The following is a 57,671-nucleotide window of genomic DNA, read 5'->3' as shown; positions in this document are numbered from 1 at the left end:
GGGCCGGTCGTGCAGCAGGTCGAGCGTGAGCGCCGCGGTCCAGCCGAAGCCGGCGGCGCCGCAGGCCTGCCCGGTGTAGGGGTCGACGTACTCCGCGAAGCCGGAGGCGCCGGCGGTGTGCAGCAGGCCCTTGCGCAGGGCGTCGGCCCGGCCGCGTTCGCCGTGCAGGCGCAGCCCGCGCTCCAGCAGCCAGTTGGTGTTGAACCAGGCCGGGCCGCGCCAGTAGCGGTGCGGGTCGAAGGCCTCGCCCAGCAGGTCGTAGCTGGGCACCAGGCGGGTCGTGCCGCCGAGGCCGAAGTGCGGTCCGCAGACCGTGCGGACCAGGGTGGCGGCGAGGTCGCGCGGCAGGCCCGGCAGCAGCAGCGGCACGAGCCCGGAGACACCGCGCTCGGGGATCGGCTCCCCGGCGCGCACGTCCCGGCACAGGAACATCCCCGCCGCCGGGTCCCACAGCCGCTCCAGCAGGGCCGCCGTCAGCCGCTCCGCGCGGTCCAGCCGGGCCGAGCCGTCCGCGCCCAGCTCCCGCACGATCCGGGCCAGGGCCTGCTCGGAGGCGATCAGCAGGGCGTTGAACGCCGGGTCCTCGACGGCGAAGTCACCGGACGACCGCCCGTCGCGGCCCGCCCCGCCCGGCTCGTCGGCGTACCCGCGGTCCCGGTAGCCGGCCGCCAGCCGCACGTACCGCCCGTAGTCCAGGTCCGTCGGCCGGTCCGCGGGCGAGCCGTGGGCCAGGTCGGCGCGGCGGAAGGAGCGGGCCGGGGCCGGGGTGACCCGGGACAGCGGGCGGTCCCAGCAGGGGCTGTTGTCCATACCCTGTTCCCAGGGGTGCACCACGGACACCAGGCCCGCGCCGCCCAGGTCGCGCCGGTGCAGCAGGTACCGGTGCCAGGCCGCGAGCCGGGGGGCGACCCGGGCGAGGAAGCCGCGCGCCCGCGACAGGCCCGGGTCCGCCAGGTGCACCAGCCAGGCGGCCAGCGCGTGCACCGGTGGCTGCACGATCCCCGAGGTCTGTACGGTGCGCGGGGCGCCGGCGGCGCGCCCCGCGGTCGAGGAGCGCCAGAAGTCGGGGCTCGGGAAGTACGCGTCGAGCGGCACGGAGGGGTTGAAGACGATGTGCGGGACGCGCCCGTCGGCCCACTGCGCCGCCAGCAGCGTCTCCAGCTCCGTCTGGGCCCGTAACGGCGACAGGTGCCGCAGGCCGATCGCGATGAACGCCGAGTCCCACGACCACTGGTGCGGGTACAGACCGCGCGAGGGCACCGTGGACGACCCCGTCCAGCCGGCCTCCAGCACGGCGGCGGCCCTGACGTGCAGGCCGGACGGGGCGGCTGACGGATCGTATGCGACGGTGCGTCCCGCGGGACGAGGGGCGCGTGGGACGGTGCGGTCCACTCGGGGCTCTCCGGAAGACGTCCGGCCGCCCCGGTTCGGCGGCGGCGACGATGTGGTTACGTCTATTTAACACGCAAAACCCACTATGTAAGGCAAGGTTGAGAAACACAAGGGGGTGTGCATGACCGGACAGCCCGGGAGAACCGGACGAGGTGCGGGCAGCGCCGGCGACCTGCTCGCACTGGTGCGCAGTCGCCGCGCCACGACCCGGGGTGCCCTGCAGCAGGCGACCGGCCTGTCCCGGGCCACCGTCGGGCAGCGGCTGGACCGGCTCTTCCGCGCGGGCTGGCTGCGCGAGGGCGCCGGCGGGCCGGTGGACTCCCCGCAGGGCGGACGCCCCTCCATCACCCTGGAGTTCGACGACGAGCACGCGGTGGTCCTGGCCGCCGACCTCGACACCCGGCACGCGCGGGCGGCCGTGCTGTCGCTGAGCGGTGAGATCTTCGCCGAGCACTCCGGGACCCTGGCCGTCGAGGACGGCCCGGACGCCGTGCTGGGCGAACTCGGGCGCTGGTTCGCCGAGTTGCTGGAGAAGGCCGGGCACGGGGCGGAGACGGTGTGCGGGATCGGGCTCGCGGTGCCCGGCCCGGTCGACACCGGGACCGGCCGCGTCGTCCAGCCGCCGATCATGCCCGGCTGGGACGGCTACGACATCAGGACCCGGCTGGCCGGGGCGCTCGCCGAGCACACCGGCACCGGCCCGGTGCCCGTGCTGGTGGACAACGACGCCAACCTGATGGCCTACGGCGAGCAGCGCACCGGCTACCCGGACTGCTCCGCCTTCGTACTGGTGAAGGTCTCCACCGGCATCGGCGCCGGGGTCGTGGTCGACGGCTCGGTCTTCCGGGGCATCGACGGCGGCGCCGGCGACATCGGGCACATCCGGGTGCCGGAGGGTGCCCGGGCGCTGTGCCGGTGCGGTTCCTACGGCTGTCTCGCCGCCGTCGCGAGCGGCCGCGCGGTGGCGCGGCGGCTGGCCGAGGCCGGGGTGCCGGCGGCCTCCGGGTCGGACGTGCGGGACCTGCTGGCGTCCGGGCACCCCGATGCCGTCGGGCTCGCCCGGGAGGCCGGGCGCCGCGTCGGCGACGTCCTCGCCACCGTGGTGACCCTGCTGAACCCCGGCGTGCTGATGATCGCCGGAGATCTGGCCGGAACCCCCTTCCTGACCGGTGTGCGCGAGCTGCTCTACCAGCGGGCCCTGCCCCGCTCCACGGCCCACCTGGACGTGGTGACCTCACGCCTCGGCGAGCGAGCGGGCCTGGTGGGAGCGGGTGCGATGGTGGTGGAGCACCTCTACGCGCCCGAGCGGGCCGAGGAGCGGCTGCGGGCGCTCGGCGTGTGACGGCCCGGTTTCGGTACGAAGACGCGTCCGCATGGTGAAATCCGTGCGGCTGTGGCAGCGTGATTCTCGCCACCCCTGATAAGGGTTGCGCTCAGATGAGCGGATCATGGGCGACTGCACTTCTCCAAAGGGTGGCACTCAGTGCCACCCTTTGATCGTTCATCGAGCGAAATCAAGCGTGCAGGAACACCGCTCATATGAGCACTCGACGGGCTTCGGAGAGGGTCCCGCGTTCAAGAAGTGAAAACATGCGGCTGCGATCGCTTGCTCAGCCTTGACTTTCGATCCGCTGGCGGACGAGTGGTTACAGGCGCATGACGCACAAGTGGACGTACCCAGGCGCCTTTGATCTGGGTATGTTCCTGCCCGTCAGGGCAGCCACCGCGTCCTCGAGGAGTCGAGACCCGTGTCGGAAAACAAAGATCCCCACGTAGCTGAGCACGGTAAGAACGTTGAGGGCGTGAAGTTCGTCTACGACTTCACCGAGGGCAACAAGGACCTCAAGGACCTCCTGGGTGGCAAGGGCGCCAACCTCGCCGAGATGACGAACCTGGGCCTCCCGGTCCCGCCCGGCTTCACGATCACCACCGAGGCGTGCAAGGTCTACCTCGACAGCGGCGAGGAGCCGGCGGCACTGCGTGACGAGGTGAGTGCGCACCTCGAGGCCCTCGAAGCCCGGATGGGCAAGAAGCTCGGCCAGGCGGACGACCCGCTGCTGGTGTCGGTGCGCTCGGGCGCCAAGTTCTCCATGCCCGGCATGATGGACACCGTCCTCAACATCGGCCTCTCCGACAAGTCCGTGCAGGGCCTCGCCAAGCAGGCCGGCGACGACCGGTTCGCGTGGGACTCCTACCGCCGCCTGATCCAGATGTTCGGCAAGACCGTCCTCGGCGTCGACGGCGAGCTGTTCGAGGACGCGCTGGAGGCGGCGAAGGCGGCCAAGAAGGTCACGGTCGACACCGAGCTGGAGGCCTCCGACCTCAAGAAGCTCGTCACCAAGTTCAAGAAGATCGTCAAGACCGAGGCCGGCCGGGACTTCCCGCAGGACCCGCGCGAGCAGATGGACCTCGCCATCAAGGCCGTCTTCGACTCCTGGAACGGCGACCGGGCCAAGCTCTACCGCCGCCAGGAGCGCATCCCGCACGACCTGGGCACGGCCGTCAACGTCTGCTCCATGGTCTTCGGCAACCTCGGCCCCGACTCCGGCACCGGTGTCGCCTTCACCCGCGACCCCGCCTCCGGCCACCAGGGCGTCTACGGCGACTACCTGCAGAACGCGCAGGGCGAGGACGTCGTCGCCGGCATCCGCAACACCGTGCCGCTCGCCGATCTGGAGCGCATCGACAAGAAGTCGTACGACCAGCTCATGCAGATCATGGAGACGCTGGAGAACCACTACAAGGACCTCTGCGACATCGAGTTCACCATCGAGCGCGGGGTGCTGTGGATGCTGCAGACCCGCGTCGGCAAGCGCACCGCGGGCGCCGCCTTCCGCATCGCGACCCAGCTGGTGGACCAGGGCCTGATCGACGAGGCCGAGGCGCTCACCCGTGTCAACGGCGCCCAGCTCGCGCAGCTGATGTTCCCGCGCTTCGACGAGAGCGCGAAGGTCGAGCAGGTCGGCCGCGGCATCGCCGCCTCGCCCGGCGCGGCCGTCGGCAAGGCCGTCTTCGACTCCTACACGGCCGTCAAGTGGTCCCGCTCCGGCGAGAAGGTCATCCTGATCCGCCGCGAGACCAACCCCGACGACCTGGACGGCATGATCGCCGCCGAGGGCATCCTCACCTCCCGCGGCGGCAAGACCTCCCACGCGGCCGTCGTCGCCCGCGGCATGGGCAAGACCTGTGTCTGCGGCGCCGAGGAGCTGGAGGTCGACACCAAGCGCCGCCGGATGACCGTGCCGGGCGGGCACGTCGTCGAGGAGGGCGACGTCGTCTCCATCGACGGCTCCACCGGCAAGGTCTACCTCGGCGAGGTGCCGGTCGTGCCGTCGCCGGTCGTGGAGTACTTCGAGGGCCGGATGCACCCGGGCGCCGACGACGCCGACGAACTGGTCGAGGCCGTGCACCGCATGATGGCCTTCGCCGACCGCAAGCGCCGCCTGCGGGTGCGCGCCAACGCCGACAACGCCGAGGACGCGCTGCGCGCCCGCCGCTTCGGCGCCCAGGGCATCGGCCTGTGCCGCACCGAGCACATGTTCCTCGGCGACCGGCGCGAGCTGGTGGAGCGGCTGATCCTGGCCGACACCGACGCCGAGCGCGAGGAGTCCCTCAAGCAGCTGCTGCCGCTGCAGAAACAGGACTTCGTCCAGCTCTTCGAGTCGATGGACGGCCTGCCGGTCACCGTCCGCCTGCTCGACCCGCCGCTTCACGAGTTCCTGCCCGACATCACGGAGCTGTCGGTCCGCGTGGCCCTGGCCGAGTCCCGCCAGGAGCCGCACGAGAACGAACTGCGCCTGCTGCAGGCCGTGCACCGGCTGCACGAGCAGAACCCGATGCTGGGTCTGCGCGGTGTCCGTCTCGGCCTGGTCATCCCCGGCCTGTTCACCATGCAGGTGCGGGCCATCGCCGAGGCCGCGGCCGAGCGCAAGGCCGCCAAGGGCGACCCGCGCGCCGAGATCATGATTCCGCTCGTCGGCACGGTCCAGGAGCTGGAGATCGTGCGCGAGGAGGCCGACCAGGTCATCGCCGAGGTCGAGGCGGCCTCCGGCGCGCAGCTGAAGCTGTCCATCGGCACCATGATCGAGCTGCCGCGCGCCGCGCTGACCGCCGGTCAGATCGCCGAGGCCGCGCAGTTCTTCTCCTTCGGCACCAACGACCTCACCCAGACGGTGTGGGGCTTCTCCCGGGACGACGTGGAGGCGAGCTTCTTCACCGCGTACCTGGAGAAGGGCATCTTCGGCGTCTCCCCGTTCGAGACGATCGACAAGGACGGCGTCGGCTCGCTGGTGAAGCTGGCCGCCAAGGCCGGCCGCGAGACCCGGCCCGACCTGAAGCTCGGCGTCTGCGGCGAGCACGGCGGCGACCCGGAGTCGGTCCACTTCTTCCACGAGGTCGGACTCGACTACGTCTCCTGCTCGCCGTTCCGCATCCCGGTGGCCCGCCTGGAGGCGGGCCGGGCGGCGGTCCAGTCCCAGGGCAGCGACCACCGCTAGCCCGGGGCACCTGGAATCCGGAGCCGTCGTCGGTCCCCGACCCTCACCGATCGCGGCGGCTCCGGTGCACGGAGAAGAGGGGGCGGCACCTTGTGCGGAGGTGCCGCCCCCGCTCGGCTGTTCAGGGCGCTCCGTTCAGGTACGGCAGGGTTCGGGCGCAGCGCCCGCCGGGCACGGATCCGGGTATGCCCTCCTTGCGCCTTTTGGCTCCGGTCGTCCTGTCCTTGTCCCTCCTCGCGCCGGCCCCCGCCGCCACCGCCGCGCAGGATCCGGTCGTGGCGGCTCTGGAGCGGGCCGCCCGGCCGCTGCGCACCGCCGAACCGCACGGGGACGCGCGGGACCTGGGGCCGCTGGGGAGGGCGGCCGGGGACGCGGTCGTGGTGGGGATGGGCGAGGCGGCTCACGGGTCGCACGAGTTCCTCACCCTGAAGGACCGGGCCTTCCGGTACCTGGTGGAGCGGCGCGGCTTCCGCACCTTCGCCCTGGAGACGGCCTGGAGCACCGGGGTGCGCCTCGACGAGTACGTCGTGCACGGCAAGGGGGACCCGGAGCGCATCATGCGCGAGGACTTCCAGTTCACGTACGCGCTGAACCCCACCGCCGAGAACCTGCGACTGGTGGAGTGGATGCGCGCGTACAACCTCCGGCACCCGCACGACCCGGTCCGGTTCACCGGCGACGACTGGGGCTACACCGGGCCGGAGCTGTACGACCGGGTGACCGGGTACGTGGGACGGGTCCGGCCGGACCTGACGGACCGGTTCGAGGAGCTGTACCGGGGCCTGCGGCCGGCCGTGTCCTCCGGCGCGTACCAGAAGGCGTACCTCGCCCGTCCGCTCGCCGAGCGGCGGGAGATGGCCTCCCGGACCGGACGCGCCCGCACGCTGCTCGCGTCACTGCGGCCGCCGCACGGGGCGGACGCGCGGCGTGAGTTCGCCGAGGTGCTGCAGCACGCCACGGTCATCGACCAGACCGCCACCGGGTACGCCTTCGACTTCGCGGACCCGGTGCAGGTCCGTGAGGCCATGCGCTGGCGGGACGAGGTCATGGCCGGCAACGTCCTGTGGTGGCACCGGCACACGGGCCACCGGATCCTGCTCTCAGGCCACAACAACCACATCGGCTACGACCCCGAGAACCCGCAGGTCCTGCCCCGGACACAGGGCGCCGTCCTGCGGGACCGGCTCGGCGGCGGCTACCTGAGCGTCGGACTCACCTTCGGGCAGGGCTCGTTCAAGGCCACCGACCCGGAGGAGGTGCACATGCTCACCCACACCGTCGGGCCCATGGGGCCCGGCAGCAACGAGCACACCCTCGACCGGGTCGGGTACGACCGCTGGGTCCTGGACCTGCGGACCGCCCCGGCGGCGGCCCGGCACTGGCTGGCCGGGGCCCGGCCCCTGCGCACTGTCGGCACCTCCTACCCGGAGCCGCGCAACGCGTTCGACATCGCGCTGGGCCGCTGCTTCGACGTCCTGATCCATCAGGACCGGGTGCGGGCCGTGGACCTGCTGCCCGCGCCCTGAGCCCGGCTCACCGGCCGCACAGCTTCCGGTCGATGAGGTCCTGGAGGATCTTCTCGGTGCGCAGCAGCCGGTCCTCGTCGGTGGTCCGGCCGTTGACGGTGATCACCACGGACCGTTTCCCGTCGGCGGTGAAGCCCGTCCTGACGAAGGTGCCCTCCAGATCGCCGTGGTGGCCCCAGCGGCCGCCCCCGCACGGCAGCGGCTGCCGCATCAGGCCGAGGCCGTACCGCATGCCGGGGGTGTACCGCTGGTGCTCCTCGTTGCCGGGCACGGTGGAGCGCAGGGCGGCGAGTTCGCGGGGCGGGAGCAGCTCGCCGGTGAGCAGCGCCGTGAAGAACCGGTCCAGGTCGCGGGAGGTGGAGACCAGCGCACCGGCGGCGTCGGCCCAGACCATGGAGCGGACGGTGGTGTCGGTGAAGCGGTCCGACCCCTCGAAGCGGTGGTAGGTGCGCGCGTGGGGGCCCCGCAGGTACGGGTCGTCGCCGGGGACACGGGTGCCGCGCAGGCCCAGCCGGCGGACGATCCGCTCGTGCACCTCCTCGGGCCAGGGGCGTCCGGCGGCCCGCTCGACGACGGCGCCGAGCAGCAGGTAGCCGGTGTTGGAGTAGTTCCAGCGCGGGGCGGGGTCGCCGGGGGCGGCCGGCGGGAAGTCCGGTGCGTGCTCCAGCGCGGCGGTGACCAGCCGCCGCGGGTCGACGCGGTCCAGGCGCCGCCGCTCGAAGTCGGCGGCGGTCCGGCCGGTGAACCGCGTGGTGTCGATGTCGTGCAGTCCGCCGGTGTGCTGGAGCAGGTGCCGGAGCGTGATCCGGCGGCCGTCGTTGCCGTGGCCCCGGACCCGGCCGGGCAGCCAGTGCTCCACCGTGTCGTCCAGGGACAGCCGCCCCTCGGCGGCCAGGTGCAGGACGGTCGCGGCCACGAAGGACTTGGTGACGCTGGCGGCCCGGAAGCGCGCCCCGTGCGGCACCGGCCGCCCGCCGCCGAGGACGGCCTCCCCGGCGGCGGCGTGCTCGGTGTGCCGCCCGTCGCGGACCCGGACGGTCACGCTGACCGCGCCGGTGGCGTCCAGGACGGCGGCGGCCTCGCCCCGCAGCGAGGGCGTCGCGGTACCGGACGAGGGCGCGGTACCGGACGAGGGGCTGGTCAGGGCGAGGCACAGGGCGAGGCAGACGACGGCGAGCGCCGCCGCGCGGCGGGAGGCGGTCACTGGGGCCGTCCGTCCCGCAGGCACACGACGGTCCCGGTGAGGGCGGCCGTGTGCAGGGCGGTGAGGGCGGGCAGCGGGGTCGCCAGCCGTGCCGGCGCCAGGTCGGCGAGGGCGAACAGGCCGTCCTCGTCGTGCTCGGCGCTGCGCCGGACGCTCACCCCGGCCGGGAGCCGGCCGCCGAAGAAGTAGAAGTCGAGCACCGGTCCGGTGTCCTTGACGTCGGCCCGGTGGTCGTAGCCGACGAACCGGAGCGGGTGCGCGAGGACGATCCCGGTCTCCTCGCACACCTCCCGGCGCGCGGCGGCGACGGGATCCTCGCCGCGGTCGAGCATGCCGCCCGGCAGACCCCACAGCCCGGCACCGGGCTGGCCGCCGGAGTAGCGCAGCAGCAGGACGCGGTCCTCGGCGTCGAGCAGCAGGACGCAGGACGCGACGATGGTCTGCGGCAGTGTCTTGACCCACTCGGCGTGCGGCAGCACGCAAGGAGTGTTCGGGGCGGGCGCGGTCGTGTCCACGTGGTGTTCCTTCCGTCGACGGGACGGCCCGGCCGGGCCGTCCGCACGGTGGAACGGCCGGGCCCGCCGAAGGTCACCGGCAGGTCCGGCTCAGGTGTCGCAGGCCACCCCGTCGCCGTCCCGGTCCAGGTGGGAGGCGTACCCCGGTTCACCCCGGCGGATGGGGGCGGCGCCGGCGGCACGGACGGCGCTGCAGTTGGCGTAGTACACGTCGCCGCCGCCGTCGTCGTCGTCCGCGGTGCCGGAGCCACCGCCCCCGGCCGCTTCGGCCGTGACCGTGGTGGTGACCTCGACGGTCTTCGTGGCGGTGACGGTGGGAGCGGGGTCCGGCTTCTCGGCGGGCGGTGTGACGGTGGCCGTCGCCGTCGCCGTCGCCGTGACGGCGGGCCGCGGCTTCGCGGCGGCGGGCTCGGCGCCGGCCGTGCCCTCGCCGCCGGTGCCGAGCCCGGCCCCGGCGAAGAGGGCCAGGCCGAGCGCGGGCAGCACGTAGCGCTTGCGGGCCCAGCGGGGCGCCGGCCTGCCGGACGGCGGTGCGGGCGGGGCCGGATACGGGTGGGTGTGCGGGCCGTTGTGCGGATGGGTCATGGTCGTCCCCCCGGAGGTGATGCGCGAGGGGACGACCGTAGGACCCGGCGGAGCGTCATGAGGGAGAGGTGGCCAACTTGTGATGGTCACGTGAAGACGGGGAGGGTTAGGAGCGGAACGGTCCCTTCACTTCGTACGTGATGCCGCCCGAGGAGCTGCCGCTGGTGCCGCGCTGGCTGGAGAAGTACAGGCGGGTGCCGTCCGGGGAGAAGGCAGGGCCGGTGATCTCCGAGCCGGACTGGCCGTCGACGCGGAGGAAGGGGGCCACGACGTCGTCCGGGGTGATGACGCAGATCTCCATGGTGCCGCCGTCCTCGGCGACGAACAGGTCGCCGGAGGCGGCGCCGGTGACGTTGTCGACGCCCGTGAGCGGGGCCGTGCCGCCGGTCACCAGGGAGTCGTCGTAGGCGAGTTCGATCGTCTGGGCCGCCGCGTCGTACTGCCAGACGCGGTTGTCGCCCTTGGTGGTGAACCAGCAGGTGCCGTTCGCGTAGTGGCAGCCCTCGCCGCCGTTGAAGCGCTTGGCGCCCGCGACCTGGTTGCGGGTCGCCGTCGCGCCGGTCGGGTCGGGCACCCGGGCCCAGGTGACCGGCCCGCTCGTGGCGCTGCCCGCCACCAGGACCTCCAGCGTCCCGGCGGACAGATCGCCCCAGGTCGTCGGGCGGAAGCGGTAGAAGCAGCCGTCCGACACGTCCTCCGTGAGGTAGACGACCCCGCGGACCGGGTCGGCCGCCGCCGCCTCGTGCTTGAAGCGGCCCATCGCGTCGCGGCGCACCGCCGGCTTCACGCCCCAGGGGTCCGTCTCGTAGACGTAGCCCCGGTCCACCTCCTCGCAGGACAGCCAGGTGTTCCACGGCGTCTTCCCGCCCGCGCAGTTCTGGCGCGTGTTCGACAGGATGCGGTACGCGCCGGTGATCGCGCCCGTCGAGGAGAACGCCACCGCGCTGGCTCCGCCCGAGGGGTTGATCTCGGAGTTGGAGACATAGATCCAGCCCGTTCCGTCGGCGTAACAGGCGCCGCCGTCCGGGGCGTTGTGCCAGGTGTACGACGTGCCCGAGACCCGCTGGCCGGAGCGGGCGATCACCCGGCTCGTGAAGCCCGCGGGGAGTCTGATGCCGTTGGCGTCCGGGGAGCCCAGCGGCCCGTAGGGGCCGGTGCCGGGCTGGGCGGGGGCCGCGTACGCGGCGCCGCGCCACAGGGTTCCGCCCAGCGCGGCGGACGCACCGCCGAGGACGGCCGCGCGCAGGAGGCTGCGACGTTCCACTCTCACTCCAAGAGGTGCCGTACCGGCCCGCCGCCGGTCGACGGCGGGGTCGTGCACAGGGGAGGCGGACACGGACGTTAGGGCAGCCGGGTTGACGGAGCATGGACACTTCGTGGCCGTGGGGCGGCGGCAGCTCATGGCCGTGGGGGCGGCGGCAGTCCTGGCCGCGGGGCCGCCGGCCTCGGATCCGGCCGCGCCCGCGGGGTACCGGCCCGGCACGCCTACGCGGGCAGGGCCGGTACCTCCCGTCTCGGCCTGCGGGGGCGGTCCCCGTCCGGCCCCGGCCCTTCGGCCTGCGGGCGCGCCGACGGCAGCCGGACCACCACGTCCAGACCGCCCGTCGCCGCCGCGTGCAGCGTCGCCTCCCCGCCGCTGGCGTGCGCGAGCCGCTGCACCAGGGCCAGCCCGAGCCCCGTACCGCCCTTGGGTGCCCCCGGGGCGCGCCAGAAGCGGTCGAAGGCGCGGGCCCGCTGCTCCTCCGTCATGCCGGGACCCTCGTCGGTGACGTGCAGGTCGACCCAGCGCGGACGGCTGTCGCGCAACGCCCGCCGGGGCGGCACCCGCAGACGCAGCTCGATCGTGACGGTGCTGCCCGCGGGGGACGCCCGCAGCGCGTTGGACAGCAGGTTGTCCATGATCTGCTCGACCGCCCCGGGCACCGCGAGCACCTGGCCCACGCCCCCCGCGAACAGCACCAGGGAGACGTCCTCCCGGGCGAACAGCGGCTGCCAGGTGCGGTGCCGCTCCGCGCAGACCGTGCCCAGATCCACCGCGGCGGGGATCGCCGCGTGCTCCTCAAGCCGGGCCATCGCCAGCAGCTGCTCCACCATCCGGGCGAGCCGGTCCGTCTCCGTGACGGCGGCGGTGAGACTGCCCCGGGCCCGGGCCCTTACGTCCGGCTCCAGGTTCTCCAGGCGCAGCCGCAGCGCCGCCAGCGGTGTCTTCAGCTGGTGCGAGGCCTCGCCCGCGAACGCCCGCTGGGAGGCCAGCAGATGGGCGAGCCGGGCCGCCGTGCGGTTGAACGCCGCCGCCAGGCTCCGCACCTCCGGCGGGCCGTTGGTGACCGGCACCGGCGCGAACCGGCCGCCCTCGGCCAACTCGTGCGTCGCCCGCTCCAGTTCGCGGATGGGCCGGCCCGCCCAGCGGGCGAACGCGAAACCGACCACGGCGACCGCCGTCAGCACCGCGCAGCCGCCCAGCGCCAGCAGCAGCCACACGTGGCGGACCCGCTCGTGCACCGTCCGCGTGGGCACCGTCAGCCACACCGCGCCCACCGGGCGCGCCTCCTGGCCGACCGGCGCGGCCACCGACAGGTACTCGACCCCGCCGATGGTGGAGGTGCGCACGTCGACCGTGGAGGTGCCCCGCAGCGCCGCGGCGATACCCGGCCGGGAGGCCAGGGAACCGGACATGCCGACGTCCAGCGGGTGCGAGGTGGCGAGCGGCGCGCCCGAGGCGTCGACGATCACCACCTTCCCGCCGATGCGCTGCGCGCAGTGCGCCACCCGCGTGGGCAGGTCCCGCTCGGCACGCCCCGCCGCCAGGGACAGCGCGGCGTACGCGGAGACCGACTCGGCCTCGTCCCGCGCCGCGTTGACCACCCGCTCCCGCTCCCCGCGCGAGTACACGAAGCCCAGCGGGATCTCCAGGCAGAGCAGCACCAGCACGGCGAGACTGAGGTAGCTGAGCAGCAGGCGGCGGGTCACGGAGAGGCCACCGGCGCGTTCGGTCCCGTGTGCACCGCCAGCCGGAAGCCGACCCCGCGCAGCGTCCGGATCCACGCCGGGTGCCCCAGTTTGCGGCGCAGCGCGGCCACATGGACGTCGAGCGTCTTGGTCGGGCCGTCGTAGTGCGGGTCCCAGACGCGGTCGAGGATCTGCTGGCGCGAGTAGACCGCTCCCGGGTCCTCGCTGAGCAGGGCCAGCAGATCGAACTCCTTGGGCGTGAGCGGCACGGCGGTGTCCCCGACCCAGACCTGCCGGGTGCGGCGGTCCACCACGAGCGGGCCCGGGTCGCGCGGCGGCTCGGGGGCGGGGTCGTACGACGGGGGCGCGGCCGGCTCGCAGGACAGGGCGGGGGCCGGCTCGTGGGCCGGTCCGCCCGGCAGCGGCTCGGCGGCGCCCGCGCCGGACGGGGCCTCGGGAAAGGCCTGCCGGGTGCGTTGCGTGCGGCGGGTCACGGCCCGGACCCGGGCGACCAGCTCCCGCACACTGAAAGGTTTCGCCAGGTAGTCGTCGGCGCCGAGCTCCAGCCCCAGCACGCGGTCGGCCTCCTCGCCGCGCGCGCTGAGGATGAGGATCGGCACGTCCGAGACCTGGCGGATGCCGCGGCAGACGTCGATGCCGTCCATGTCCGGCAGCCCCAGGTCGAGCAGGACGGCGTCGTTGTACGGGCCTCTCAGGCCGTCCGCGCCGGTGGCGACGTGGTCGACCGTCAGCCCGAAGTGGCCGAGCCCCTCGGTGAGCGGCTCGGCGATCGTCTCGTCGTCCTCGATGAGCAGCACTCGTATGCCCATACGTCCTGTCTCTCCGTGAAGCCGGCATGAAATCCACGCAGGGCGAATTCGCATTCCCTGCCGCGGAGCCCACACGCTACAAGAAGACCCTGATTCTGGGAATCCAGGGCAAGAAATGTGCTCGTACTGGCCGGCCTCTGGACTCTGCTTAACCTTCCTCTGTATGTCGGCCCTCTACGGTGGGATGCGCCAGACGAACTCCCTGCTCAGGAGGTTGCGTTGAAAGCACTGCTGGACCGTGCGCGCACGTTCAGGACCCGCGTCGAATGCGAAAGCGGCGCATACCGAAAACTGGCTGAGGGGCAATATCCGGAGGTGTTGTTCATTACCTGCTCGGACTCCCGCGTCATTCCCGCACTGATCACGGGCGCACGCCCCGGAGAGATATTCGAGCTGCGCAACGCGGGCAATATCGTGCCGCCGTACGGACGGCCCGGGGCCTCGGGGGAGGCGGCCACCATCGAGTACGCGCTGGAGGTGCTCGGAGTTCAGGACATCGTGGTGTGCGGTCACTCACACTGCGGCGCGATGGGCGCGCTGAAGTCCGGCGACGACCTGTCCGCCCTGCCCGGCGTCGACGCCTGGCTCCGCATCGCCCGCCCCGAGCTGACCCCCGTCCTGGAGACCGCCCCGGACGACCCGTCCCTGCCGGAGGTCTCCCAGGGCAACGTCGTCAACCAGCTTGAGGCACTGCGCAGTTACCCGGTGGTCCGCCGGCGCCTCGACGCGGGCCGGCTGCGCCTGCACGGCTGGTACTACGAGGTCGACACGGGCCGCGTCCACGAACTCGGCACCGACGGCGACTTCCGGGTGCATGCCGCGTGAGCGGGGCGCACGCGCGGGGACGTGGACGGGGCGGCTTCGGGGGCGGGCGTTCCCCCGGAGCGGGCGCAGGCCCGGAGGGCTTCGCCGAGCGGAGGGCGGGGGGTACCGAGGGGGACTTTTCCGGTGGGGGGCCGGGTGGGCCGCGGGGGGAGCCGACCGGTTGGGGACCGGGAGGACCGGGGGGACCGGGGGGATCACTGGGCGAGCAGGCGGATCGGGGAGCGGTTGGTTCGGTGGGGGAGCCGGGCTACTGGGGGTCCGAGGGATACGGGGGAGCCGGGGACTTCGGCACCTCAGGGGTGTCAGGGGGCTTTGTCGGCGACGGGGCTGACGGGCCGCCCGGGAGTTTCGCGAGCGGGGCGGGCTGGGGGCCGGCCGGAGCGGGAGAAGGCGCCGCGGCCTGGGGAACGGGGACATGGCCGGAGAGCGGAGCGGACTGGGGGGCGGAGGGGGCGCCGGGGGGCGGCTCGGACCGGTGGACCGGGGGACCGGGAGAGGGCCGGTCGGACTGGGGGACCGGGCACATGCCCGTGACCGGAACGGACTCGGGAACCGGCGGGATGCCGGGGAGCGGCTCGGGTTGGGAGACCGGAGGGCTGTCGGGCGTTCCGTCGGGATGGGTTGACGGGGCGGCCCCGGACGGGGGCAGGGCCGGAGCGCGGGGCGGCGGTGCACCGGGCCGCCGCTCGGGAGGCGGGCCCGGCGGCCGGGCCGCTACTGCGGGGAGCGGTCCTGCGGGACGCGCGGCCCACGGGCGGACGACCGGTGGCGCCGGTGGCGCGGCGAGCGGTGGCGGCGCCGGGGCCCTCGGCGATCTGATCCGCCGGGTCAAGGGCGCCGACGGGAGGAACGGCCCGGGGGACGACGGACGTACGGGTGGCACGAGGGACGCCGGAGGCGGAGGGGGACACGGCCCGAGCGGTGCCCTCCGCGGCAAGGGAGGTCCCGGCGGCCTCCGGGACATGATCGGCGGCAGGTTCACCGCCGGCGGCGGCGGACTGCGCGGTGATCTCGCCACAGAGATCACCGCCTCCCTCGTCGTCTTCCTCGTCGCGCTGCCGCTGTGCATCGGTGTCGCCGTCGCCTCGGGCGTGCCCGCCGAACTCGGGATCATCTCGGGCGTGATCGGCGGTCTGGTCGTGGGGGCGGTGCGGGGCAGCACGTTGCAGGTCAGCGGACCGGCGGCCGGACTCGCCGCACTGGTCGCGGAGACCGTCGCCGAACTCGGCGTGGCCATGCTCGGCGTGATCGTGCTGTTCGCCGGTCTGCTGCAGATCGTCCTCGGGCTGGTACGGCTCGGCCGGATGTTCCAGGCCATCTCGGTCGCCGTCGTGCAGGGCATGCTCGCCGGCATCGGCGTGCCGCTGATGTTCAGCCAGGCGTACCCGATGGCCGACGCCAAGGCCCCGGGGACCCCGATCGAGAACATGGCCGGGATCCCCGGGCTGCTGGCCGGCATCCTCACCGACCCGCAGGCGATGATCGCCACCCTGCTGGGCGTCACCACCGTCGTGCTCAGCTTCGTGTGGAAGAAGGTGCCGGGCCCGGCCGGGAGGATCCCGGCCGCCCTGGTCGCCGTCGGCATCGGCATCGTGGTCGCCGCCCTGCCCGGCGTGGACGTGAAGACGCTCCAGGTGGGCAACCTGCTGGCGTCCGTGCAGGTGCCCGGCGCGGAGCAGTTCGCCCGGCTCACGGACGGGGCGGTCCTCACCGCCATCCTCACCTTCACGGTCATCGCGTCCGCCGAGAGCCTGTTCACGGCCGCCGCCGTCGACCGTATGCACAGCGGCCCGCGCACCCGGTACAACACCGAGCTGATCGCCCAGGGTGCCGGCAACACCGTCGCCGGGCTCCTCGGCGCGCTCCCCATCACCGCGGTCGTGGCGCGCAGTTCGGCCAACGTGCAGGCCGGGGCCAAGACCCGGGTCTCCCGCACCCTGCACGGCCTGTGGCTGCTGGCGTTCGCGCTGCTGCTGCCGCAGGTGCTCGCGCTCATCCCGATCTCGGTGCTCGCCGGTGTCCTGGTGCACAGCGGCTGGAAGCTGTTCGGACCCGCCGAGTTCCCGAAGATGTGGCGGCAGGACAGGGGCGAGTTCGCGGTGATGACCCTCACCACGCTGGTCATCGTGGCGACCGCGCTGCTGGAGGGCGTGCTGTTCGGCCTCGCCGCGGGCATCGTGCTGGCGGCGCTGCGGATGTCGCAGACCGTGATCCGCCAGCACCTCGAGGAGGACACGGCCAAGGTCGTCATGGCCGGCAACGCCACGTTCCTGCGGCTGCCGCAGGTGATCGAGGCGCTGGAGGCCGCCGCCGCGTCCGGCAAGCCGAGGATCCGGCTCGACCTCACCGGCGTGACCCACCTGGACCACGCCTGCCGCAACCAGGTCGAGGAGTTCACCGCCCAGCAGCGGGGACTGGGGCTGCGCGTGGAGCTGCTGATGCCGGGGGAGGCCGCACCGGCCCGCTCCCCGGCGGCCTCCGCCGCCCCGGCCGCCCCCGCCTCGGCGCCGCTGCCCCGGCGCCCGGTCGCACCGGCCGCGCAGGAACCGCCGCAGGCGTCCCCCTGGCCCTCCGCCGACGCCGAGTGGTTCTACCTCGACACCCGGCCCCTGCCGGAGGAGCGGCGGCCGGGCTCGCCCCTCGTGGGCTGACCCGGTCCGGGCAGCCGGGGGTGGCGTGCACGCGCGGGCGCGCACGCCACCACGCCGGGGCGGCACCTCACGCCGGGCGGCACTCCGCGCCGGGCGGCGCCCCGCGCCGGGCCCCGCACCCGGAGTGGACCACCCGGGCGGCCGGCCGCCTACAGCGGAACGGCCACGGCGTCGAACGTCGTCTCCGGCGTCTGCGGGCTGGTGAAGCGGGCGTTGACGAGGTAGAGGCGGTGGCCGTGGCGGGCGGCGGTGGTGGGGACGTCGAAGCGTGGGTCGGTGATCGTCCTGGTCAGGGTGGCGGTGCGCGCCCCGGGGCCGAGCCGCCAGACGGTCACCTTGTTCTGGCGGTTCTGGACGACGTACAGCGTGCGGCCGGTGCGGACCAGGCCGTCGCCGTTGGCCACGTCCGCCGCGCCCTCCAGCGCGATCCTCGTGGCGTGCCCGGTCCCCAGGCCCACGTGGTACAGCTGACCGGCGTTGACGACGATCAGCCCGCGGCCGTCGGGGGTGGCGACCAGGCCGTTGGCGCTGTTGGTCCCGGCCGGTGCCTGAACCCACTCGCCGGTGAGCGGGAGGGCGCGGACCGTGCCCCCGCGCCCGCGCGGTACGCCGTACAGCACCGCGGCACGCGAGTCGGTGAACCAGGCGCGGTCGCCGTGCAGGACGACGTCGTTGACGAAGGGGGCGGCGTCCTGGGTGAGCCGGTACGTGGTGAGCAGCTCGCCGGTGCGGGAGTCGACGACCTTGGCGGTGCCCGTGCCGCCGCCCGCCACGTACAGCAGCCCGTCGCGGTCCAGCTTCAGGCCGATGGACGCGAGCCCGGCGGCGCCCCGGTGCAGGACGGCGCCCTGACCGGTGCGCAGGTCGGTGCGGTAGATCGAGCCGTCGGCGCGCGAGCCCATATAGGCGTACGGCGCGCCGCCGATGGCGATGCCCTCGGGCAGCCAGCCGTCGGGCAGCGGGAACCGGGTGGGCCAGGCGGTCCCGGCGGCGGCCCGCGCCGTACCGGGCGGCCCGGCGGCCAGGGCGAGCGCGGCGACGGCCCCGCCGAGCACGGTCCGCCGGGACGGGAGGGGGTGGTTCCGAGTCATGGAAGGGCCCTTCGTGAACGGTGGGGTGTGACTCGAACGCACTCGATGAAACGCGAAGTACCCCGCGGATCCCACCGCCTCGCCGAACCCGACAGCGATTCGACAGCACACGGCGGCGCCCGGCAGGCGTGCCACCCGGGCCCGGCCCGCCGGTGCGCCCTCCCGCCCGGCCCGCTACGAGACGCGAACCTCGTACGCCGTCACCCGGACCGCCTCGTCGTCCAGGCACTGCCCGGAGGCCAGGTCGAAGCGCTGCTTGAGCAGGGGGGAGGCGACGAAGGGGCGGCCCCGGTGGGTGCCCGTCAGGCCGCGGGAAAGGACGGCCGCGCCGGTGAACGGGTCGCGGTTGTCGATGGCGAACAGTTCCCCGGTGCGGTCGCGGAACACCGCCGCCTGGCGGCCGTCGGGCAGCAGCGCCGCCACCCCGCGGCCCGGGAGCAGGGCGCTCAGGTCGCAGACGGTGAACCAGTCGCCGTCCAGGGCGAGCTGGACCTTCAGGTCGGTGGTCTCGGGTGCCAGGGTCATCGCTGGGTGCTTCCTTCCAGAACGTCGGCGGGTCGCATACCGATGGACAGCAGCGGCAGGTCGGGCTTCATCTGGTCACGCTCCGGCACGAACGCGACGACCGGGTCCGGGGTGTCCGGGGCGTTCACGAAGGACACGAACCGGGCGAGCTTCTCGGGGTCGTTGATGGTCTCGGACCACTCGTCGCGGTAGTGCGCCACGTGGGCCCGCATGAGCTGCTCCAGCTCGTCGCAGATGCCGAGCGAGTCGTGCACGACGACGTCCCGCACGTGGTCCAGGCCGCCCGGGATCCGCTCCAGCCAGGTGGAGGTGCGCTCCAGGCGGTCGGCCGTACGGATGTAGAACATCAGGAACCGGTCGATCAGGCGTACCAGTTCGGCGTCCGACAGGTCCTGCGCGAGCAGGTCGGCGTGGCGCGGGGTGGCGCCGCCGTTGCCGCCGACGTACAGGTTCCAGCCGTTGGCGGTGGCGATCACGCCGAAGTCCTTCGACTGGGCCTCGGCGCACTCGCGCTGGCAGCCCGAGACCGCCGACTTGAGCTTGTGCGGGGAGCGCAGTCCGCGGTAGCGCAGCTCCAGGTCGATCGCCATCTTCACGGAGTCCTGCACGCCGTAGCGGCACCAGGTGGAGCCGACGCAGGACTTCACCGTGCGCAGCGACTTGCCGTAGGCGTGGCCCGACTCGAAGCCGGCGTCGACCAAGCGGGCCCAGATCAGGGGCAGTTGTTCGACGCGGGCGCCGAACATGTCGATCCGCTGGCCGCCGGTGATCTTCGTGTAGAGGCCGAAGTCGCGGGCGATCTCGCCGATCACGATGAGCTTCTCCGGGGCGATCTCGCCGCCGGGGATGCGCGGCACGACCGAGTAGGAGCCGTTCTTCTGCAGGTTGGCCAGGAAGTGGTCGTTGGTGTCCTGCAGGGCGGCCTGCTCGCCGTCCAGGACGTAGCCGCTCGCGCCGATCGTCGGGGCGAGGGAGGCGATGATCGAGCCGACGGTCGGCTTGCACACCTCGCAGCCGTCGCCGCCCCGGGCCTCCTCGCGGCCGTGGCGGTCCAGCAGATCCTGGTAGGAGGTGACGCGCAGCGCCAGGACGATCTCGTACAGCTCCTCGCGGGTCTGGGAGAAGCAGCCGCACAGGCCCTTGTCGACCTCGACGCCGGACGCCTCCAGCTCGGCGGTGACCAGCTGACCCAGTACCTTCACGCAACTGCCGCAGGTGGTACCGGCCTTGGTGCACTTCTTCACCTCGGGCACGGTGGTGCACCGGTGTTCGGTGACCGCGCCCCGGATGGTGCCCTTGGTGACGTTGTTGCAGGAGCAGATGATCGCGTCGTCCGGCAGCGCGGCCGGGCCGAGCTGGGCCGGGGCGCCGGCCCCCGCGGGCAGCACCAGCGACTCGGGCGAGACCGGGGGTACGGAGCCGGTGAACGCCTTCAGCGTGCCGTACGCCTCCGCGTCGCCGACCAGGATGCCGCCGAGCAGCGTGCCGTCGCGGCCGATGACCAGCTTCTTGTACAGGCCCGCGCGGGAGTCGGAGTAGACGACGTCCAGGCAGTCCTCGGCGGTGCCGTGCGCGTCACCGAAGGACGCCACGTCCACGCCGAGCAGCTTCAGCTTGGTGGACAGGTCCGCGCCGGTGAAGGACGCCTCGTCGGCGGCGATCGTCGCGGCGGCGGTCTCCGCCTGCTCGTAGCCGGGCGCCACCAAGCCGTACACCCGGCCGTCGGCGGCCAGCGCGCACTCGCCGATGGCGAACACGTGCGGGTCGGCGACCGTGCGGCACTGCTCGTCGACGGTGATGCCGCCGCGCTCGCCGACGGTCAGGCCGCAGTCGCGGGCCAGCTGGTCGCGCGGCCGGACACCGGCGGAGAACACCACCATGTCGGTGGCGAGTTCGGAGCCGTCGGACAGCTTCATGCCGGTGACGGCACCGTCCTCGCCGACCACGATCTCCTGCGTGCCGACGCCCGTGTGGACGCGCAGGCCCATCTCCTCGATGGTGCGCAGCAGCGCCGCGCCACCGCCCTCGTCCACCTGCACGGGCATCAGGCGGGGCGCGAACTCCACGATGTGCGCGTCGAGTCCGAGTCCCTTCAGCGCGCCCGCGGCCTCCAGACCGAGCAGACCGCCGCCGACCACGGCACCGGTCGTGGCCCGGGTCCCGGCGTACTCCTCGATGGCGAGCAGGTCCTCGATCGTGCGGTAGACGAAGCAGCCCTCGGCGTCCTTGTTCGGGACCGGCGGCACGAACGGGTACGAGCCGGTCGCCAGGACGAGCACGTCGTAGCCGAAGACCGCGCCGGAGCGGGCGGTGACCTCGCGGGCCTCGCGGTCCACGGCGACGGCCGGGTCGCCGACGTACAGCTCGATGCCGTGGTCCGCGATGAACCGCGCGTCCGTCAGGGACAGGTCCTCGGGCGTCTTCCCCGAGAAGTACGAGGTGAGCGCCACGCGGTCGTAGGCCGGGCGCGGCTCCTCGCAGAGCACGACCACGCGGTGCGTGGCGGTCAGGCCGCGCTCGGCGAGCGCTTCGAGGAAGCGCTGGCCGACCATGCCGTGGCCGACGAGCACGATCGTGGGGGTCGCCCCCGGGGTGGCCGTCATCAGAAGCCTCCGTCGTTGGTGAGCAGGTGGAGCAGCGGGCCGCCGTCGGAGGGGAGCGGCTCTGCTCCCTCCCAGGCGCGGGCGAGCGCGCCGACGGTGCCGAGTTCGCCGACGAGGACCCCGCCGACCAGGCGGTCGTCGCGGACGACGACCTTGCGGTAGGTGCCGCGGGTGGCGTCGGCGAGCTGGACGACGTCGTCGCCCGGGAGTGCCTCGGTCTCGCCGAACGCGGCGAGGTCGAAGGGGCTGTCGTGCCCGTTCAGGGTGAGCCGGGTCAGGGAGCGGGTGCCGGTGTAGCGGGCGGCGGGGTCGCCGGCCAGCAACTCGGCGAGCGCGTCGGCCTGTTCGAGCGCGGGGGCGGCGAGGCCGTAGAGGACGCCGTCGTGCTGGGCGCAGTCGCCGATGGCGTGGATGGACGGGTCCGAGGTGCGCAGCTCGTCGTCGACGACGACGCCCTTGCGGACGTCGAGGCCGGCGGTCCGCGCGAGACCGACCCGGGGGTGGACCCCGCAGGCGACGACCACCAGGTCCGCGTCGAGGGCGTACCCGTCGGCCATCTCCACGGAGCGGACCGCGCCGCCGACGCAGCGCACGTCCCGGACGCGGCACTCGGTGTGCACCTCGACGCCCAGGTCGGTCAGATGCCGCCGCACCAGCGCGGACGCGGCCGGGTCGAGCTGACGCTCCATCAGTCGCTCGGACTGCTGGGCGAGCACCACCTGGGCGCCGCGCAGGGCGAGCGCCCGTGCCGCGGAGACCCCGAGGAGCCCTCCGCCGATGACGACCGCCCGCACACCCGGCCGGACCGCCTTGGACAGCCCCAGGCAGTCGTCCATGGTGCGGAACGCGTGGACGCCCTCGGGCAGTTCGCGGTCGGCGGTGAACAGGCCGCGCAGCGGCGGCAGCACGGGGTTGGACCCGGTCGCCAGGACGAGCCGGTCGTATGCGATCACCGATCCGTCCGCGCAGGCGACGGTCCGCGCCGCGCGGTCGATCCCGGTGACCCGGCCGCGCCGCACCTCGGCGGGCGCGGGCAGGGCGATCACCTCGGGGCTGTAGCGCCCGGCCAGCACCTCCGCGAGCAGCACCCGGTTGTACGGCCGGTGCTCCTCCTCGCCGATCAGCGTCGCGGGCGTGCCGAGCTCACCGAGCCGCCGGGCGAGCCGTACGCCCGCCAGGCCGGTGCCGATCACCACCACACGCTCATTCGAGGTCATGTCCTCGAGCGTGCGGTGCCGGTGTTACCCGGCAGCATCACCTCTGTTTCCCACGGGGAACGCTGCCCTCAGCGGGGCGGGGGGCCGGGTGTGAGGGTTCCTGACGTGCGGGGACGGGGGGTGTGAGGGGGCCGGGAGCCCGGGCGCGGGCCCCCGGCGGCGGTCCGCCTACGCGCTCCGCCGCAGGTCCAGCAGCCCGATCAGCCCCGCCCCGTCCTCGTCCCCGTGGCCCTGCGCCACCCGCCCGGCCATCAGCTCCAGGTACGGCGCCAGCAGCTCGGGGCTGACGTGCTGCTCCTCGGCGGTGCGCAGGAGTGTGGGGATGCCCGCCGCCTGCATGGCCAGGCTGGAGACGACGTTCCCGGTGAAGTCGCCGCTGCGCAGCCGGCCGGCCGTCTCGTGCACGGTGTGCGCCATCGCGGTGAGCCATTCGGCGAGCAGCGGCGCGAAGTCCTCCGGCGCGACGTCCTCCGGGCGGATCAGCGCGAAGGCGTGCGCCACACCGGCGAACATGCCGTTCATCGCGCTCAGCAGGGCGACGTCGTGCAGTGCGGCGAACCCCGGGTCGGTCCCGGCGTACCGGGTGCCGGCCGGGACGGCGAGGGTGGCGCGGTGCTCCTCGAACAGCTCGCGGGAGCCGCTGTAGAAGACGTAACCGCCCGATTCCGGCGCCCCGATCATCGGCGGTACGGCCATGATCCCGCCGTCCAGGAACCGGGCGCCGCGCGCCGCGGCCCAGGCGGCGCGCGTACGGCCCTGGCCGGGGGTGCCCGTCGTCAGGTTCACCAGGTCCCGCCCGGCGAGCGCGGTCCCGTCCAGGGCCTCGCCCACCGAGTCGTCGTCCAGCAGGCAGGCCACGACCAGGCGGTTCGCCTCGACGGCCGCCGCCGCGCTCTCGGCGACCGTGGCGCCCTCGGCGGCGAGGGCCCGGGCGCGGGCGGGCGTGCGGTTCCAGACGGTCACGGGGTGCCCGGCGGCGAGCCAGGCGCGGGCCAGGGCGCTGCCCATGGCGCCGGTGCCGAGCAGGGTGAGCGGGGTGCGGGAGGCGACTGCGGTGTCGGTCATGGCGTTTAGGCTCGTCGCAGGGGAGGCGCCCGCTCAAGTACGCACTTGGAAGTGGGTGGTTACCCGCGGGGAAGGGTGCAGGCGGGCAGGAGGGCGGACGGCATGGGGATCGCGGGACGGCGGCCGGGGGCGTACGTCTGCGGCATCGACGCGGCGATGGACGTGATCGGCGGCAAGTGGAAGGTGCTCATCCTCTGGGCGCTGGACGAACGGCCCCGCCGCTTCGGGGAGCTGCGGCGGGAGCTGCCGGGCATCACCGAGAAGGTGCTCGCCTCCCATCTGCGCGAGATGGAGGCCGACGGGCTGGTCCACCGCGAGGCGTACGACGAGGTGCCGCCGCGGGTGGAGTACTCGCTGACGGACCGGGGCGCGTCCCTGAACGAGGCCCTGGAGCCGCTGGGGGCCTGGGGCAGGGCCCAGGTGCTGGGCGGCTCAGCGGCTGCCGGTGAGGTGCGCGAAGACGACGACGTTCCCCTGGTAGCCGGTGGCGGGTGAGGAGGGTCCGCCGCAGGTGATGACCCGCAGCTCGGGGCGGCGGGCGGCGCCGTAGACCTTCTCGTCGGGGAAGTCCTTCGCCGGGTAGGCCTCGACGGCGTCCACGGTGAACACCGCGACGCCGCCGTCCCGCCGGTCCACCTCGATCGTGCTGCCCCTGGCCAGCGCGCCGAGGCGGTGGAAGACGGCGGGGCCGGCGGCGTCGTCGACGTGGCCGGCGACGATGGCGGTGCCCTGCTCGCCTGGGGTGGTGCCGGCCGCGTACCAGCCGGCGAGGTTCCGCTGCCCGGTGGGCGGTGCGTCGAGGCTGCCGGTGCTCGTCAGGCCGAGCCCGGTCAGGGGCGCGTCCACCCGGATCGCCGGGATGCGGATGCGCACGGGCGGCGAGGGCGGCAGCGCGGGCACGGCCGCGCGCTCGCGCCCGCCCGTCCGGCCGTCCAGCCCGGCGCCGGCCTGCGCGGCGGACGGCTGCGGCGGGGCGTGCGTCCCTGCGGCGTCGCGCAGCAGCCACGACCCGGAGCACAGCGCGAACACCGTCAGGGCCGCCATCGCCGCGTCGGCCGGACTGCCCGTCCGGCTGCCGTACCTGGAAAACCTGCGCATGACCGAACCCTTCCTGATCCCCGACCACCACGATGTCGATCCCGGGCACCGCTCGGCGGCCGGTCCGGCTGCGGGCCCCGCCTCACCGGGAAGTGCCCCCGTGCTCCCCCTCCGGGCCGCGAGGGGCGTCGGACCCGGAGGGGGAGGGGACATGCGGTACCGGCGACGGACAGCGGAGGGTGTCCGTCAGATCCCGTCGCCTCTCGCCCGGCGATGCAGGAGCCAGGTACCGCCCGCGGCGGCGACGGCGAGGGCCGCCACACCGGCCGCGGTCTGCACGGGATCGGGGCCCAGAGCGCCGCCGACCCCCGTCTTCACACTTCCCCGGGGCTGCACCTGCTCGCGCGCCGGGGTGAGCGTCACCTCCAGGTCACCGGTGACCTGGAGGCCGCTGCCGTCGCACGTCGCGGTGATCTCGTACGTCCCCGGATGCGCGCTCGGCGGCACCCGGAACCGCCCGCTCGCCTCCTGCCCCCGCGGGCCCGGCGCGAGTCCGAGGGACCCGGCCCCGACCGCGCTGGCGTCGGCCGTGGCCGTACCGCCGTCACCGCAGGCCGCCGTGCGCGCCGCGACCTGCCCGCCGGGCACCACCTGGGCCGGGGACAGCTCCAGGTCACCGGCCGGTGCGCCGTGCGCGGGAGCGGCGGCGAGGGCCGCGGCGGCGACGGCGAGCGCGGTGGCGGTCAGCGGCCGGGCGGTACGTCGCATCGGTGCTCCTTCGCGCTGGTCGGTCGTGCACCTGCCCTTCCGAGGTAACGGGCAGCGGGACGGCCGCGCTTGCTGATGGGGCGTCAGAATTGGGGTGAACGGGTGTCGGGCTCACTGGGTCCGACGGACCGTCAAGGGCGTTTCGCCAGGTCACGGGCGCGGTGCGGGCGGGGTGCGGAAAAGTGCCGGGGGCGGGTGTGAACGGGTGACCCGGGTGCGCGCGGTCCGGACTTGACCTGAAGCAAGGTTGAGGTATGAGGCTGTGGCGCATGGACACCACCGCCGACACCACCGCCCCCCTCCGTGTGACCCTCGTCGTGGGCAGCAACCGCCACGGCCGCTTCGGCCCGGTCGTGGCCGACTGGCTCCTCGGCCGTCTCCGCGAACGGGACGACCTGGTCGCCGACGTCGTGGACGTCGCCGAGGCCGCGCTGCCGACGTCCCTCGAACCGACGCCCGAGGCGACCGCCGCGCTGTCCGGCATCACCCCGAAGCTCGACCGCGCGGACGCCTTCGTGGTCCTCACGCCCGAGTACAACCACTCCTTCCCGGCGGGCCTGAAGAACCTCATCGACTGGCACTACGGCGAGTGGCGGGCCAAGCCCGTCGCCCTGGTCTCCTACGGCGGACTGTCCGGCGGCCTGCGCGCCGTGGAGCACCTGCGCCAGGTCTTCGCCGAACTGCACGCCGTGACGGTCCGCGACACCGTCTCCTTCCACCACGCCGGCGCGTCCTTCGACGACCGGGGCGCCCTGCGGGACCCGTCCGGCCCGGACACCGCCGCGAAGACCATGCTGGACCAACTGGTGTGGTGGGGCGAGGCGTTGCGGAAGGCCAGGACAACCCACCCGTACACCGCCTGACCCGCCCCGGCAACGCCCCGTCAGGGCCACGGGAAACTGCGCGAACAACCCCCACCGCCCCTCAGCGACGGGAGAGGCTCGCACTCCGGTCGCCGCAGGGCGGCATCGCCCCGTCAGGGGCGCGGGGAACTGCGCGAGCACCCCCCACCGGCCCGCAGCGGATGACGGCCCCGCCCGGCGGGAGAGGTGTGCACTCCGGTCGCCGCGGGACGGCATCGCCCTGTCGGGGGCGCGGGGAACTGCGCGAGCACCCCCACCGGCCCGCACCGGACGGCGGCCCTGCCCGGCGGGAGAGGTGTGCACTCCGGTCGCCGCGGGGCGGCATCGCCCTGTCAGGGGCGCGGGGAACTGCGCGAACACCCCCCACCGGCCCGCAGCAGGCGCACGACCCGCACCGAACACCCCGCGTCCCCGACCCCGACCCTCACGCTGGCCCCCGCGCCCGCCCCCGCCCCCGCCACTCCCCACCCTCGACCCGCCGCCCGGTGACCCGCAGCCTCGCCGCCGCCCTCTGCCCCGCCACATAGACCCAGGCCCGGACACCCGCCCCGTCGCGGTCCCGCACGACCTTCCGCTCCACGCGCAGGTACAGGCTGCGCGGATCCCCCGGCACGTACTCCTCCAGCCGGTCCAGCTCCGCGAGCAGCCCCGGGTACGCCTCCGGCAGCGCCGTCACCAGCTCCCCGCGCACCACGCCGCCGCCCGGCTCCTCCACCGCGTACGGGTAGCCCGGCCCGTCGTAGAGCACCGCGTCCGCGAGCCGCCCCGGTTCCTCGGAGCGGGTGCGGCCGCGCAGGAAGAGATCGTGGTTCACCTCGCCGGGGCGAAGGGTGCCGTAGACGAAGAAAGGCAGGGTCACAGGAAGGATTCTGCACCCTCACACACCTCCACAACGGGCCCCTGGACATGCCATGTTCACGACGTATTGACTCGCGGTCACCATCAACGCCGCACCCGGTCGCCCCCACGCGACCGGGTGCGCCCGTATGAGGAGACCGATGAGTCGGATACGTCATGTCCGCGGTTCCCGTCTCGCCGCCGCCGGAGTGGCGGTCACCGGCGCCGCCGCCCTGCTGGCCGCCGTGCTCCCGCCCACCGCCGGCGCCGCCGTCCGGCCCACCAGGGCCGACGCGATCGAGGACGCCGAGGCCGTCCTCGCGGACCGCGCGGCGGCACTCGGCCTCACCCCCGCCCAGGCCACGAAGGTCCGGGACGTCGTCATCGACGGCGACGGCACCCGGCACGTCCGTTACGACCGCACGTACCACCGGCTCCCCGTCCTCGGCGGGGACTTCGTCCTCCACATCGACCCGGACGGCACCCACCGCGGCACGACCCGCGCCACACGGTCCGCGCTCTCCCTCCCCACCGTCACCCCCGAGGTGAGCGCCCCGAAGGCCGCCGGACTCGCGGCGGACCTGCTGCGCGCCGCGCACCTCGGCGAGACCCTGGAGAAGCTGACCGCCAAGCCCCGCCTGGTCGTCGACGCCCTGCACGGCGCCCCCCGGCTGGCCTGGCGGACCGACGCCGTGGCGCACGACGAACGCGGCAACCCCGTCGGGCGCACCCTGCTCACCGACGCGGCCACCGGCGCCCGCATCGACGCCTGGGACACCCTGGAGTCGGCCGCGGGCGACGGCAGGTCCCTGTACGGCGGCACCGTCCCGCTGGAGACGACGGCGACCGGGTCGTCGTACCAGCTCAAGGACCCGACGCGCGGCGGCACTTACACGGGCGACGCGGAGAACCGCACCGACCGCTGCCTGCTGACGATCTGCCTGACCCGCGCCCCCGCGACCCCCTTCACGGACGCCGACAACCACTGGGCCACCGGCGAGGCGTCCGACCGGGCGACGGTGGCGGTGGACGCGCAGTACGGCACGGACGTCACCTGGGACTACTACGAGGACGTCCACGGCCGCAGCGGCATCGCCGGCGACGGCAAGGGCTCGTTCAACCGCGTCCACTACGGCAAGGACTACAACAACGCCTTCTGGGACGACACCTGCTTCTGCATGACCTACGGCGACGGCGACGGCACCCTGATGGGCCCGCTGGTGTCGCTGGACGTGGCCGGGCACGAGATGTCCCACGGCGTGACGTCCAAGACGGCGGCGCTGACGTACTCCGGCGAGCCGGGCGGCCTGAACGAGGCCACGTCGGACATCTTCGGCACCCTGGTCGAGTTCCACGCGGCCAACACCGAGGACCCCGGGGACTGGCTCATCGGCGAGAAGGTCGTCCGCTCCGGCCTCGGCCGCGAGGCCCTGCGCTTCATGGACGAGCCGTCGAAGGACGGCAAGTCCGCGGACTGCTGGAGCGAGGGACTGGGCGACCTCGACGTGCACTACTCCTCGGGCGTCGGCAACCACTTCGCGTACCTGCTCGCGGAGGGCAGCGGCCCCAAGACCCTGGGCGGCGTCCGCCACGACTCCCCGACCTGCGACGGCTCCGAGGTGCAGGGCATCGGCCGCGACAGGCTCGGCAGGATCTGGTACCGCGCGCTGACGGTCTACATGACGTCCTCGACCGACTACGCGGGCGCCCGCGCGGCCACCCTGAGCGCGTCGAAGGACCTCTACGGCGCCGGCGGCACGGAGTACGCGGCGGTGGCCGCGGCCTGGTCGGCGGTCAACGTGGGCTGACCTCGCGCCGCCCGGCGGTCAACGCGGGCCGATCCCGCGCCGCCCGGCGGTCTCCAGCCGCACCGCGCACACCTTGAACTCCGGCATCCGGGAGGTCGGGTCGAGCGCGGGGTTGGTGAGGGAGTTGGCGCGGCCCTCGCCGGGCCAGTGGAACGGCATGAAGACGGTGTCGGGCCGGATGGCGTCCGTGATCCTCGCGGGCGCCACGGCCCGGCCGCGCCGCGACACCACCGTGACCGGATCGCCCTCGGCCGCCCCGAGCCGGGCCGCCAGCCGCGGGTGGATCTCCACGAACGGCCCGGGCGCGGCGGCGTTCAGCTCCGCCACGCGCCGCGTCTGCGCCCCCGACTGGTACTGCGCCACCACCCGCCCGGTGGTCAGCAGCACCGGGTACTCCTCGTCGGGCTCCTCGGCCGCCGGGCGGTGCGAGACGGGAACGAAGCGGGCCCGGCCGTCGGGGGTGGCGAAACGGTCGAGGAAGAGGCGGGGCGTGCCCGGGTGCGCGGCCGGCGCCCCCCGGGCGGGGTCGCCGGGGAGCGCGTCCGGCAGGGCGCCCGCGCCACCGTCCACCGGCTCCTCGACGGCCGGGCAGGGCCAGAACACCCCGTCCTCCTCCGCCAGCCTCCGGTAGCTGATCCCGGAGTAGTCGGCCGCCCCGCCCGCGCTGGCCCGGCGCAGCTCCCCGAAGACCTCCTCCGGGTCCGTCGGGAAGCCCTTCTCCACGCCCAGCCGGGCGGCCAGTTCGTGCAGCACCTCCAGGTCGCTGCGCACGCCCTCGGGCGGGCTGATCGCCCGGCGGCGCAGCAGGACCCGGCCCTCCAGGTTCGTCGTCGTGCCCGTCTCCTCCGCCCACTGCGTGACCGGCAGCACGACGTCCGCGAGCGCCGCCGTCTCCGACAGCACCACGTCGCACACGGCGAGGAAGTCCAGCGCCTTGACGCGCTCCTCGACATGGGCGGCACGCGGCGCGGACACCACCGGGTTGGACGCCATCAGCAGCAGCGACCTGATGTCCGTGCCCAGCGCGTCCAGCAGCTCGTACGCGCTGCGCCCCGGGCCGGGCAGGCTGTCCGGGTCGACGCCCCACACCCCGGCGACATGGGCCCGGGCCGCCGGGTCGTCCAGCTTGCGGTAGCCGGGCAACTGGTCGGCCTTCTGGCCGTGTTCGCGCCCGCCCTGCCCGTTGCCCTGACCGGTCAGGCAGCCGTACCCGGACCGGGGGCGGCCCGCCCGGCCGGTCGCCAGGCACAGGTTGATCCAGGCGCCGACGGTGTCCGTGCCCTTGGACTGCTGCTCGGGCCCGCGCGCGGTGAGCACCATGGCCGACTCCGGCTCGCAGAACAGCCGCACCACCTCGCGGAGTTGCGGAACGGACACCCCCGTGATCCGCTCCACGTACTCCGGCCAGTGCGCCATCGCCGCGGCCCGGGCGTCCTCCCAGCCGGTCGTGCGCTCACGGACGTACTCCTCGTCCACCCGGCCCTCGGCGATCACCAGGTGCAGCAGCCCCAGCGCGAGGGCCAGGTCCGTGCCGGGCCGGGGCGCCAGGTGCAGGTCCGCCTGCTCGGCGGTCCGCGTGCGCCGCGGGTCGACGACGATCAGCGTGCCGCCGTTGTCCTTCAGCTCGGTGAAGAACCGCAGCGACGGCGGCATGGTCTCCGCGAGGTTGGAGCCGACGAGGATCACACAGCCCGACTTCGGGATGTCCTCCAGCGGGAACGGCAGCCCGCGGTCCAGCCCGAACGCCTTGATGCCGGCTGCGGCCGCCGAGGACATGCAGAACCGGCCGTTGTAGTCGATCTGGGAGGTGCCGAGCACGACGCGGGCGAACTTGCCGAGCGCGTACGCCTTCTCGTTCGTCAGCCCGCCCCCGCCGAACACCCCCACCGCGTCCGGGCCGTGCGCCTCCCGCGTGCGGCGCAGCCCGGCGGCGATCCGGTCCAGCGCCTCCTCCCAGGAGGCGGGCACCAGCGCGCCGCCCTCGTCGCGCACCAGCGGCGAGGTCAGCCGGACGTCGCGCGCGAGCACCGCCGGTGCCGTACGGCCCTTGCCGCACAGCGCTCCCCGGTTGACCGGGAAGCCGGCGCGCTCACTGACCTCGACGGTCCCGTCCGGGGTGGGCGTCAGGTTCATCCCGCACTGCAGGGCGCAGTACGGGCAGTGCGTGGGCGTCGCGGTGTTCTGCATGCCGCCCAGCGTGCTTCGGCCGTGTTACGCGCACGGCGGCTCCCTGTTACACCGCCGGGACGGCAACCTCCCCGCCGCCGCCCCGCCCGCGTGAGGCACCCGCGCGGCCCCCGCCGGGACGGGCCTGTCACGGGGAGCGCGGATGCCCCCGCCCTCCGGGCGCCCGCTCCGCCGCGGCCAGCGCCCGCCGCACCCCCGGCTCCCGTGGCCCGAGGAACCGCGGGTCCGGCCGGAACGCCGCGTCCAGCGCCGCCTTCCCCGCCGCGAGGATCTCCCGGGCACCCCCGTAGTACCAGGTCACGTCGTGCACGGCGTCCACCCCGACGCCGTAGGACGCCACGCCCGCCGCCCGGCACAGGGCGACCGCCCGCCGGATGTGGAAGCCCTGGCTGATCAGCACGGCCTCGTCCACGCCGAAGATCTTCTTCGCGCGCACGCACGAGTCCCAGGTGTCGAACCCGGCGTAGTCGCTGACGATCCGCCCGTCGGGCACCCCGTGCCGGGTCAGGTATCCGCGCATGGCGTCCGGCTCGTCGTAGTCCGCACGGCTGTTGTCGCCGGTGACGAGCACCACCTCCACCCGCCCCCGCCGGTACAGCTCCGCCGCCGCGTCCAGCCGGTGCGCGAGATACGGCGAGGGCTCCCCGTCCCACAGCCCCGCCCCGAACACCACGGCCACCTCGGTGCGCGGCACATCGTCCGCGGACCGCAGCCCGTCACCGGCCGCCACGTACATCCAGGTCGCCGGGAGCAGCGCGAGCACACACCCGGCCATCACGCTCTGCACGAGCCGCCGCTGCCCCCGGCGGGTGCGCGGCAGCCGCGGCCGGCGCAACGTCACACGACGCATCGAAACGGTCCCTCCCCAGGTCGCCCCCCGACCCTCAGGGACGCCCGGCCGGGCTCCCCGGTTCACCCGTAGCCACGTGACCGGCTTCACCCCGCCCCGCGAACGCCGAGGTCACGGCTCCTCACACACCCGCCCCTCGCCCCTGTGAACCGCCGGAAAACACCCGTGACGCCCCCGCAACGGGGCGGCAACCCGGCGGCGCGACCATGGGAGCATGCCCAGTCAGCTCAGCCCCGTCCCGCCGTCCGCCGCACGCCGCCGGCCCGCTCCGGCCCTCGTCGTCGTGGCCCACGGCAGCCGCGACCCGCGCGCGCTGAGCACGGTGACCGCGCTCCTCGACCGGGTCCGCGCCCTGCGCCCCGGCCTCCCGGTGCACCTCGGCCACATCGAACTGAACGCCCCCCTGCTCCCCGACACCCTCGCCGCCCTCGGCGACACCGAGGCGGTCCTCGTCCCCCTCCTCCTCAGCCGCGGCCACCACGTCAAGCACGACATCCCCGGGACGGCGGCGGCCTCCCCGGCCCGCACCCGTGTGGCCGCACCCCTCGGCCCCCACCCCCTCCTGGTCGACGTCCTCCAGGACCGTCTGACCGAGGCGGGCTGGGGCAGGACCCCCCGCGACAGCAACGCGGTCGTCCTCGCCGCCGCGGGCTCCCGCGACCCGGACGCGAAGACCGACACCGCCCGCACGGCCCACCTCCTCGCGGCCCGCCTGGGCGTCCCCGTCCTGCCCGCCTACGCCTCCGCGGCGAGCCCCACGGTCCCGGCCGCCGTGCGCACCCTCCTGGCCAGGGGCCGCCGGCACATCGCCCTGGCCTCCTACTTCACCGCCCCCGGCCGCTTCGCCACCGAGTGCGCCCAGGCGGCCCCGTGGCTCACGGCGGCCCCCCTGGGCACCCACCCGGCGATGGCCCGCCTCCTGCTGCACCGCTACGAGGAGGCACTGGCGAGGCCGGCCACCAGGGAGCTGGCCCCGGCCTGAGGACAGGGGTGTGGTGGCACGTCCCTCAGGCGCGCGGGGAACTGCGCGACGAGCCACCGCGAACCCGCACGCGCCACACCACCGAACCCGGCAGACGCTCAGGCACGCGGTACCCCCGTGCCCGTACTGTCGACCCATGGCAGGCACCACGACACACCCCACGGCCTACGACCCGGCGTCCGTCGAGCGCTGGGCCCCGGAACCGGACAAACGCCCCGGCCGCACGGCCTTCCAGCGCGACCGGGCCCGGGTCCTGCACAGTGCCGCCCTGAGAAGGCTCGCCGGCAAGACCCAGGTGGTGACGCCCGGCACCCTCGGCCCGGCCTGGGACGCCAGCCCCCGCACCCGCCTCACCCACTCCCTGGAATGCGCCCAGGTCGGCCGTGAACTGGGCGCAGCCCTCGGCTGCGACCCCGACCTCGTCGAAGCCGCCTGCCTCTCCCACGACCTCGGCCACCCGCCCTTCGGCCACAACGGCGAACAGGCCCTCAACGAGTTCGCCGCCGACTGCGGCGGCTTCGAGGGCAACGCCCAGTCCCTCCGGCTCCTCACCCGCATCGAGCCCAAGCGGTTCACCCCCGAGGGCTCCGTCGGCCTCAACCTCACCCGCGCCGCCCTCGACGCCGCCACCAAGTACCCCTGGCCGCGCGGCGCCCACCCCACCGACCCGGCGTCGGGCAAGTTCGGCGTCTACGAGGACGACCGCCCCGTCTTCGACTGGGTCCGCAAGGACGTCCCCGGCACCCGCACCTGCTTCGAGGCGCAGGTCATGGACTGGTCCGACGACGTGGCCTACTCGGTGCACGACGTGGAGGACGGCCTGCACGCCGGGCACATCGACCCCAACTGCCTGCACGCCGAACCCGAACGGCGGGAGGTCTTCCGCGTCGCCCTCGGCCGGTACGTGCCGGCGGACACCGACCCCGCCGAACTCGCCGAGGCCCTCGACCGGCTGCTCGCCCAGGAGTGGTGGCCGCACGGCTACGACGGCACGGCCGTCGCCCAGGCCCGGCTGAAGGACGCCACCAGCCAGCTCATCGGCCGCTTCTGCCTGGCCGCCGAGGGCGCCACCCGCGCCGCCCACGGCGCCGGACGGCTCACCCGCTACACGGCCGAACTCGTCGTCCCGCGCGGGACCCGCACGGAGTGCGCCGTCCTCAAGGCCGTCGCCGACCTCTACGTCATGCAGCGCGCCGAGCAGGAGCGGCTGCGCGCCGACCAGCGGATCGTCGTCGCCGAACTGGCCGAGGCACTCACCGCCCGCGCCCCGGACGGCCTCGACCCGCAGTTCCGCGCGCTGTTCGGCCAGGCGCCGGACGACCGCGCCCGCAAGCGGGTGATCGTCGACCAGATCGCCTCCCTCACCGACACCTCCGCCCGCTCGCTTCACGCCCGTCTGACGGGGCACGCGTGAGACGGGCGACCCCGGGACGGCCGGGCCGCGGCGCATGTGACGTACGCATATGACCCCGGTGGCCTGATCGGGTCACTCCCTCTTCCCGCAGCACGCTCCGTGCGGGACGCTCGCAAGTGGCGACACCCTGACGAGGAGGCATCAAGTGGTCGACGCGGATCAGACATTCGTCATCGTCGGCGGCGGACTGGCCGGCGCCAAGGCGGCCGAGACGCTCCGGGAGGAGGGCTTCACCGGCCGCGTGATACTGATCTGCGACGAACGGGACCACCCCTACGAGCGCCCGCCGCTGTCCAAGGGCTACCTCCTGGGCAAGGCCGAACGCGACAGCGTCTTCGTGCACGAGCCCGCCTGGTACGCGGCCCACGACATCGAACTGCACCTCGGCCAGACCGTCGACGCCATCGACCGCACGGCCAGGACGGTCCGCTTCGGCGACGACGGCACGGCCGTCCGCTACGACAAGCTGCTCCTGGCGACCGGCGCCGAGCCCCGCCGCCTCGACATCCCGGGCACCGGCCTGGCCGGCGTGCACCACCTGCGCCGCCTCGCCCACGCCGAGCGCCTCAAGCACGTCCTGACCCACCTCGGCCGGGACAACGGCCACCTCGTGATCGCGGGCGCCGGCTGGATCGGCCTGGAGGTCGCGGCGGCGGCCCGCGAGTACGGCGCCGAGGTCACGGTCGTCGAACCCGAGCCGACCCCGCTGCACGCGGTCCTCGGCCCCGAGCTCGGCCAGCTCTTCACCGAGCTGCACCGCGAGCACGGCGTGCGCTTCCACTTCGGCGTCCGGCTCACCGAGATCGTCGGCCAAGACGGCATGGTCCTCGCGGCCCGCACCGACGACGGCGAGGAGCACCCGGCGCACGACGTCCTGGCCGCGATCGGCGCCGCCCCGCGCACCCACCTCGCCGAGGCGGCCGGCCTGGAGATCGCCGACCGCGTCCACGGCGGCGGCATCGTCGTCGACGAGCGGCTGCGCACCTCCGACCCGGACATCCACGCGGCCGGCGACGTCGTCTCCTTCCCGCACCCCCTGTTCGGCACGCGGCTGCGCGTCGAGCACTGGGCCAACGCCCTCAACGGCGGCCCGGCCGCCGCGCGCGCCATGCTGGGCCGCGACGTGACGTACGACCGCGTGCCCTACTTCTTCTCCGACCAGTACGACCTGGGCATGGAGTACTCCGGCTGGGCGCCGCCGGGCAGCTACGACCAGGTGGTGATCCGCGGCGACGCGGGCAAGCGCGAGTTCATCGCGTTCTGGGTGAAGGAGGGCCGGGTGCTGGCCGGGATGAACGTGAACGTATGGGGCGTCACGGACAGGATCCAGCACCTGATCCGCTCCAGGACCCCGGTGAACACGGACTCCCTGGCCGACCCGCACGTACCGCTGGAAAACCTCGCACCGTAGCTGTCACCCCGCCCCCGTAGAATTCACGCGTGGCAGGACGGATCAACGACGAGGACGTGAAGGCGGTACGGGACGCGGTCCCGATCGACGCCGTGGTGTCCGAGTACCTCCAGCTGCGCGGCGCGGGCGGCGGGAACCTCAAGGGTCTCTGCCCGTTCCACGACGAGAAGTCGCCCTCCTTCCAGGTCAGCCCCAGCAAGGGACTGTTCCACTGCTTCGGCTGCCAGGAGGGCGGCGACACCATCACCTTCGTGATGAAGATCGACCACCTCTCCTTCTCGGAGGCGGTCGAGCGCCTGGCCGGCCAGGCGGGCATCACCCTGCGCTACGAGGAGGGCGGGTACAACCCCTCCCACCAGCGCGGCGAGCGCATCCGCCTGGTCGAGGCCCACAAGATCGCCGCCGAGTGGTACGCGGAACAGCTCGCGACCTCCCCCGAGGCCGACGCCGGCCGGATCTTCCTCGCCGAGCGCGGCTTCGACCAGGCCGCGGCCGTCCACTTCGGCGTCGGCTACAGCCCCCAGGGCTGGGACCACCTCACGCGCTATCTGCGCGGCAAGGGCTTCACCGACAAGGAACTGCTCCTGTCCGGCCTCTCCCAGGAGGGCCGCCGCGGCCCCATCGACCGCTTCCGCGGCCGCCTGATGTGGCCCATCCGGGACGTCGGCGGGGACGTCGTCGGTTTCGGCGCCCGCAAGCTCCACGAGGCGGACAACGGCCCCAAGTACCTCAACACGCCCGACACGGCGATCTACAAGAAGTCCCAGGTCCTCTACGGCATCGACCTCGCCAAGAAGGACATCGCCAAGGCGTCCCGCGCGGTCGTCGTCGAGGGCTACACGGACGTCATGGCCTGCCACCTCGCCGGTGTGACGACCGCCATCGCCACCTGCGGCACCGCCTTCGGCGGCGACCACATCAAGATCCTCCGCCGCCTGCTGATGGACAACGGCAGCGCACGCGTCATCTTCACCTTCGACGGCGACGCCGCCGGCCAGAAGGCCGCCCTGCGCGCCTTCGAGGACGACCAGAAGTTCGCCGCCGAGACGTACATCGCCATCGCCCCCGACGGCATGGACCCCTGCGACCTGCGCCTCGCCAAGGGCGACGAGGCCGTCGCCGACCTGGTCGAACCGCGCACCCCCCTGTTCGAGTTCGCCCTGCGCCAGATCGTGAGCCGCTACGACCTCGACACCCCGGCCGGCCGCGCCGCCGCCCTGGACGAGGCCGCCCCGATCGTCGCCCGCATCAAGAACAGCGGCGCCCAGCACGAGGTCGCCGTCCAGCTCGCCGGCATGCTCGGCATCCTCGACACCCAGTTCGTGGTCAAGCGCGTGGGCCAGCTGGCCCGCTGGGCCCGCGACCGCGGCGGCAAGGGACCCGCCCCGGACCGGCAGGCCCCACGGGAGTACGCCGCCGCCCAGCCCTCCGCCGCCCCCCGCGGCCCCGCCCTCAACCTCCGCAACCCCGTCTACGCCACCGAACGCGAACTGCTCAAACTCGCCCTCCAGCGCCCCGAGCTGGTCTCCCCGGCCTTCGACGCGTACGGCGTGGACGAGTTCACCGCCCCGCCGTACGCCGCCGTCCGCCAGGCCATCCTGGACGCCGGCGGCGCCGAGCTGGGCGTCGCGGACCCCCAGGACTACCTGGTCCGGGTCCGCGAGGCCGCCCCGGACGACGCGGTCCGCGCGATGGTCACGGAGCTGGCCGTCGAGGCGATCATGCTGCACAGGGGCGTGAAGGGCGTCGACGAGACCTACGCGGGCGCCCAGCTGGTCACCGTCCGCCGCCGGGCCGTCGAGCGCCGCATCCGCGACATCACCAGCCGGCTCACCCGCCTCGGCAGCCACGGCGACCCCGCCGAGCTGGCCGCCGTGCAGAACGAGCTGTGGGTCCTCCAGCAGTACGACCAGACCCTCCGGACGCACGGCGCCGCCGCGCTGTGACCCCGGTCAGGACCCGCCCTCCCCGAAGGCCGGCGTCACCGCCCGCACCAGCCGCTCGGCGAACTCCCGCTCGTCGTCCCGGAACTGCGGATACTCCGTGACGAAGTGGTTCCACTCCACGTACCCCACCGCCTCCACCACGTCCTGGAGCAGGATCTCCTCGCGGTACTGGCAGGGCCACTCGCCCGACAGCCGGAACACCTCGTGCAGCAGCTCGCGGCGCAGCGGGTACCGCTCGGCCAGCAGGACCGCGTCGTACAGGTCCTTGCCCTGGGCGTGCGCGTCGTTGATCAGCCACATCAGCTTCCACGCCAGCGACAGCCCCGGAGTCGCCGCCTGGACGACCGCGCCGTCCGGCAGCTCCACCGGCTCGGGCTCCTCGGGCAGCCGCTCGTTGAAGACGAAGTCCAGCTGGACATGGCCGCCGGGCAGTCCGGGCGCACCCCACGGCAGCACCATGCGCCGGCCCGGCACCCGCTCATAGGTCCAGATGTCCTCCACGACCGCGCCCCGGGCCGAGATGCCGACCTTCCGGCCGCGCGCGTCGGCCAGCTCCTGCGCCGCCTCGGCGATGCCGGTCAGCATCCGGTCCGTGCGCCCGTCCTCCATCCGCCAGGTGTGCGGCACCACGACGAAGTCCAGGTCACCGGGCTCCCGCGCGGCCTGCCCGAACCACACCGACATCAGCACACTGCCCCGCAGCACCAGCGCGTCCACCCACGGCGAGTCGGCGATCGCCGCGAGTACCAGACGCAGGGCCTGCCGGCGGGCCGTCCGCCACGCGTCGCCCCGCTCGGGGTCGGCGAAGCGCGGGTCGGTGGCCCGGTAGGCGTTGCGGTGGTGCTTCAGGGCCGGGTCGAAGACCGGGCGCCGCACCACGTCGTCCCCGACCACCGGAAGCAGCGTCCTCGGCAGGTGCTCCGCCCGGCGGGTGGCCTCGTCCAGCGGCTCCCGGGGGACCTCGGTGCTCCACCGGCCGAACCGCTCCCACGCCGTCCCGGTCATGTCCGTACCCCCATCGGCTCCTGAAGCCATCCGTCGTCCACCGTCAGGTCACTGTCGTGGAGCACGAACTCCCGCTCCACGTCCCGCACGTCGAAGCCGCCGAGGTCGGCGAGCAGCCGTTCCAGCGCCCGGCCCGCGCCCTCGGCGTCCACCGCGCGGCACCGCTGGGTCACGAACCGCTCGTGCCGCGCGCCCCGCACCCGCCGGGCGTTCCACGACAGGTGGGCGCCGTGCGGCACGACCCGCTCCGCCAGGGCCGCCAGGTCCGTGTCCGCGGCGAGCAGCAGCTTCACGTGGTGCTCGAAGTACCGTCCGTCGTCGCACGGTTGGCGCGGCACCTCCTCAGCCCACGGAGAGGACTCGATCTTCACGCGCACCGGGTCGAATCCGTCCGCCCGCAGACGCGCCGCCACCTGACGCACGCGCGCCGCCTCGGCGGCGTACGACGGCGAGCCGGACAGCGTGAGCATCGGCTGGTCCCGCATCCGGCCCCGCGCCAGCACGATGTGCGTGAGCTTGTACCCGCCCGCGGCCGCCCAGCGGTCCAGCCGCGCGGACTCACCGGGGCCGCCGCAGCGGACCGTCACATGTGACTCGTACAGGGATGCGGACATCGGCCGATCGTCGCAGACGGGACACCGGCGAGGCATCCGGGTTTCCCACCGGGGGCTGCCGCCCGGTCACGGACCGGAAGCAAAAAGTCACCGCACGCCCCTCGTGGTGACGATGTGTCGTACCCCACACTGGGGTGCGGTGCCTGAGTCCTCGGAGCGCGGCCGATCCGTCACCGACGGGTTCCAGTCCCCCCGCGGTTCCGCTCATCGCGTACGGGACGGAAAGCGGCGAGGCCGCCGACTCCGTCCCCCGAGTACCGCTGCCGCCGTCCCGGGCAGCGATCACCCTGGAGGTCGCCCCCGTGCAGACCCGGACCCTCACCCAGACCGCCGCCCGTGGCGCCCTCGGCGCCGACGACGCGGAACAGGACGCGCAGACCGGCGGCCTGTCCGCGGTCCCGGCGCAGAGCCGCGTCGCGCACCACCCCGAGACGGAACCGGAGGAGCCGCCCGCCGAGGCCGTCGGGACGCCTGAGGCGACCGAGCCCGTCGAGCCCGTCGAACCGCCCCCCGTGCGCGCCGAGTCCGGCGGCCCCTCCTCGGACCTGTTCCGGCAGTACCTGCGGGAGATCGGCCGCATCCCCCTGCTGACCGCCGCCGAGGAGGTGGAACTCGCCCGCCGCGTCGAGGCCGGCCTGTTCGCCGAGGAGAAGCTGGGCAACACCCCCGACCTGGACAGCCGGTTGGCGATGGACCTCGACCGGCTCGTGGTCATGGGCCGGATGGCCAAGCGCCGCCTCATCGAGGCCAACCTGCGCCTGGTCGTCTCCGTCGCCAAGCGCTACGTCGGCCGCGGCCTGACCATGCTGGACCTCGTCCAGGAGGGCAACCTCGGACTGATCCGGGCCGTGGAGAAGTTCGACTACGCCCGCGGCTACAAGTTCTCCACGTACGCGACCTGGTGGATCCGCCAGGCCATGTCCCGCGCCCTGGCCGACCAGGCCCGCACGATACGGGTCCCCGTCCACGTCGTGGAGCTCATCAACCGGGTCGTGCGCGTGCAGCGCCGCCTGCTCCAGGAGCGCGGCCAGGAACCGACGGCGGACGAGGTCGCCGCGCAGCTGGACCTGCCGCCCGAGCGGGTCGGCGAGGTGCTGCGCCTGGCCCAGGAGCCGGTGTCCCTGCACGCGCCGGTCGGCGAGGAGGACGAGGTGGCCCTCGGCGACCTCATCGAGGACGGCGACGCGGCGAGCCCCGTCGAGTCGGCGGCGTTCCTGTTGCTCAGGGAGCACCTGGAGGCGGTGCTGTCGACCCTGGGGGAGCGGGAGCGGAAGGTCGTCCAGCTGAGGTACGGCCTGGCCGACGGCCGCCCGCGCACGCTGGAGGAGATAGGCAGGATCTTCGGCGTCACCAGGGAGCGGATACGGCAGATCGAGTCCAAGACCCTGAACAAGCTGCGGGATCATGCTTTCGCGGACCAGCTGAGGGGCTATCTGGACTGATGGCGCCCGCGCCCCTCCAAGGGCGCGGGGAACCGCGCGACCAGCCCTTCGCCGGCCCGCAGCCGCCCCGCAACCCCACCCGGCCCCCCGGGACGCGGCTCAGTCCACCTCTGCCACCGCCTGCGCGAACTGCGCCTCGTACAGCCGGGCGTACGCGCCGCCCGCCACCAGCAGCTCCTCGTGCGTCCCCTGCTCCACGATCGAGCCGTTCTCCATGACCAGGATCGCGTCCGCGTCCCGGATCGTGGAGAGCCGGTGCGCGATGACGAACGAGGTCCGCCCGTGCGCCAGTTTGGCCATCGCCTTCTGGATCAGCACCTCGGTCCGGGTGTCGACGGAGCTGGTGGCCTCGTCGAGCACCAGGATCACCGGGTCGGACAGGAACGCCCGGGCGATGGTGATGAGCTGCTTCTCGCCCGCGCTGACGCCCGTGCCCTCGTCGTCGATCACGGTGTCGTACCCGTCCGGCAGCGTCCGGACGAACCGGTCCGCGTGCGCGGCCCGGGCCGCCTCCTCGATCTCCCCGCGGGTGACCTCGCGCGCGGACCCGTACGCGATGTTCTCCGCGATCGTGCCGCCGAACAGCCAGGTGTCCTGCAGCACCATGCCGATCCCGGCGCGCAGTTCGTCCCGGGACATCCGCGCGATGTCCACGCCGTCCAGGGTGATGCGCCCGCCGGTGACCTCGTAGAACCGCATCAGCAGGTTCACCAGCGTCGTCTTGCCGGCGCCGGTGGGGCCGACGATGGCCACCGTGTGCCCCGGTTCGACCTGCAGCGACAGGTCCTCGATGAGCGGCTTGTCGGGGTCGTAGCGGAACGACACGTGCTCCAGCGCCACCTGCCCGCGCAGCTCCTCGGGCCGTACGCCCGGCACCGGGTCGGCGCCCTGCTCCTCCGCGTCGAGCAGCTCGAAGACCCGCTCGGCGGAGGCGACACCCGACTGCACCAGGTTCGCCATGGACGCGACCTGGGTCAGCGGCATGGAGAACTGCCGCGAGTACTGGATGAACGCCTGCACGTCGCCGATGGACAGCGAGCCGGAGGCGACCCGGAGCCCGCCGACGACCGCGACCAGCACGTAGTTGAGGTTCGACACGAACATCATCAGCGGCTGCATGACGCCGGTGTTGAACTGCGCCCGGAACCCGGCCTCGTAGAGCGCCTCGTTCTGCTCGGCGAACTGCCGCGCCGACTCCTCCTGCCGCCCGAACACCTTCACCAGGGCGTGCCCGGTGTACATCTCCTCGATGTGGGCGTTCAGCGTGCCCGTGGAGCGCCACTGCTGCACGAAGTGCGGCTGCGACCGCTTGCCCACGCGCGTGGCGACGACGAACGACAGCGGCACGGTCACCAGCGCGACCAGCGCCAGGATCCAGGAGACGTAGAACATCATGGCGAGCACGCCGATGATGGTGAGCACCGAGTTGATGAGCTGCCCCATCGACTGCTGCAGCGTCTGCCCGATGTTGTCGATGTCGTTGGTGGCCCGGGACAGCACCTCGCCGCGCTGGCGCTTGTCGAAGTACGACAGCGGCAGCCGCGACAGCTTGGTCTGCACGTCCTCCCGCAGCCGGAACATGGTGCGGTTCACGGCCCGGTTCACCAGCCGCGTCGCCACCGCCATCAGCAGCCCGGCCACCGTGAACACGCCCAGCGCGAGCAGCAGCACGTTCCCGACGGCCGTGAAGTCGATGCCCTCGCCGGGGGTGAAGTCGGTGCCGCGCAGCATGTCGGCGACGTCACCGTCCCCGCGCTCGCGCATCTGCTCCAGGACCTGCTCCTTGGACGCCCCCTCGGGCATGTCCCGCCCGACGATGCCGGCGAAGACCAGGTCGGTGGCCTTGCCGAGGATCTTCGGCCCGACGACGTTGAGGCCGACGCTGAGCACCACGCACAGCAGCAGCACGCAGAGGGTCGCGCGCTCCGGCCGGAACTGCGCGACCAGCCGTTTGCCCGATCCCTTGAAGTCCAGCGAGCGCTGGTCGGGGCCGCCCCCGGCCATCATCCGCCCCATGGGCCCGGCCATCAGGCAGCCTCCGCTTCCGTGAGCTGGGAGAGCACGATCTCCCGGTAGGTCGTGTTGTCCGCCATCAGCTCGTGGTGCCGTCCGGTGCCGACGACCCGGCCCTCGTCGAGGACGACGATCCGGTCGGCGTCCCGGATGGTCGCCACCCGCTGGGCGACGATCACCACGGTCGCCTCGGCGGTCTCCTGCGCGAGCGCGGCCCGCAGGGCGGCGTCGGTGGCGTAGTCGAGCGCGGAGAAGGAGTCGTCGAAGAGGTAGATCTCCGGGCGCTGCACCAGCGTCCGGGCGATCGCGAGCCGCTGCCGCTGACCGCCGGAGACGTTGGTCCCGCCCTGCGCGATGGGGGAGTCCAGCCCGCCCTCCAGCCCTTCCACGAAGTCCTTGGCCTGCGCCACCTCCAGCGCGTGCCACAGGTCCTCGTCGGTGGCGTCCGGGTTGCCGTAGCGCAGGTTGGTCGCCACCGTGCCCGCGAACAGGTACGGCTTCTGCGGCACCAGCCCGACCGTCTTCGCCAGCAGCCGCGGATCGAGTTCCGCGACCTCGACGCCGTCCACGAGCACCTGCCCCTCGGTCGCGTCGAACAGCCGCGGGACCAGCCCGAGCAGGGTGGACTTGCCGCTGCCGGTCGAGCCGATGACGGCGGTCGTCTCGCCCGGCCGGGCCACCAGGTCCACGGCCCGCAGCACCGGCTCCTCGGCACCCGGGTAGCGGAAGCCCGCCCCGCGGATCTCCAGATGCCCGTGCCGGCGCGGCTCCCGCACGGGCGCGGACGGCGGCACGACGCTGGAGGAGGTGTCCAGCACCTCCTGGATGCGCTCGGCGCACACCTCCGCGCGCGGCACCATCATGAACATGAAGGTGGCCATCATCACGGACATCACGATCTGCATCAGATAGGCGAGGAACGCGGTCAGGTCACCGATCTGCATCTCCCCGCTGTCGATGCGGTGCGCGCCGAACCACACCACGGCGATCGACGACAGGTTCACCACCGTCATGACGATCGGGAACATCAGCGCGAGCAGGTTGCCGGTGCCCAGCGCGAACGCGGTGAGGTCGGTGTTGGCCTTGCGGAAGCGCTGCTGCTCGTACTCGTCGCGCACGAAGGCCCGGATGACGCGGTTGCCGGTGATCTGCTCGCGCAGCACCCGGTTCACCGTGTCCAGCCGCTCCTGCATCGCGCGGAACAGCGGCCGCAGCCGCCGCACGATCAGCGTCACGCAGACGCCCAGCACCGGCACGACCGCGACCAGCACCCCGGACAGCGGCACGTCGAGACCGAGCGCCAGCACGATGCCGCCCACGCACATGATCGGCGCCGACACCATCAGCGTGAACGTCATCAGCGCCAGCATCTGCACCTGCTGGACGTCGTTCGTCGTCCGCGTGATCAGCGACGGCGCCCCGAAGTGACCCACCTCACGCGCGGAGAACGACTGCACCCGGTCGAACACGGACGCCCGCACGTCCCGTCCGAGCGCCGCCGCCGTCCGGGCGCCGTAGTACACGGCACCGATGTTGCACACGACCTGGACCAGCGAGATGCCGATCATCAGGGCGCCGTAGCTCACGATGTAGCCGGTGTCGCCGTTCACGACCCCCTGGTCGATGATGTCCGCGTTCAGCGTGGGCAGGTAGAGCGTGGCGCAGGTCTGCAGGAACTGCAGCAGCACCAGCAGGGTGATGGGTCTCTTGTAGGGCCTGAGATAGGTCCGCAGAAGTCGTATGAGCACGCTGCTTCTCTCGGAGTGGTCGACGGGGCGGTTGGTTGCCCCTGGCCCCTATCGTCGACCACTCCACCGGCGTTACCTCAACCGAATTAACCCAACAGGCGGTCCAGCCGGTCAGAAGGCCCCCGGATGCGTCTGCTCGCGCACCGCCACGAACTGCTGCCGCACCGCCTGCCCCACGGCCAGTTCCTCCCCGGGTTCCAGCACCTGCGCGACCGCGCCCTGCCAGGCCGGCGGGGTGCGCGCGTCGAGCGTGCCCTGCGACGCCCCGAGCGCCCAGGCGGCCTGGCGGGCCGCGCCGATCGCCGCGTAGTCCGCGGGCTGCGGCACCACCACCTGCGTCCCGAACAGGGAGGGCGCGGCGGCCTGCACCGCGGGCAGCTCGGCGGCCGGCCCGAGCAGAAAGACCCGGCGCACCTCCACGCCCCGGGCGCGCAGCACGTCCAGCGCGTCCGCGAGCCCGCACAGCATCCCCTCGAACGCGGCCCGCGCCAGGTGCTCCGGCTTCATCGACTCGCGCCTGAGCCCCGCCAGGGTCCCGGCGGTGTGCGGCAGGTTCGGCGTCCGCTCGCCCTCCAGATACGGCAGCAGCACCAGCCCGTGCGCCCCCGGCGTCGACTTCATCGCCAGGTCGGACAGGCTCTCCAGATCGGGCATCCCGAGCAGCTCGGCGGTACCGCGCAGGGTCCGTACGGCGTTCAGCGTGGTGACGACGGGCAGGTGCATGCCGGTCGCGTCGGCCAGGGCGGTGATCATCCCGGAGCCGTCGACCAGCGCCTCGGGGTGCACGGCCATCACGGACCCGGACGCCCCCAGCGACACGACCGCGTCGCCCAGCCCGATGCCCAGACCGAACGCCGCCGCCATGGTCTCGCCGGTCCCCACGGAGATCAGCAGCCCCTCGGGTGTGGTCCCCGCCGCGTCCGCCGGGCCGATCACCTCCGGCAGCATCGCCTGGTGCCCCAGCGCCAGCTCCACCAGATCGGTCCGGTAGGCACCGGTCGCCGCCGACCAGTACCCCGTCCCGGACGCCCCGCCCCGGTCGGTGGTCCGCCGGACCGGCCGGCCCAGCAGCTGCCACACCAGCCAGTCGTGCGCCTGCAGCAGGATCGCGGTGCGCTGCGCGTTCTCCGGCTCGGTCCGCGCCAGCCAGCGCAGCTTCGTCACCGGCTGCGCGGCCTGCGGCACACAGCCCACCGCCTGCGCCCACGCCTCGCGCCCGCCGAGCGCGTCCACCAGATCGGCGGCGGCGACCTGCGTGCGCCGGTCGCCGCCGACCATCGCGGGACGGACGGTGTTGCCCTGCGCGTCCAGCGGCACGACGGCGTTCTGCTGCGCCGAGACGCCGATCGCCTGCACGCCCTCCAGCAGCCCGCCGCCCGCGGCCTCGCCCAGGGACAGCAGCCAGGCCTGCGGGTCGACGTCGGACGGACGGCCGCCGCCCTCGGGGCTCTCCACCGGGTGCGGCGCATATCCCTGCCTGAGCACGGCTCCGGAGTCCGCGTCACAGACGACGATACGAGTGAAATCGGGTGAACTGTCCAACCCGGCGACTATCCCCATGACCAAAATTCTGCCGTACCGCTGCGCCGGGTCGAGCCGTGGCCGGTCGTGCGAGTCCCCGCGCCCCTTCCAGGGGCGCGGGGACGTGCCGGCGTCTGAAGATCAGGTATTGCTCGTGCCCCAGTCGTCCTCGCCGCCGTTGTGGGTGGCGCGGTCGCGGAGCTGACGGACGCGGTCCGCCACCGAGTCGGGCATCCGGTCGCCGACCTTGTCGCTGACCACGTGGTACGCCTTGCCCGCGAACTCACGGCCCTGGTGGGCCGCCGTCTCCGCGGTGTTGCGGACGGCGGGGTTCTGCGCGAACTGCCGGGCTGACTTCTTCAGCTGTTCGTAGCGCTCGCGTCCGGCCCTCGTGCCCAGCACGTAACCCAGGACGACTCCGGCGACGAACGTGAGCCGGTAACGCATGGCGGCCACCCTTTCCTTGCGTAGGTCTCCGGTGCGGCGTCGGCGCCGGGGAGTACCGATTGGCGGAGCACCCCCCTGCTTGCGCTAATGTATGTGTCGCAGCGAGCGCGCGCCCCCTGGCGAATACCCAGGTAGGTACGTTCGATGCAACGAGACCTTCCTCGGTAGCTCAATTGGCAGAGCAGCCGGCTGTTAACCGGCAGGTTACTGGTTCGAGTCCAGTCCGGGGAGCTCGGTCCTCCGTAGCTCAATTGGCAGAGCAGCCGGCTGTTAACCGGCAGGTTACTGGTTCGAGTCCAGTCGGGGGAGCAGGATGAACGAGGGCCCCTCAGGGGTCCTTTTTCATGTCCGTTCCGCGGCCCGGGAACCGCGCGGCGTCCAGCGCAGTCCTCAAGGTCACGAAGGCCGTCGCCAAGCCGACCATCCGGAGCAGGAGATCGTATGAGCGGCTATGCTGCGGCAGACGGCGCGCACACATGTACGCGACACGCCGCTATGGGGCGGTAGCTCAGCCGGTTAGAGCAGCGGACTCATAATCCGTCGGCCGTGGGTTCGAGTCCCACCCGCCCCACTGTGCAGCTCTTCGTCCCGCCGTGACGTCCCAACGGCCGCGGGAACCAAGGGCCTCGGGGATGCGGTCCCCAGGAGAAGCCGGGCAGGGCTCACGTGGTGACGTGCCTCACTGCTCAGCTTGCGACGGCCCCGGCGATGCGCCGCTCCAGGTCCTCGGCCGTCAGAGCGCCCGGCGCCCGGCCCAGACGCACGCTCTCCCGCGCGGCCTGCTGCAGGGCGGCGTTCACCGGGGTGGGCACGCCGTGGCTGCGGCCGAGCAGCACGATCTCCCCGTTGAGGTAGTCCGTCTCGATCGACCCCGCGCCCCGCGCCAGGCTCTGCCAGGACGAGCCGTGCGTGTGCTCGCCGGGAACCGGCCGCGGCTCGACCGTCCCGCTGCGCAGACCGGTGATCTCGGCCCCGCTCGCGTAGGCGATGCCCGCGGCGCCGAGGACCGCGGCGCCCTCGGCCGTCGCCCGGGCGACCAGGTCCCGTGCGGCGCCGTCGTCCGAGACGGAGCCGCACAGGGCCTCGACCGCGTTGGCGAGGTTGCCGAGGAGCTTGCCGTACTTCCAGCGCATCACGTCCGCCACCACCGGAGCCAGGAAGCAGGACTTCTCCAGGTCGTCCGCGATCCGCCGGACGGTGCCGTCCGGGCCCGCCCCGTACCGGCCGACGACCAGGGCACCGGTGTACGGGCCGCAGGGCGCGACGACCGACCCCGGCTCCAGGTGCGTGCCGGGCAGGACGACGCACATGCCGTACACCTCGCGGAACAGGCGCAGCGCCCGGCGCTCGTTCTCCACTCCGTTCTGGGCGCACACCAGCGCCAGGCGTTCGCCCGCCGTCCCTCCGCCCGCCACCGGACGCGCGGCCCACGCCTGGAGGGCGGCGTCGCTGTCCTGCGTCTTGACCGCGAGGACCAGCACGTCGTCCTCGCGCAGTGCGACGTCCTCGGGACCCGCGACGACGGGCACGTCGAGGGTGAGCGTGCCGGAGGGGACCGTGAGCCGCAGCCCGTTGCCGCGCAGCGCCTCGAAGTGCGCGCCGCGGGCGACCAGGACGACGGACCGGCCGCTCTCGTGCAGCCGCCCCCCGATCGACCCGCCGACCGCTCCGGACCCGATGATGACGTAGCGCATTCCGCTCCCCGGCTCCCCGCTTCAGGCGTCGTGCACGGCACGGGCGCACGCCCCAACCGGGCCCAACCAGTGCGAAGTTGAGGCCCCGGTGCGCCGCGCCCACCGTACCCCGCGGGCGCCGGGGTCGGGCCAGGGCTAGTTCGCGGAGCCGTGCCGGCGCTGGCGGTGGGTGTACGCCGTGACGGCCTGCCACAGATGTCGGCGGTCGGTCTCCGGCCACAGGTCCGGGGTGAAGTGCAGCTCCGCGTAGGACGCGTGCCACGGCAGGAAGTTGGAGGTGCGCTGTTCGTTGCCGGTGCGCCAGAGCAGGTCCACGTCCGGCATGTCCGGGTGGGGCAGGTGGCGGGCGAAGTCCTCGTCGGTGATCAGGTCCGGGTCCAGGTGGCCGGCGCGGGCCCGGCGGGCCAGGGCGGCGGCGGTGCGGGTGATCTCGTCCCGGCCGCCGTAGTCGATGCACATCGTCAGCGTCAGGCCGGTGCGGCTGCGGGTGGTGCGCTCCCGCAGCTGGAGCAGGTCGGCCAGGTCGGGCGGCAGGCGGTCGGCGCGGCCGTGCCAGCGCAGGCGGACGTCCAGGTCGCGGAAGGGGTCCTCGGCCAGTTCACGGCGCAGCAGGGCGAGGATCGCGTCGACCTCCTCGGTGTCGCGCTTCCAGTTCTCCGTCGAGAACGTGTAGAGCGTCAGGTGGCGCAGCCCGATGTCCAGGGCGCCGTGGACGACCTCGCGGACCGCGCCGGCGCCGGCGCGGTGGCCCTCGTAGCGGGGCAGGCCGCGCTGCCCGGCCCAGCGGCCGTTGCCGTCCATGATCACGGCGACATGGGTGGGGAGGTGGCCGGGCGGGATGGCGGGCGGCCGCTCGCCGCTCGGGTGGGGCGGCGGGCGGCGGAAGGCGGCCGGCCGGACCGGCGCGCTCTGCGGGACCCGCGGCAACTCCCGCCGGGGCGGCGGCGTCGTCAGGGGCGTCAGGCTCCAGGCCAGGGCCGCGCGGGCCCGGGCCGGGGCCAGGACGCGGGCCCGGGCGAGCAGCGAGGGGCGGGGCCGGGTGCGCAGCACGGCCGGGCCCGCCGCGTCGACGGCGTCGAGCTGGGCGTGCAGCAGGGCGGCCATCGTGTCCAGGACGGTGGCGGGCCCGGGGTGCATGCCGCGGGTGAGGGCGTGCTGGGCGGTCCACCGGCGGGCCAGGGCCGTCAGATCAGAGACCAGGGCCGTGACCGCCGGGGACCAGCGGCGGTCGAGCAGGTCGCCCGCCGCGCCCGGGTGCCGGTCGAGCGCCTCGTCGGGCAGCAGCAGGTCGCCCTGGGCGAGGTCGGCGGACAGGTCGGTGAGGATGTCCGTGAGCCGGACGCCGTCGAGGAACTCCTCGTAGGCCTCGCGGGTGTCCAGCCGCAGTGCCACGGGGACGCCGGCCCGGTCGAGGATCGTGCGGACCTGGGCGAACCAGGGCAGCAGGTTCTCCCGCCCCCAGGCGCGCCATGCGTCCCAGTCGGTGAAGCGCCTGCCCCGGGTGTCGTCCCGGACCTGGGTCATCGCCTCGCTCAGCTCCGACAGGTCAAGGCGCCAGCGGGCCGCCGTGTCCACCAGGGCGTGGCGCACCGGGTCCTCGCTGGTGCCCGTGCGCAGCTCGCGGTGCAGGGCGGTGATCCAGGCCTCGACGCGGGCGGCCCGCTCGGGGGCGGGCGCGGTGTGGTCGTCGCCCAGGTCGTCGAGGGCGTTGGCGGCGGCCCACAGGGCGTGCAGTGACGGGCGCAGGGGCGCGGGGACCAGCTGGATCAGGGCGTACTCCGCCGGGTCCTCGTTCCTGGTTCGCCGTCGGCACAGTCGGTAGGCCGCCCGCAGGGCCGGGTCGGCAGGCGCTTCGCTCACACCGAGGACATTACGTCGCGGGTGCGCGGGGGTCCGTGCAGGTGGGCCGGTGCCGCGTCGCGGGAGGGGCCACCACGGCCTAGGCCGTGGTGGTGTCGCCGTCCTCCTGCGTCTCCGTGTCGTCCCGCTCGCCCTCCGCCTGGGACGGGGTGGGGGTCGGGGTCGTGTCCTGATCGTCCTCGCGCTCGCCTTCGGCCTGGGACGGGGTCTGGTCGCTCATCGTGCCTCCTCATGCCGTTCCAGGCTTCCGGGTACCCGGGTCGGGCGGTGGTGATCGCACCCGGGCGGACGTGGGCGCCCGGGGAGCGCCGGGGCCCGGTGGGCGGCGTGACGTCAGCCGTCCGGTCGACCGGCCGGCCCCACCGCGTCCCGCCCGGGTCGACGAGCGGCTCGTCGTGGGTGGACGTCAGGCGGCAGCCCGCCGAAGTCCACGGGTCCGCCCCGGCGGACGTCACCTCGCGCGGCGCTTCGCCAGGCCGTTGCGCAGGGCCGAGCGCAGGGCCGCGCGCAGGGCGTCGGGCGGTACCGGGCCGTCCGGTTCCGTGCTCGCCGTGACCGCGGCCGCGACGTCCCGCAGCTTGGTGTTCGACAGTTGCGACGTCTCCCGGAGGATGTGCCACGCCTCGTCGGACGTGCAGCCGTGGGTGGCCATCAGGATGCCCCGGGCCTGGTCGATGACCGGCCGGGAGGCGATCGCGTGCCGGAGCTGCTCGACCTCCGACTGCAGGGTGTGCAGCCGCTCCGCCCGCTCCAGGGCGACCGCCGAGGCGACCGGGGCCGCCGGCGGCTCGGGTGCCGGGGCCGGGCCGGACAGGGGGTCGGTGGTGTCCAGGCCCGCCAGCTCCAGGATCCGCCGCGGCTGCCCGTTCCAGTTCGTCGCCGTCACCGTCACCGACCGCAGGCGGCCGTAGTCCTTCAGCACGTCCAGGAACTGCAGGCCCGCCGTGTCCATGAAGTGCACGTCCTTCATGTCGAGGCCGACCCGCGTGATCGAGTCCGGCAGCTCCGCCAGGGCCCGGGCCAGAACGTCGCCGCACCCGCGGACGAGCTCACCGCGCGGGGTGAGCTCGGCACCGTCCGCGTCGACGCGGCCCCTGATGATCAGGTTGTTCAGCCCTCCGGTGAGGTGTGATGATGCCGCTGACGTCATGTCACCGCCTTGTCGGTCCTCGTCGCTCCTGTGCGTCTCCCCGGACAGCGCGACGTCACTCGCCCCCGTGACGCCCGCGTTCAGGTGCGCCTGCCCGCCGTGCGGCGTAGTACACGCCCTGCGGGGGAATGAGCATGGCCCGTGCGGGTACGAGCGCTGTGATCCAGGGACGTGGAGGAGACGGGGCGTGAACACTCGGTATCAGGTGCCGGCGCCCGGGGACCGGGGTCCTGTGCCGGGCCTGGCGGTGTTCCCGCTGGCCGGGCGACGGGGTGTCCGGGCGGCCGGTGAGGTCGGCCTGACGACACGCGCCATCTGGGAAGGCGTACTGGAAGAAGCCGTTCGCGAAGGTGAGCACGTGTATTACCTGGAGCTGTCCGACGTGACGTTCGTCGATGTCGCGGGCGCCGACGCGCTCGCGGCCGCCGCCGGGCGGCTGCGCGAGGGGCGGCGGTTCGTGGTGAGCCGTCCGCCGGCGGCGCTGCGACGCACGCTGGAGCTGCTCTGGCCCGACCAGACCGGGATCGAGGTGTCCACCTCATGACCGCCGCCGCGGCCGAGCCCTTCTGGCCCCTGACCCCCTTCGCCCACCCCGCGCTGCTGTACCGGGACGAGCAGGAGTACCTCGACGGCACGGTGCCCTTCGTCCGCGAGGGCCTGGAGGCCGGCGAGCCGGTGGCCGTCGCGGTGCCGGGCGGGAACCTCGCCCTGATCCGGGACGCCCTGGGGGCCGACGCCGGTGCCGTGCGGCTGCTGGACATGCGCGAGGCCGGACGCAACCCCGGGCGGATCATCCCCGGTGTGCTGCGGGCCTTCTCCGACGCCCAGCCGGCCGGCCGCCGGGTGCGGATCGTCGGTGAGCCCTTCTGGGCCGGCCGCTCCGGCACCGAGTACCCCGCCTGCGCCCAGCACGAGGCGCTGATCAACGCCGCCTTCCAGGGCCGCCCGGCCACCATCCTGTGCCCCTACGACAGCGAGCGGCTGCCCGGCCACGTCCTCGCCGACGTGTACGCCACCCACCCCACCGTCATCCCCGCCGGCTCCCGGACCGAGCAGGACAGCCCCACGTACGCCCCCGGTGACGTCGTCGACCGCTACAACGAACCGCTCCCGGTCGTCCCCGGCGCGCTGACCCTCGCCTTCGACTCCGACTCGCTCTCCCACGCCCGGCACGTCGCCGTCGGGGAGGGGTCCCGGCTCGGTCTCACCGGCGTCAAGCTGGACGACCTGGCCCTGGCCGCGGCCGAGCTCGTCACCAACAGCGTGGTGCACGGCGGCGGTACCGGTGAGCTGCGGGTGTGGCCCGAGGACGGGTACGTGGTGTGCGAGGTGCGCGACGCGGGGCGGCTCACCGACCTCCTGGCCGGGCGCCGGCGGGTACCGCGCGCGCAGCGCGGGGGGCGCGGGCTGCTGCTGGTCAATCTGATCGCCGACCTGGTGCGCGTGCACCGGGGCGAGAGCGGGACGACCGTGCGCTGCTGGTTCGCCCGCTGACCGCGGCCCCCTCAGGTGCCCAGCGGGTCCAGCGCCAGCGGTTCGATCCTGCCCTCCAGCATCGCGCCGAGCCCCTGCACGGCGCACACGTCCGGCCGCTCCGCGATGTGCACGGGCATCCCGGTCGCCTGCCGCAGCATCTGGTCCAGGCCCGGCAGCAGGGCGCTGCCGCCGACCATCATGATCCCCCGGTCGGCGAGGTCGGCGACCAGGTCGGGCGGGCAGTCCCGCAGCACCTGGCCGATGCCGTCGAGGACCGCGGTCAGCGGCGTCTGGATGGCGTCCCGTACGGCCGCGGTGTCGATCCGGACGGAGCGGGCCAGGCCCGTGGCGACGTCCCGGCCGTGGATCTCGGTGGAGGCCGGGCCCTGCGCGGTGAGGCCGTTGCCCGACAGGGCGAGCTGCAGCGGCCGGACCGACTGGCTCGGCAGCATCAGCTCGTGCTCGTGCCGCAGGTGCTGCACGATCGCGTGGTCGACGGCCTCGCCGCCCACCGGGATGCGCTCGGCGGTCACGATCGAGCCCAGGGACAGCACCGCCACCTGGGTGGCCGCCGCACCGCACACCATGATCATGGTCGCCTCGGGCTGCTCCACGGGCAGCCCGCAGCCCACGGCGGCCGCGATCAGCGTGTCGACCAGTTCCACGCGCCGCGCCCCGAGGCCGACCAGCGTCTCGATCGCGGCGCGCTGGGCGAGCGGGTCGGCGTCGTGCGGGGTGCACGCCGCGGCCCGCAGGATCGGCTTGCGGCGCAGGCTGCGGCGCATCTTGTCGCCGAGCAGGTGCCGCAGCATGCGCTGGGCCATCTCGATGTCGACGACGGTGCCGCCGGAGACCGGGCGGACCACCCGGATGTAGTGCGGGGTGCGGCCCGTCATCTTCTCCGCGAGCTCCCCGACGGCGATCAGCGCCCCGGAGCGGGTGTTGACGGCGGCGGCGGAGGGCTGGTCGACGACGAGCCCCGCGCCCTTGACGTAGACGCGTGTGCGGGCCGCTCCCAGGTCGACGGCGAAGTGGCAGCGGCGTAGCTGCTCCAGACTGGCGGTCATGGCAGGTCCTCCCGAGAGCGCAGACCGTGGGGGGCCGCCAGGCGGCGGGCCTCCCTGGCATCGTGCGCGGCGGCCGGCGGGGTCCGCCTTCCGGAGGGGGCCGGGCGGGGCGCCGCCGAACGGGGGGTTGACGCCGCGTCACAGGGAGCGGGCGGCCCGGAGCAGCGGGTCGAGGGAGGTGACGGTGGTGGCGCAGCCCGCCTCGCGCAGCTGCCGTTCGGCGGTGGTGTTCCGGGCGAGTCCGACGAAGCGCAGGCCGGCCTGCTGGGCGGCGGTCAGTTCGGCGACCGTGGAGCCGACGAGCACGCCGGTCGCGGTGCCGCCGCCCGCGCCGTCCATCGCGCGCAGCAGGCAGTCGGGGTGCGGGGTCAGCAGGGCGAGGTCCGCGGCGCGGCCCTCGACGCGGGCCAGGGGCAGGCCGTAGGGGGCGAGATAGCCGCGTACGGCCGCCGCGCTCGCGTCCGAGACCACGCTCACCCGGCGGCCCGCCTCGTGCAGGGCGCGCACCAGCGGCACCGAGTGGTGGGTCGTCGGCGCGTCCGGGACGGCCCGCAGCTCCAGCTCGTCGAGGCGGTCGCGCAGCAGCGGCCCGAGCAGCCGGTCCCGGGCGAAGGCCCGCAGCACCTCCAGCGGATGCGTGAACGTCTCCGGATCGGCGGCGGCCGGGACGTCCCGCGCGTCGCGGTGCGCGGCGACCACGGCCAGCAGGTCGCGTACGGCCTCGCGCGCGGAGTTCGCGGAGAACAGCCGGGCCATGGGGCCGTCGAAGCCGAGCAGGACCGACTCCGCCTCGCCGAGGAGGCCGGACAGCGTGCGGTGCGCCGACGCGCCCTCGTGCGGTGCGGGCAGGGCCGCGCCCTCGGGACCCAGCCGCACCGACGCCCGCACCGACAGCCCGGGCACCGGCCACCGGCCCAGCCCGGCGTCGACCGCGCGCTGGGCCGCGCCCGCCCGGCGCAGCGGATGGCGGCGGGTGATCCGGGCCGCCTCCTGCCGCAGATGGGCGAGCAGCGGCTCCGCCACCCGGGCCACCTCCGCGCGGACGAAGGCGACCGGGTCGTCCACGCGCCAGGACAGCTCGACCGCGGCGGCGAACGCGCCCTTTCCGGAGCTGGGCAGGGAGAGCCGGTGCCGGGAGTGGTGGGTGGTGAGGTCCACCTTGTAGTACGTCACCGAGCCGGCCGGTTCGTCGCCGTGCGGACGGGCGGGGTCGAAGAGGGTGAGCGGGCCGTCGGGACGGGTGTGGACGACGGCGGTCCGACCCGGCGCCGGGATCCCCAGGCGGCGCAGGTCGTGCGTGATGAAGGGGCCCCGCACCAGATCACGGGCCTCGGGCTCCGGGTCCGCCGCGGGGGTCAGCGCGCAGCACCAGGCGACGGGCGGGGCGTCCGGGGCGCCGTCCTGGAAGAGCGGCCAGAAACGCCGCGGGTCCTGGGCGGCCGAGCTGGCGGCGAACTCCGCGTACACGGCCGGGGAGACCAGCACCTGGATGCCGTCCGGCCGCGGGACCTGGGGCGGGGGAGCGGGCCGGTCCCAGAAGGTGACGGTCAGCGGCGGCGGGTCCACGAGCCCGGCGAGCACCTCGGGCAGGCCGCGCAGGACGGCGACCAGGACGGGCAGGACGTAGGTGCCGGGCTCGGTGTGCACGGCGTAGCCGCCCGGGCGGACCCGGACGTCGAACCGGTGGGCGGCCAGGGCGCCGCGGGAGAGCATCTCGTGCACCGCGTACTCGAGGGTGATGCGGGCCTCGGGGCGGCCGGTGAGGTCGTCGGCCTCGAAGAGGATGGAGGGGGCGCGGGACGCGTCGGCGCGGGCGGTGATCCGGTCCCGTTCGGCCCGCAGGTCCGCCTTCAGGGCGCGCAGGCGGTCCCGGGTGGCCGCGGCGGCGGGGCCGGGGACGCCGTCGAGGGGGTCGCCGTGGAAGAGGGCGAAGGCCCGCAGGGGGTCGTTCGCGCGGATCTCCTCGCAGTGCGCCGCGTCGATGTACGCGCCCGGCACGTGCAGGGCGTAGGCGTCCGGGAGGGTGACCAGGCCGCCGGGGGGCAGCACGCGGCGCAGTTCGGCGGCCAGGTCCGCGAGGCGGACGGCGGCCCGCCGCCCGGTGGGCGGGTCCTCCCAGAGGCCGCGGGCCAGTTCGGCGTGGGGCAGAGGCCGTCCGGGGCGCAGGAGCAGCATGCAGAGCAGCGCCTGCGCCGGCGGTGAGGGCGGCTCGATGTCCTGGGTGCCGTCGCTGATCCGCAGCGGGCCGAGGAGGGCGAAGGAGCGCGGGGGCGGCCAGGCGGCGGTGGCGGTCAGGCGCGCGGCGTGCTCGGCGGCCTCCGGCAGTCTGCGCTCCTCGATCAGGTCCAGCAGGCGTCCGTGCCCGGCCGGCACCCGCAGACCGGCGGCCAGTTGCCGCAGCAGCCGGCGGAACTCGGCCAGGTCCGACTCCGGGCTCCGGCCCCGCGACTCCTCGCCCAGGGCGACGCGGGTCAGCATCACCGTGCCGTCGGGCCGCAGCAACAGCCCCGCGGGGCCGCGCTCCCCGCGCACCAGGCCGTGCGCGTGGAGGGCTTCGAGGCCGGCCAGGCCCTGGCACACCAGGCGGGCGAAGGTGGGGAAGGTGATCCCCGAGAGCACGTCGGCCAGCGCCAGACCGTCGACGAACTCCCGGACCACGTACGGCGTGCCGTCCTCCACCCCGTGGTCGAGCACCCGCACCACGTGCGGATCCCGCAGCCCGGCCAGCGCCCGCGCCTCCCGCAGGAACCGTGCGTGCGGTGCGGGCTGCCCGCCGTGGCGGTGCACGACCACCTGCCGGCCCGTGCGCACGTCCACGGCCGTCCACACGCTCCGGTTCGTGCCGTGCGCACCGGCCGCCCGGTACCGCCCGGCGAACAACGGCTCCGGCCGCTCCCCGCCGCCCAGACGCCGGACCGTGTCCTGGCTGACCGTCGCGAACGCCGGGCCCGGGCCGCCCCGGCCGCCGCCGGTGTGCGCCCGGAACTCCCCGGCCGCGAGCCCGGCCCGCTCGTCGATCAGGCAGCCGATCCGTTCGAGGAACTCCCGGGTCCGGCCCCGCGCGGTGCGCGGCAGCGAGCGCAGCAGCAACTCCCGTACCCCGGGCCGGAACGCGTACGAACCGGGCGGGCCGGGGACGGAGGCGAGCATGCCGCTGAGGATCACCTCGGCCAGGTGCTGCGGGCGCGGATCGCGGTCCACCGCGCGCTGCACGAGACGCATCACCGGAACCGACGGGACCGCCAGCGCGAGATGCCCGGCGAGGCGGAACGCCTCCGGGGACGCGGTCGCGCGGAAGCGCAGCACCAGTTCCTCGGGGGAGGAGGCGGTGATGTCGGGGGCCGGTTCGGCGGGCGGCGCCGGGCGGGGCGGCAGCCAGGCCGCGGCGCCCGGGATGCGGGCGCCGCCCGGGTCGGCGGTCAGCGCCGCCCAGTGGGCCAGCCAGGGCGCGCCCGGTTCCAGGACCGGAAGGGGCAGGGCCCGCCCGGGCGGCGGGGCGTCGTCGTACGGGGCGAAGGACAGGGTCGCCGAGGGGGCCGCCGTGGACGGGGACGTCAGCAGGCCCGGCACGGCGGGCAGGGCCGTCGTGGGCCACAGGCGTTCCGGCAGCGGCTGCACCAGGGCGAGCGGCATGCGGCGGGCCCAGCGGTGCAGGGTGCGGTACCAGCGCTCGCCCGCCTCGCCCGGGCGCCACTGCGGGCCCATGCAGTCGCTGACGACGAGGGTGACCGTGCGGCCGTCGTCGAGGTCGGGGACCTGGCGGGCCCGGCCGTCGGGCGTGGCCGGGTGCAGGGTGACCGTGCGGAAGACGCCCGACTGGGCGAGCGCGGTGTGCAGTTCGCTCACCAGGGGGCGCCAGACGGGCATCGTCGGGCCCGTGTCGTGCACGAGGTTCAGGCGCAGCCAGCGGTCCGGGGCCGGGCGCAGCACCGGGACCCACACGCCGGGGTGGGCGCCGAGCCGGGCGATCCGGTCGGCGGTCGCCCGCTCGTCCAGCATCCGCGCGCGCGGGGAGGGCACGGTGCGCTTCAGCGGGCGCAGGGCGCGCTGCAGCGC

The 57,671-nt window shown here is 74.2% G+C and carries 43 protein-coding genes, 3 tRNA genes and 1 pseudogene (1 of these 47 running past the window's edge); 18 read left to right on the top strand and 29 right to left on the bottom strand.

Annotation, left to right across the window (positions count from 1 at the left end):
- Window positions 1-1,392 carry the 5' portion of a hypothetical protein gene (locus tag ABZY20_RS17150; RefSeq protein ID WP_356442349.1) on the bottom strand. The gene continues 54 nt to the left of window position 1, outside the view, so only the first 1,392 of its 1,446 coding nucleotides appear in the window; it begins with the start codon at window positions 1,390-1,392; its stop codon lies beyond the left edge, outside the window.
- Window positions 1,393-1,513: 121 nt separating this feature from the next.
- Here ABZY20_RS17150 and ABZY20_RS17145 point away from each other — a divergent pair, with 121 nt between their 5' ends.
- From ABZY20_RS17145 to ABZY20_RS17135, 3 genes are all read left to right on the top strand, one after another.
- Window positions 1,514-2,734: an ROK family protein gene (locus tag ABZY20_RS17145; protein WP_356442348.1), complete on the top strand. Its 1,221-nt coding sequence runs from the start codon at window positions 1,514-1,516 to the stop codon at window positions 2,732-2,734.
- A 460-nt stretch (window positions 2,735-3,194) separates the two neighbouring features.
- Entirely contained in the window at window positions 3,195-5,888 is a 2,694-nt protein-coding gene (gene ppdK, locus ABZY20_RS17140) for a pyruvate, phosphate dikinase (RefSeq protein ID WP_356442347.1), read from the top strand.
- Between the two features lie 185 nt (window positions 5,889-6,073).
- A complete protein-coding gene (locus ABZY20_RS17135; protein ID WP_356442346.1) occupies window positions 6,074-7,414 on the top strand; it encodes an erythromycin esterase family protein in 1,341 nt (446 codons plus the stop codon).
- 7 nt (window positions 7,415-7,421) lie between these two features.
- On the opposite strand, the gene ABZY20_RS17130 is transcribed toward ABZY20_RS17135, so the two are convergent.
- From ABZY20_RS17130 to ABZY20_RS17105, 6 genes are all read right to left on the bottom strand, one after another.
- A complete protein-coding gene (locus ABZY20_RS17130; protein ID WP_356442345.1) occupies window positions 7,422-8,618 on the bottom strand; it encodes a serine hydrolase domain-containing protein in 1,197 nt (398 codons plus the stop codon).
- Window positions 8,615-9,133, bottom strand: coding sequence for an NUDIX hydrolase (locus ABZY20_RS17125; protein ID WP_356442344.1), 519 nt, complete (start codon window positions 9,131-9,133; stop codon window positions 8,615-8,617). Before ABZY20_RS17125 ends, ABZY20_RS17130 begins: the two co-directional genes overlap by 4 nt.
- Window positions 9,134-9,223: 90 nt before the next feature.
- Entirely contained in the window at window positions 9,224-9,718 is a 495-nt protein-coding gene (locus ABZY20_RS17120; protein ID WP_356442343.1) for an excalibur calcium-binding domain-containing protein, read from the bottom strand.
- Between the two features lie 106 nt (window positions 9,719-9,824).
- Window positions 9,825-10,982 carry an alkaline phosphatase PhoX gene (locus ABZY20_RS17115; protein ID WP_356442342.1) on the bottom strand — a complete coding sequence of 386 codons (1,158 nt, stop codon included), beginning with the start codon at window positions 10,980-10,982 and terminating at the stop codon, window positions 9,825-9,827.
- Between the two features lie 221 nt (window positions 10,983-11,203).
- The gene (locus tag ABZY20_RS17110; RefSeq protein ID WP_356442341.1) at window positions 11,204-12,688 is read right to left on the bottom strand and encodes a HAMP domain-containing sensor histidine kinase; all 1,485 of its coding nucleotides are present in this window, start codon (window positions 12,686-12,688) and stop codon (window positions 11,204-11,206) included.
- Window positions 12,685-13,497 (bottom strand): response regulator transcription factor, encoded by an 813-nt coding sequence (locus tag ABZY20_RS17105; RefSeq protein ID WP_356442339.1) that lies wholly within the window; start codon window positions 13,495-13,497, stop codon window positions 12,685-12,687. The genes ABZY20_RS17110 and ABZY20_RS17105 overlap by 4 nt, the downstream gene beginning before the upstream one ends.
- A 219-nt stretch (window positions 13,498-13,716) precedes the next feature.
- On the opposite strand from ABZY20_RS17105, the gene ABZY20_RS17100 reads away from it, so the two are divergent.
- Window positions 13,717-14,322 (top strand): carbonic anhydrase, encoded by a 606-nt coding sequence (locus tag ABZY20_RS17100; RefSeq protein ID WP_356442337.1) that lies wholly within the window; start codon window positions 13,717-13,719, stop codon window positions 14,320-14,322.
- A 962-nt stretch (window positions 14,323-15,284) separates the two neighbouring features.
- Window positions 15,285-16,973 (top strand): SulP family inorganic anion transporter, encoded by a 1,689-nt coding sequence (locus ABZY20_RS17095; protein WP_356442336.1) that lies wholly within the window; start codon window positions 15,285-15,287, stop codon window positions 16,971-16,973.
- A 149-nt stretch (window positions 16,974-17,122) separates the two neighbouring features.
- On the opposite strand, the gene ABZY20_RS17090 is transcribed toward ABZY20_RS17095, so the two are convergent.
- From ABZY20_RS17090 to ABZY20_RS17070, 5 genes are all read right to left on the bottom strand, one after another.
- A complete protein-coding gene (locus tag ABZY20_RS17090) occupies window positions 17,123-18,064 on the bottom strand; it encodes a superoxide dismutase (protein ID WP_356442334.1) in 942 nt (313 codons plus the stop codon).
- 174 nt (window positions 18,065-18,238) lie between these two features.
- Complete coding sequence (nirD, locus tag ABZY20_RS17085) at window positions 18,239-18,589, bottom strand: nitrite reductase small subunit NirD (protein WP_356442332.1); 351 nt, start codon at window positions 18,587-18,589, stop codon at window positions 18,239-18,241.
- Window positions 18,586-21,192: a nitrite reductase large subunit NirB gene (gene nirB / locus ABZY20_RS17080; protein WP_356442330.1), complete on the bottom strand. Its 2,607-nt coding sequence runs from the start codon at window positions 21,190-21,192 to the stop codon at window positions 18,586-18,588. Before nirB ends, nirD begins: the two co-directional genes overlap by 4 nt.
- A complete protein-coding gene (locus ABZY20_RS17075) occupies window positions 21,192-22,409 on the bottom strand; it encodes an FAD-dependent oxidoreductase (RefSeq protein ID WP_356442329.1) in 1,218 nt (405 codons plus the stop codon). Before ABZY20_RS17075 ends, nirB begins: the two co-directional genes overlap by 1 nt.
- A 168-nt stretch (window positions 22,410-22,577) precedes the next feature.
- Window positions 22,578-23,474, bottom strand: coding sequence for an NAD(P)-binding domain-containing protein (locus tag ABZY20_RS17070; RefSeq protein ID WP_356442327.1), 897 nt, complete (start codon window positions 23,472-23,474; stop codon window positions 22,578-22,580).
- 102 nt (window positions 23,475-23,576) lie between these two features.
- On the opposite strand from ABZY20_RS17070, the gene ABZY20_RS17065 reads away from it, so the two are divergent.
- Window positions 23,577-23,969, top strand: coding sequence for a helix-turn-helix domain-containing protein (locus ABZY20_RS17065; protein ID WP_356442325.1), 393 nt, complete (start codon window positions 23,577-23,579; stop codon window positions 23,967-23,969).
- Here the strand turns inward: ABZY20_RS17065 and ABZY20_RS17060 are convergent.
- On the bottom strand, window positions 23,907-24,572 hold the full coding sequence (locus ABZY20_RS17060; RefSeq protein WP_356442323.1) for a class F sortase: 666 nt from the start codon (window positions 24,570-24,572) through the stop codon (window positions 23,907-23,909). The two genes, ABZY20_RS17065 and ABZY20_RS17060, sit on opposite strands and share 63 nt — an antisense overlap.
- Before the next feature lie 186 nt (window positions 24,573-24,758).
- On the bottom strand, window positions 24,759-25,280 hold the full coding sequence (locus ABZY20_RS17055; RefSeq protein ID WP_356442322.1) for a hypothetical protein: 522 nt from the start codon (window positions 25,278-25,280) through the stop codon (window positions 24,759-24,761).
- A 269-nt stretch (window positions 25,281-25,549) separates the two neighbouring features.
- Here ABZY20_RS17055 and ABZY20_RS17050 point away from each other — a divergent pair, with 269 nt between their 5' ends.
- The gene (locus tag ABZY20_RS17050; protein WP_356442320.1) at window positions 25,550-26,143 is read left to right on the top strand and encodes an NAD(P)H-dependent oxidoreductase; all 594 of its coding nucleotides are present in this window, start codon (window positions 25,550-25,552) and stop codon (window positions 26,141-26,143) included.
- Between the two features lie 424 nt (window positions 26,144-26,567).
- On the opposite strand, the gene ABZY20_RS17045 is transcribed toward ABZY20_RS17050, so the two are convergent.
- Complete coding sequence (locus ABZY20_RS17045; RefSeq protein ID WP_356442318.1) at window positions 26,568-27,002, bottom strand: gamma-glutamylcyclotransferase family protein; 435 nt, start codon at window positions 27,000-27,002, stop codon at window positions 26,568-26,570.
- A gap of 139 nt (window positions 27,003-27,141) precedes the next feature.
- Between ABZY20_RS17045 and ABZY20_RS17040 the strand changes: the two genes are divergently transcribed.
- A complete protein-coding gene (locus ABZY20_RS17040) occupies window positions 27,142-28,788 on the top strand; it encodes a M4 family metallopeptidase (protein ID WP_356442317.1) in 1,647 nt (548 codons plus the stop codon).
- Between the two features lie 18 nt (window positions 28,789-28,806).
- Here ABZY20_RS17040 and ABZY20_RS17035 read toward each other — a convergent pair whose 3' ends face one another.
- On the bottom strand, window positions 28,807-30,975 hold the full coding sequence (locus tag ABZY20_RS17035) for a molybdopterin oxidoreductase family protein (protein WP_356442315.1): 2,169 nt from the start codon (window positions 30,973-30,975) through the stop codon (window positions 28,807-28,809).
- Between the two features lie 127 nt (window positions 30,976-31,102).
- Complete coding sequence (locus ABZY20_RS17030; protein WP_356442313.1) at window positions 31,103-31,825, bottom strand: ElyC/SanA/YdcF family protein; 723 nt, start codon at window positions 31,823-31,825, stop codon at window positions 31,103-31,105.
- A gap of 214 nt (window positions 31,826-32,039) precedes the next feature.
- On the opposite strand from ABZY20_RS17030, the gene ABZY20_RS17025 reads away from it, so the two are divergent.
- The 4 genes from ABZY20_RS17025 (at window position 32,040) to dnaG (ending at window position 37,578) form a co-directional block, all read left to right on the top strand.
- Complete coding sequence (locus ABZY20_RS17025; protein WP_356442311.1) at window positions 32,040-32,807, top strand: sirohydrochlorin chelatase; 768 nt, start codon at window positions 32,040-32,042, stop codon at window positions 32,805-32,807.
- Window positions 32,808-32,943: 136 nt separating this feature from the next.
- Window positions 32,944-34,221, top strand: coding sequence for a deoxyguanosinetriphosphate triphosphohydrolase (locus ABZY20_RS17020; RefSeq protein ID WP_356442309.1), 1,278 nt, complete (start codon window positions 32,944-32,946; stop codon window positions 34,219-34,221).
- 145 nt (window positions 34,222-34,366) lie between these two features.
- Entirely contained in the window at window positions 34,367-35,632 is a 1,266-nt protein-coding gene (locus ABZY20_RS17015; protein ID WP_356442308.1) for an FAD-dependent oxidoreductase, read from the top strand.
- A 29-nt stretch (window positions 35,633-35,661) separates the two neighbouring features.
- Complete coding sequence (gene dnaG / locus ABZY20_RS17010; protein ID WP_356442306.1) at window positions 35,662-37,578, top strand: DNA primase; 1,917 nt, start codon at window positions 35,662-35,664, stop codon at window positions 37,576-37,578.
- 6 nt (window positions 37,579-37,584) lie between these two features.
- Here dnaG and ABZY20_RS17005 read toward each other — a convergent pair whose 3' ends face one another.
- Window positions 37,585-38,583, bottom strand: a complete 999-nt coding sequence (locus ABZY20_RS17005) for a nucleotidyl transferase AbiEii/AbiGii toxin family protein (RefSeq protein ID WP_356442304.1) — start codon at window positions 38,581-38,583, stop codon at window positions 37,585-37,587.
- Window positions 38,580-39,197 carry a hypothetical protein gene (locus ABZY20_RS17000; protein WP_356442302.1) on the bottom strand — a complete coding sequence of 206 codons (618 nt, stop codon included), beginning with the start codon at window positions 39,195-39,197 and terminating at the stop codon, window positions 38,580-38,582. The genes ABZY20_RS17005 and ABZY20_RS17000 overlap by 4 nt, the downstream gene beginning before the upstream one ends.
- A gap of 139 nt (window positions 39,198-39,336) precedes the next feature.
- On the opposite strand from ABZY20_RS17000, the pseudogene ABZY20_RS16995 reads away from it, so the two are divergent.
- Window positions 39,337-40,639: pseudogene (locus ABZY20_RS16995) on the top strand (sigma-70 family RNA polymerase sigma factor).
- 99 nt (window positions 40,640-40,738) lie between these two features.
- Here the strand turns inward: ABZY20_RS16995 and ABZY20_RS16990 are convergent.
- The 4 genes from ABZY20_RS16990 to ABZY20_RS16975 all read right to left on the bottom strand — a co-directional run bounded on the left by ABZY20_RS16990 (window position 40,739) and on the right by ABZY20_RS16975 (window position 46,368).
- Window positions 40,739-42,667, bottom strand: coding sequence for an ABC transporter ATP-binding protein (locus ABZY20_RS16990; protein WP_356442300.1), 1,929 nt, complete (start codon window positions 42,665-42,667; stop codon window positions 40,739-40,741).
- Complete coding sequence (locus ABZY20_RS16985; RefSeq protein WP_356442298.1) at window positions 42,667-44,400, bottom strand: ABC transporter ATP-binding protein; 1,734 nt, start codon at window positions 44,398-44,400, stop codon at window positions 42,667-42,669. The genes ABZY20_RS16990 and ABZY20_RS16985 overlap by 1 nt, the downstream gene beginning before the upstream one ends.
- 111 nt (window positions 44,401-44,511) lie before the next feature.
- Window positions 44,512-45,960 (bottom strand): FGGY family carbohydrate kinase, encoded by a 1,449-nt coding sequence (locus ABZY20_RS16980; protein ID WP_356442297.1) that lies wholly within the window; start codon window positions 45,958-45,960, stop codon window positions 44,512-44,514.
- Window positions 45,961-46,062: 102 nt separating this feature from the next.
- On the bottom strand, window positions 46,063-46,368 hold the full coding sequence (locus ABZY20_RS16975; protein ID WP_356442295.1) for a YtxH domain-containing protein: 306 nt from the start codon (window positions 46,366-46,368) through the stop codon (window positions 46,063-46,065).
- Window positions 46,369-46,526: 158 nt separating this feature from the next.
- Between ABZY20_RS16975 and ABZY20_RS16970 the strand changes: the two genes are divergently transcribed.
- The 3 genes from ABZY20_RS16970 to ABZY20_RS16960 all read left to right on the top strand — a co-directional run bounded on the left by ABZY20_RS16970 (window position 46,527) and on the right by ABZY20_RS16960 (window position 46,939).
- Window positions 46,527-46,599: transfer RNA gene (locus tag ABZY20_RS16970), tRNA-Asn, on the top strand.
- A gap of 5 nt (window positions 46,600-46,604) precedes the next feature.
- Window positions 46,605-46,677: transfer RNA gene (locus ABZY20_RS16965), tRNA-Asn, on the top strand.
- Window positions 46,678-46,865: 188 nt separating this feature from the next.
- Window positions 46,866-46,939: transfer RNA gene (locus tag ABZY20_RS16960), tRNA-Ile, on the top strand.
- A gap of 115 nt (window positions 46,940-47,054) precedes the next feature.
- On the opposite strand, the gene ABZY20_RS16955 is transcribed toward ABZY20_RS16960, so the two are convergent.
- From ABZY20_RS16955 to ABZY20_RS16940, 4 genes are all read right to left on the bottom strand, one after another.
- Window positions 47,055-48,062, bottom strand: coding sequence for a 2-dehydropantoate 2-reductase N-terminal domain-containing protein (locus ABZY20_RS16955; protein ID WP_356442293.1), 1,008 nt, complete (start codon window positions 48,060-48,062; stop codon window positions 47,055-47,057).
- Window positions 48,063-48,197: 135 nt separating this feature from the next.
- On the bottom strand, window positions 48,198-49,922 hold the full coding sequence (uppS, locus tag ABZY20_RS16950) for a polyprenyl diphosphate synthase (protein ID WP_356442291.1): 1,725 nt from the start codon (window positions 49,920-49,922) through the stop codon (window positions 48,198-48,200).
- A gap of 79 nt (window positions 49,923-50,001) precedes the next feature.
- Complete coding sequence (locus ABZY20_RS16945; RefSeq protein ID WP_356442289.1) at window positions 50,002-50,142, bottom strand: hypothetical protein; 141 nt, start codon at window positions 50,140-50,142, stop codon at window positions 50,002-50,004.
- Window positions 50,143-50,373: 231 nt separating this feature from the next.
- Window positions 50,374-51,072 (bottom strand): ANTAR domain-containing protein, encoded by a 699-nt coding sequence (locus ABZY20_RS16940; RefSeq protein WP_356442287.1) that lies wholly within the window; start codon window positions 51,070-51,072, stop codon window positions 50,374-50,376.
- A 187-nt stretch (window positions 51,073-51,259) separates the two neighbouring features.
- Between ABZY20_RS16940 and ABZY20_RS16935 the strand changes: the two genes are divergently transcribed.
- Together ABZY20_RS16935 and ABZY20_RS16930 are read left to right on the top strand one after the other, a co-directional pair.
- Window positions 51,260-51,616: an STAS domain-containing protein gene (locus ABZY20_RS16935; protein WP_356442285.1), complete on the top strand. Its 357-nt coding sequence runs from the start codon at window positions 51,260-51,262 to the stop codon at window positions 51,614-51,616.
- A complete protein-coding gene (locus ABZY20_RS16930; protein WP_356442283.1) occupies window positions 51,613-52,566 on the top strand; it encodes an anti-sigma factor RsbA family regulatory protein in 954 nt (317 codons plus the stop codon). Before ABZY20_RS16935 ends, ABZY20_RS16930 begins: the two co-directional genes overlap by 4 nt.
- A gap of 11 nt (window positions 52,567-52,577) precedes the next feature.
- On the opposite strand, the gene ABZY20_RS16925 is transcribed toward ABZY20_RS16930, so the two are convergent.
- Together ABZY20_RS16925 and ABZY20_RS16920 are read right to left on the bottom strand one after the other, a co-directional pair.
- Window positions 52,578-53,615 (bottom strand): rod shape-determining protein, encoded by a 1,038-nt coding sequence (locus ABZY20_RS16925; protein WP_356442281.1) that lies wholly within the window; start codon window positions 53,613-53,615, stop codon window positions 52,578-52,580.
- 138 nt (window positions 53,616-53,753) lie between these two features.
- Window positions 53,754-57,671: SAV_2336 N-terminal domain-related protein (locus ABZY20_RS16920; RefSeq protein ID WP_356442280.1), on the bottom strand; the 3,918-nt coding region annotated here is incomplete at its 5' end.

The organism is Streptomyces sp. NPDC006624 (assembly GCF_040611555.1).
Taxonomy (GTDB): Bacteria; Actinomycetota; Actinomycetes; order Streptomycetales; family Streptomycetaceae; genus Streptomyces.
The sequence above is the reverse complement of the archived record's forward strand: the minus strand, read 5'-3'. Positions and strand labels throughout refer to the sequence as shown.

Coding starts and splice junctions, on each gene's coding strand:
- ABZY20_RS17145 (WP_356442348.1), top strand. CDS start 1,514: ATGACCGGACAGCCCGGGAGAACCGGACGAGGTGCGGGCAGCGCCGGC.
- ABZY20_RS17135 (WP_356442346.1), top strand. CDS start 6,074: ATGCCCTCCTTGCGCCTTTTGGCTCCGGTCGTCCTGTCCTTGTCCCTC.
- ABZY20_RS17120 (WP_356442343.1), bottom strand. CDS start 9,718: ATGACCCATCCGCACAACGGCCCGCACACCCACCCGTATCCGGCCCCG.
- ABZY20_RS17105 (WP_356442339.1), bottom strand. CDS start 13,497: ATGGGCATACGAGTGCTGCTCATCGAGGACGACGAGACGATCGCCGAG.
- ABZY20_RS17095 (WP_356442336.1), top strand. CDS start 15,285: ATGATCGGCGGCAGGTTCACCGCCGGCGGCGGCGGACTGCGCGGTGAT.
- ABZY20_RS17090 (WP_356442334.1), bottom strand. CDS start 18,064: ATGACTCGGAACCACCCCCTCCCGTCCCGGCGGACCGTGCTCGGCGGG.
- nirD (WP_356442332.1), bottom strand. CDS start 18,589: ATGACCCTGGCACCCGAGACCACCGACCTGAAGGTCCAGCTCGCCCTG.
- nirB (WP_356442330.1), bottom strand. CDS start 21,192: ATGACGGCCACCCCGGGGGCGACCCCCACGATCGTGCTCGTCGGCCAC.
- ABZY20_RS17075 (WP_356442329.1), bottom strand. CDS start 22,409: ATGACCTCGAATGAGCGTGTGGTGGTGATCGGCACCGGCCTGGCGGGC.
- ABZY20_RS17070 (WP_356442327.1), bottom strand. CDS start 23,474: ATGACCGACACCGCAGTCGCCTCCCGCACCCCGCTCACCCTGCTCGGC.
- ABZY20_RS17065 (WP_356442325.1), top strand. CDS start 23,577: ATGGGGATCGCGGGACGGCGGCCGGGGGCGTACGTCTGCGGCATCGAC.
- ABZY20_RS17060 (WP_356442323.1), bottom strand. CDS start 24,572: ATGCGCAGGTTTTCCAGGTACGGCAGCCGGACGGGCAGTCCGGCCGAC.
- ABZY20_RS17055 (WP_356442322.1), bottom strand. CDS start 25,280: ATGCGACGTACCGCCCGGCCGCTGACCGCCACCGCGCTCGCCGTCGCC.
- ABZY20_RS17050 (WP_356442320.1), top strand. CDS start 25,550: ATGGACACCACCGCCGACACCACCGCCCCCCTCCGTGTGACCCTCGTC.
- ABZY20_RS17040 (WP_356442317.1), top strand. CDS start 27,142: ATGAGTCGGATACGTCATGTCCGCGGTTCCCGTCTCGCCGCCGCCGGA.
- ABZY20_RS17035 (WP_356442315.1), bottom strand. CDS start 30,975: ATGCAGAACACCGCGACGCCCACGCACTGCCCGTACTGCGCCCTGCAG.
- ABZY20_RS17030 (WP_356442313.1), bottom strand. CDS start 31,825: ATGCGTCGTGTGACGTTGCGCCGGCCGCGGCTGCCGCGCACCCGCCGG.
- ABZY20_RS17025 (WP_356442311.1), top strand. CDS start 32,040: ATGCCCAGTCAGCTCAGCCCCGTCCCGCCGTCCGCCGCACGCCGCCGG.
- ABZY20_RS17020 (WP_356442309.1), top strand. CDS start 32,944: ATGGCAGGCACCACGACACACCCCACGGCCTACGACCCGGCGTCCGTC.
- ABZY20_RS17005 (WP_356442304.1), bottom strand. CDS start 38,583: ATGACCGGGACGGCGTGGGAGCGGTTCGGCCGGTGGAGCACCGAGGTC.
- ABZY20_RS17000 (WP_356442302.1), bottom strand. CDS start 39,197: ATGTCCGCATCCCTGTACGAGTCACATGTGACGGTCCGCTGCGGCGGC.
- ABZY20_RS16990 (WP_356442300.1), bottom strand. CDS start 42,667: ATGGCCGGGCCCATGGGGCGGATGATGGCCGGGGGCGGCCCCGACCAG.
- ABZY20_RS16980 (WP_356442297.1), bottom strand. CDS start 45,960: ATGGGGATAGTCGCCGGGTTGGACAGTTCACCCGATTTCACTCGTATC.
- ABZY20_RS16975 (WP_356442295.1), bottom strand. CDS start 46,368: ATGCGTTACCGGCTCACGTTCGTCGCCGGAGTCGTCCTGGGTTACGTG.
- ABZY20_RS16955 (WP_356442293.1), bottom strand. CDS start 48,062: ATGCGCTACGTCATCATCGGGTCCGGAGCGGTCGGCGGGTCGATCGGG.
- ABZY20_RS16945 (WP_356442289.1), bottom strand. CDS start 50,142: ATGAGCGACCAGACCCCGTCCCAGGCCGAAGGCGAGCGCGAGGACGAT.
- ABZY20_RS16940 (WP_356442287.1), bottom strand. CDS start 51,072: ATGACGTCAGCGGCATCATCACACCTCACCGGAGGGCTGAACAACCTG.
- ABZY20_RS16930 (WP_356442283.1), top strand. CDS start 51,613: ATGACCGCCGCCGCGGCCGAGCCCTTCTGGCCCCTGACCCCCTTCGCC.
- ABZY20_RS16925 (WP_356442281.1), bottom strand. CDS start 53,615: ATGACCGCCAGTCTGGAGCAGCTACGCCGCTGCCACTTCGCCGTCGAC.